The sequence below is a fragment of the Clostridium sediminicola genome, from assembly GCF_050402865.1.
GTDB lineage: Bacteria > Bacillota > Clostridia > Clostridiales > Clostridiaceae > Clostridium_AF > Clostridium_AF sediminicola.
This window is the reverse complement of the sequence record NZ_BAABMF010000024.1, coordinates 1-54,844: the sequence shown is the minus strand read 5'-3', so window position 1 is coordinate 54,844 and position 54,844 is coordinate 1. Positions and strand designations below refer to the sequence as shown.

51 protein-coding genes, 2 pseudogenes and 1 riboswitch are annotated in these 54,844 nt (G+C 29.9%); of the genes and pseudogenes, 52 read left to right on the top strand and 1 reads right to left on the bottom strand.

Annotation, left to right across the window (positions count from 1 at the left end; all coding sequences use genetic code 11):
- Positions 1 to 139 precede the first annotated feature (139 nt).
- The 18 genes and pseudogenes from ACQ3F0_RS23740 to ACQ3F0_RS23655 all read left to right on the top strand — a co-directional run.
- A pseudogene (locus ACQ3F0_RS23740) lies at positions 140 to 913 on the top strand (radical SAM protein); the annotation flags it as partial.
- Positions 914 to 1,134: 221 nt separating this feature from the next.
- Entirely contained in the window at positions 1,135 to 2,169 is a 1,035-nt protein-coding gene (locus ACQ3F0_RS23735; RefSeq protein WP_428868279.1) for a LacI family DNA-binding transcriptional regulator, read from the top strand.
- Between the two features lie 205 nt (positions 2,170 to 2,374).
- On the top strand, positions 2,375 to 3,361 hold the full coding sequence (locus ACQ3F0_RS23730; RefSeq protein WP_428868278.1) for an aldo/keto reductase: 987 nt from the start codon (positions 2,375 to 2,377) through the stop codon (positions 3,359 to 3,361).
- A 477-nt stretch (positions 3,362 to 3,838) separates the two neighbouring features.
- Positions 3,839 to 4,633 carry a hypothetical protein gene (locus tag ACQ3F0_RS23725; RefSeq protein ID WP_428868277.1) on the top strand — a complete coding sequence of 265 codons (795 nt, stop codon included), beginning with the start codon at positions 3,839 to 3,841 and terminating at the stop codon, positions 4,631 to 4,633.
- Between the two features lie 86 nt (positions 4,634 to 4,719).
- Entirely contained in the window at positions 4,720 to 4,938 is a 219-nt protein-coding gene (locus ACQ3F0_RS23720; RefSeq protein ID WP_428868276.1) for a DUF6485 family protein, read from the top strand.
- A gap of 63 nt (positions 4,939 to 5,001) precedes the next feature.
- Positions 5,002 to 5,225, top strand: a riboswitch (cobalamin riboswitch).
- Positions 5,226 to 5,435: 210 nt separating this feature from the next.
- A complete protein-coding gene (locus ACQ3F0_RS23715; RefSeq protein WP_428868275.1) occupies positions 5,436 to 6,473 on the top strand; it encodes an ABC transporter substrate-binding protein in 1,038 nt (345 codons plus the stop codon).
- Between the two features lie 48 nt (positions 6,474 to 6,521).
- Positions 6,522 to 7,562, top strand: coding sequence for a FecCD family ABC transporter permease (locus ACQ3F0_RS23710; protein WP_428868274.1), 1,041 nt, complete (start codon positions 6,522 to 6,524; stop codon positions 7,560 to 7,562).
- On the top strand, positions 7,556 to 8,338 hold the full coding sequence (locus tag ACQ3F0_RS23705; RefSeq protein WP_428868273.1) for an ABC transporter ATP-binding protein: 783 nt from the start codon (positions 7,556 to 7,558) through the stop codon (positions 8,336 to 8,338). The genes ACQ3F0_RS23710 and ACQ3F0_RS23705 overlap by 7 nt, the downstream gene beginning before the upstream one ends.
- Before the next feature lie 20 nt (positions 8,339 to 8,358).
- The gene (locus ACQ3F0_RS23700; protein ID WP_428868272.1) at positions 8,359 to 9,186 is read left to right on the top strand and encodes a nitrilase-related carbon-nitrogen hydrolase; all 828 of its coding nucleotides are present in this window, start codon (positions 8,359 to 8,361) and stop codon (positions 9,184 to 9,186) included.
- Between the two features lie 125 nt (positions 9,187 to 9,311).
- Entirely contained in the window at positions 9,312 to 9,719 is a 408-nt protein-coding gene (locus ACQ3F0_RS23695) for a DUF3785 family protein (protein WP_428868271.1), read from the top strand.
- A 565-nt stretch (positions 9,720 to 10,284) separates the two neighbouring features.
- Complete coding sequence (locus tag ACQ3F0_RS23690; RefSeq protein ID WP_428868270.1) at positions 10,285 to 12,075, top strand: sugar phosphate nucleotidyltransferase; 1,791 nt, start codon at positions 10,285 to 10,287, stop codon at positions 12,073 to 12,075.
- 13 nt (positions 12,076 to 12,088) lie between these two features.
- Positions 12,089 to 12,958, top strand: a complete 870-nt coding sequence (locus tag ACQ3F0_RS23685) for a carbohydrate ABC transporter permease (RefSeq protein WP_428868269.1) — start codon at positions 12,089 to 12,091, stop codon at positions 12,956 to 12,958.
- A 12-nt stretch (positions 12,959 to 12,970) separates the two neighbouring features.
- The gene (locus ACQ3F0_RS23680; RefSeq protein WP_428868268.1) at positions 12,971 to 13,810 is read left to right on the top strand and encodes a carbohydrate ABC transporter permease; all 840 of its coding nucleotides are present in this window, start codon (positions 12,971 to 12,973) and stop codon (positions 13,808 to 13,810) included.
- 21 nt (positions 13,811 to 13,831) lie between these two features.
- Complete coding sequence (locus ACQ3F0_RS23675) at positions 13,832 to 15,160, top strand: ABC transporter substrate-binding protein (RefSeq protein ID WP_428868267.1); 1,329 nt, start codon at positions 13,832 to 13,834, stop codon at positions 15,158 to 15,160.
- A 52-nt stretch (positions 15,161 to 15,212) separates the two neighbouring features.
- The gene (locus tag ACQ3F0_RS23670; RefSeq protein ID WP_428868266.1) at positions 15,213 to 16,694 is read left to right on the top strand and encodes a CehA/McbA family metallohydrolase; all 1,482 of its coding nucleotides are present in this window, start codon (positions 15,213 to 15,215) and stop codon (positions 16,692 to 16,694) included.
- Positions 16,695 to 16,756: 62 nt separating this feature from the next.
- Positions 16,757 to 17,620, top strand: a complete 864-nt coding sequence (locus tag ACQ3F0_RS23665; RefSeq protein ID WP_428868265.1) for an AraC family transcriptional regulator — start codon at positions 16,757 to 16,759, stop codon at positions 17,618 to 17,620.
- Between the two features lie 122 nt (positions 17,621 to 17,742).
- A complete protein-coding gene (locus ACQ3F0_RS23660; protein WP_428868264.1) occupies positions 17,743 to 18,240 on the top strand; it encodes an RNA polymerase sigma factor in 498 nt (165 codons plus the stop codon).
- Entirely contained in the window at positions 18,224 to 19,207 is a 984-nt protein-coding gene (locus tag ACQ3F0_RS23655; RefSeq protein ID WP_428868263.1) for a DUF4179 domain-containing protein, read from the top strand. The genes ACQ3F0_RS23660 and ACQ3F0_RS23655 overlap by 17 nt, the downstream gene beginning before the upstream one ends.
- 46 nt (positions 19,208 to 19,253) lie before the next feature.
- Here the strand turns inward: ACQ3F0_RS23655 and ACQ3F0_RS23650 are convergent, their stop codons facing one another.
- The gene (locus tag ACQ3F0_RS23650) at positions 19,254 to 19,427 is read right to left on the bottom strand and encodes a hypothetical protein (RefSeq protein WP_428868262.1); all 174 of its coding nucleotides are present in this window, start codon (positions 19,425 to 19,427) and stop codon (positions 19,254 to 19,256) included.
- Between the two features lie 296 nt (positions 19,428 to 19,723).
- Here ACQ3F0_RS23650 and ACQ3F0_RS23645 point away from each other — a divergent pair, with 296 nt between their 5' ends.
- The 34 genes and pseudogenes from ACQ3F0_RS23645 to ACQ3F0_RS23480 all read left to right on the top strand — a co-directional run.
- Positions 19,724 to 20,428, top strand: a complete 705-nt coding sequence (locus ACQ3F0_RS23645; RefSeq protein WP_428868261.1) for a DUF6199 family natural product biosynthesis protein — start codon at positions 19,724 to 19,726, stop codon at positions 20,426 to 20,428.
- A gap of 58 nt (positions 20,429 to 20,486) precedes the next feature.
- Positions 20,487 to 20,612 (top strand): hypothetical protein, encoded by a 126-nt coding sequence (locus ACQ3F0_RS23640; protein ID WP_428868260.1) that lies wholly within the window; start codon positions 20,487 to 20,489, stop codon positions 20,610 to 20,612.
- Between the two features lie 271 nt (positions 20,613 to 20,883).
- Positions 20,884 to 22,785: a ribosomal protection-like ABC-F family protein gene (gene abc-f / locus ACQ3F0_RS23635; protein WP_428868259.1), complete on the top strand. Its 1,902-nt coding sequence runs from the start codon at positions 20,884 to 20,886 to the stop codon at positions 22,783 to 22,785.
- Positions 22,786 to 22,852: 67 nt separating this feature from the next.
- Entirely contained in the window at positions 22,853 to 23,260 is a 408-nt protein-coding gene (locus ACQ3F0_RS23630) for a hypothetical protein (protein ID WP_428868258.1), read from the top strand.
- 149 nt (positions 23,261 to 23,409) lie between these two features.
- The gene (gene yhfZ, locus ACQ3F0_RS23625) at positions 23,410 to 24,348 is read left to right on the top strand and encodes a GntR family transcriptional regulator YhfZ (protein ID WP_428868257.1); all 939 of its coding nucleotides are present in this window, start codon (positions 23,410 to 23,412) and stop codon (positions 24,346 to 24,348) included.
- A gap of 64 nt (positions 24,349 to 24,412) precedes the next feature.
- Positions 24,413 to 24,775 (top strand): PRD domain-containing protein, encoded by a 363-nt coding sequence (locus ACQ3F0_RS23620; RefSeq protein ID WP_428868256.1) that lies wholly within the window; start codon positions 24,413 to 24,415, stop codon positions 24,773 to 24,775.
- Positions 24,776 to 24,796: 21 nt separating this feature from the next.
- The gene (locus tag ACQ3F0_RS23615) at positions 24,797 to 25,162 is read left to right on the top strand and encodes a DUF2620 domain-containing protein (protein WP_428868255.1); all 366 of its coding nucleotides are present in this window, start codon (positions 24,797 to 24,799) and stop codon (positions 25,160 to 25,162) included.
- A 134-nt stretch (positions 25,163 to 25,296) separates the two neighbouring features.
- A complete protein-coding gene (locus ACQ3F0_RS23610; protein ID WP_428868254.1) occupies positions 25,297 to 26,577 on the top strand; it encodes a YhfT family protein in 1,281 nt (426 codons plus the stop codon).
- A 176-nt stretch (positions 26,578 to 26,753) separates the two neighbouring features.
- Complete coding sequence (locus ACQ3F0_RS23605; protein ID WP_428868253.1) at positions 26,754 to 27,881, top strand: amidase family protein; 1,128 nt, start codon at positions 26,754 to 26,756, stop codon at positions 27,879 to 27,881.
- Positions 27,882 to 27,900: 19 nt separating this feature from the next.
- Positions 27,901 to 28,809, top strand: a complete 909-nt coding sequence (locus tag ACQ3F0_RS23600) for a phosphotriesterase family protein (RefSeq protein ID WP_428868252.1) — start codon at positions 27,901 to 27,903, stop codon at positions 28,807 to 28,809.
- Positions 28,810 to 28,820: 11 nt separating this feature from the next.
- Entirely contained in the window at positions 28,821 to 29,927 is a 1,107-nt protein-coding gene (locus ACQ3F0_RS23595) for an aminotransferase class V-fold PLP-dependent enzyme (RefSeq protein ID WP_428868251.1), read from the top strand.
- Positions 29,928 to 31,106: a YhfX family PLP-dependent enzyme gene (locus ACQ3F0_RS23590; RefSeq protein WP_428868250.1), complete on the top strand. Its 1,179-nt coding sequence runs from the start codon at positions 29,928 to 29,930 to the stop codon at positions 31,104 to 31,106.
- Between the two features lie 4 nt (positions 31,107 to 31,110).
- Positions 31,111 to 32,319 (top strand): phosphopentomutase, encoded by a 1,209-nt coding sequence (locus ACQ3F0_RS23585; RefSeq protein WP_428868249.1) that lies wholly within the window; start codon positions 31,111 to 31,113, stop codon positions 32,317 to 32,319.
- Positions 32,320 to 32,520: 201 nt separating this feature from the next.
- Entirely contained in the window at positions 32,521 to 32,871 is a 351-nt protein-coding gene (locus tag ACQ3F0_RS23580; protein ID WP_428868248.1) for a CidA/LrgA family protein, read from the top strand.
- On the top strand, positions 32,871 to 33,557 hold the full coding sequence (locus ACQ3F0_RS23575) for an LrgB family protein (RefSeq protein ID WP_428868247.1): 687 nt from the start codon (positions 32,871 to 32,873) through the stop codon (positions 33,555 to 33,557). The genes ACQ3F0_RS23580 and ACQ3F0_RS23575 overlap by 1 nt, the downstream gene beginning before the upstream one ends.
- A 76-nt stretch (positions 33,558 to 33,633) precedes the next feature.
- Complete coding sequence (locus ACQ3F0_RS23570; RefSeq protein WP_428868246.1) at positions 33,634 to 34,494, top strand: aldose 1-epimerase family protein; 861 nt, start codon at positions 33,634 to 33,636, stop codon at positions 34,492 to 34,494.
- Between the two features lie 552 nt (positions 34,495 to 35,046).
- Complete coding sequence (locus ACQ3F0_RS23565) at positions 35,047 to 35,652, top strand: PAS domain S-box protein (protein WP_428868245.1); 606 nt, start codon at positions 35,047 to 35,049, stop codon at positions 35,650 to 35,652.
- A 277-nt stretch (positions 35,653 to 35,929) separates the two neighbouring features.
- A complete protein-coding gene (locus ACQ3F0_RS23560) occupies positions 35,930 to 36,643 on the top strand; it encodes an AzlC family ABC transporter permease (RefSeq protein WP_428868244.1) in 714 nt (237 codons plus the stop codon).
- Positions 36,636 to 36,938 carry an AzlD domain-containing protein gene (locus tag ACQ3F0_RS23555; RefSeq protein WP_428868243.1) on the top strand — a complete coding sequence of 101 codons (303 nt, stop codon included), beginning with the start codon at positions 36,636 to 36,638 and terminating at the stop codon, positions 36,936 to 36,938. The genes ACQ3F0_RS23560 and ACQ3F0_RS23555 overlap by 8 nt, the downstream gene beginning before the upstream one ends.
- Positions 36,939 to 36,997: 59 nt before the next feature.
- Entirely contained in the window at positions 36,998 to 37,807 is an 810-nt protein-coding gene (locus tag ACQ3F0_RS23550) for a TrmB family transcriptional regulator (protein ID WP_428868242.1), read from the top strand.
- A gap of 54 nt (positions 37,808 to 37,861) precedes the next feature.
- A complete protein-coding gene (locus tag ACQ3F0_RS23545; protein WP_428868241.1) occupies positions 37,862 to 38,773 on the top strand; it encodes a DMT family transporter in 912 nt (303 codons plus the stop codon).
- A 161-nt stretch (positions 38,774 to 38,934) separates the two neighbouring features.
- Positions 38,935 to 39,588, top strand: a complete 654-nt coding sequence (locus ACQ3F0_RS23540) for an MtnX-like HAD-IB family phosphatase (RefSeq protein ID WP_428868240.1) — start codon at positions 38,935 to 38,937, stop codon at positions 39,586 to 39,588.
- A 2-nt stretch (positions 39,589 to 39,590) separates the two neighbouring features.
- A complete protein-coding gene (locus ACQ3F0_RS23535; protein WP_428868239.1) occupies positions 39,591 to 40,637 on the top strand; it encodes an iron-containing alcohol dehydrogenase family protein in 1,047 nt (348 codons plus the stop codon).
- 311 nt (positions 40,638 to 40,948) lie between these two features.
- Positions 40,949 to 41,515 (top strand): TetR/AcrR family transcriptional regulator, encoded by a 567-nt coding sequence (locus ACQ3F0_RS23530; RefSeq protein WP_428868238.1) that lies wholly within the window; start codon positions 40,949 to 40,951, stop codon positions 41,513 to 41,515.
- Positions 41,516 to 41,613: 98 nt separating this feature from the next.
- Complete coding sequence (locus tag ACQ3F0_RS23525; RefSeq protein WP_428868237.1) at positions 41,614 to 43,020, top strand: MATE family efflux transporter; 1,407 nt, start codon at positions 41,614 to 41,616, stop codon at positions 43,018 to 43,020.
- A 198-nt stretch (positions 43,021 to 43,218) separates the two neighbouring features.
- Complete coding sequence (locus ACQ3F0_RS23520) at positions 43,219 to 44,565, top strand: MFS transporter (RefSeq protein WP_428868236.1); 1,347 nt, start codon at positions 43,219 to 43,221, stop codon at positions 44,563 to 44,565.
- A gap of 158 nt (positions 44,566 to 44,723) precedes the next feature.
- Positions 44,724 to 45,278: a sigma-70 family RNA polymerase sigma factor gene (locus tag ACQ3F0_RS23515; RefSeq protein ID WP_428868235.1), complete on the top strand. Its 555-nt coding sequence runs from the start codon at positions 44,724 to 44,726 to the stop codon at positions 45,276 to 45,278.
- Positions 45,279 to 46,802, top strand: a complete 1,524-nt coding sequence (locus tag ACQ3F0_RS23510) for a hypothetical protein (protein WP_428868234.1) — start codon at positions 45,279 to 45,281, stop codon at positions 46,800 to 46,802. It begins immediately after the preceding gene.
- A 178-nt stretch (positions 46,803 to 46,980) separates the two neighbouring features.
- Positions 46,981 to 48,579 carry a BCCT family transporter gene (locus tag ACQ3F0_RS23505; RefSeq protein ID WP_428868233.1) on the top strand — a complete coding sequence of 533 codons (1,599 nt, stop codon included), beginning with the start codon at positions 46,981 to 46,983 and terminating at the stop codon, positions 48,577 to 48,579.
- A 252-nt stretch (positions 48,580 to 48,831) separates the two neighbouring features.
- Positions 48,832 to 50,019 (top strand): CaiB/BaiF CoA transferase family protein, encoded by a 1,188-nt coding sequence (locus ACQ3F0_RS23500; RefSeq protein ID WP_428868232.1) that lies wholly within the window; start codon positions 48,832 to 48,834, stop codon positions 50,017 to 50,019.
- 63 nt (positions 50,020 to 50,082) lie between these two features.
- Complete coding sequence (locus ACQ3F0_RS23495; protein WP_428868231.1) at positions 50,083 to 51,291, top strand: CaiB/BaiF CoA transferase family protein; 1,209 nt, start codon at positions 50,083 to 50,085, stop codon at positions 51,289 to 51,291.
- Between the two features lie 258 nt (positions 51,292 to 51,549).
- Complete coding sequence (locus ACQ3F0_RS23490; RefSeq protein ID WP_428868230.1) at positions 51,550 to 53,133, top strand: BCCT family transporter; 1,584 nt, start codon at positions 51,550 to 51,552, stop codon at positions 53,131 to 53,133.
- A gap of 426 nt (positions 53,134 to 53,559) precedes the next feature.
- Positions 53,560 to 54,699 carry an acyl-CoA dehydrogenase gene (locus ACQ3F0_RS23485; protein ID WP_428868229.1) on the top strand — a complete coding sequence of 380 codons (1,140 nt, stop codon included), beginning with the start codon at positions 53,560 to 53,562 and terminating at the stop codon, positions 54,697 to 54,699.
- A 54-nt stretch (positions 54,700 to 54,753) separates the two neighbouring features.
- A pseudogene (locus tag ACQ3F0_RS23480) lies at positions 54,754 to 54,844 on the top strand (electron transfer flavoprotein subunit beta); the annotation flags it as partial.

Genomic DNA, 54,844 nt, shown 5'->3' with positions numbered 1-54,844 from the left:
TCTTCTTCAGTGAAAGTGATTTTACTCATTTAAATTCAACCTCTCTTTCTTCTAAATAAAGTATACAAAAAAATACCTATAGAATAAACACCTTTTCTTAGTGTCCATTCTATAGGTACCATTTTATAATAAGTGTACCTTTTGTAGTATGTTCAAAGACAAACAATTTAAAATCAGAAAAGTAAATCAAATAATAGAAGATTTAGAAATGGCTCGTCATCATTATAGAACTATAAAAAGAGTGTTTTTAGCGGATGGAGATGCTTTGATTTTAAAGATGCAAGATTTAGAAAAGATTCTATTTAAAATAAGAGAGTTGTTTCCGGAATGTGAGAGAGTTGCGGCTTATGCCACCGCGCAGGACATTTTGAGAAAAAGCGAAAATGAGTTAAGAAGACTTAAAGATTTGGGATTAAAGATCTTATATCTTGGAGTTGAATCTGGAAGTGATGAAATATTAAAAGATTCAAAAAAAGGATCTACAGTTAGTGATATGGTTGAAGCTGGTAAAAGGGCTAGAAAAGCAGGAATTAAAATATCTGCAACACTCATTATAGGCTTAGGCGGAAAAGAAAAATGGGAAATGAATGCTATAGAGTCTGCAAAGGTAATAAGTGAAATTGATCCTGAGTATTTAGGTTTGCTAACACTTACTGTTGACCAGGGTACTGAAATGTATGATAAGGTGCATAGAGGAGAAATTACTCCATTATCACCGAAAGAAGTTATGATAGAAATAAGAAAATTTATTGAGAACCTACATGTAACTAATTGTGTTTTAAGAAGTAACCATGTGTGCAATTATGTTCCGCTAGCAGCAACCTTAAATAGAGATAAGGAACAGTTATTAAAACAGCTAGATGATATTGTAGAAGGTGATTATAAACTTCATAGAAATACTTATGGGATATAATAAACTCTGGTGTCGTGAAACACGACACCAGAGTTTATACTTTTATAAGAAATGAGAAAACCAAAAGAATAGATATTGACATATGGAATACTACAGAATATACTTAAATTATACTAGGGTACCGGTACCATGTTTAATAGTTAAGAGTTAAGAGTGATTAGTTAAAAGTTAAGGAACTTTTTCTAATTTATCTGTGTATATTCAAAAAGGAGAGACTCATTATGCCATCATTAACTATAAGAGATATTGCAAAATTAGCAGGTGTGTCAAAATCAACAGTATCCAGGGTTTTAAATAACACTGGATATGTAAATGTAGATACACGTAGAAAAATTGAAAAAGTTATTGAGGAAAATGACTATACTCCATCTGCTACGGCAAGAAGTCTATCTAAACAAGAAACTAATGTAATTGGTGTTATTATTCCAGAAGCAGATAATCCTTTCTTTGGGGAAATTCTTAAAGGAATTAGTGACGTTGCTGATAAAAATAGTCTTAGTATAATCTTTTGTAACACTAACAATGATGAAGAAAAAGAGAAAAATGCCCTTAGAATGTTAAAAGAGCAAAGAATAAAAGGGGTTATTCTTACACCTGCTACTGACGAGAAATTAATCCAATTTGATAGTCATAATAAAGAGTTTATTGGATTAGTTAATGCACTAGAAGTTCCTGTTGTCCTTTTAGATAGGGATATTGATTATAATGATTGGGACGGTATTTTTATTGATAATAAAAAAGGAGCTTTTGATGCTGTAAATGTTTTGATAAAAGCAGGACATAAAAAAATAGCTACTATTACAGGAGATTTAAAACTAAAAATTGGTAGAGAAAGATTAGAAGGTTATAAAGAAGCTTTTAAACATCACTGTATGGAAATAGATGAAAGATATATCTTTGAAGGAGATTTCACTACAGATACAGCTTATAAATTAGCTAAAAGAATTATTAATATGGAAGAACCGCCTACAGCAGTTTTTACAAGTAACAATTTAAGTAATTTAGGATTCTTGAAAGCTATCTTTGAAACAGGGCTAAGGATTCCAGAAGATATAGCTTTTGTAGGTTTTGATAATGTGCCATTAGTAGATATCTTTAATATAAATTTAAGTGTAGTAGACCGTGATACTGAAAAAATGGGTAGAATGGCTATGGAGTTATTGATGAAAAGATTAAATGATTCAAATGATGAGGCAAATAGTGTTATAATTTCTCCAAAATTGATTTTAAAAGGTTCTGAAAAAAAGTGTGAATAAAATTTTTGTGTTTTAGGGGACCGGTACCGTAAAGCTGAAATAATTATTTAGAAGAAATTATTCTTCAACGACCCCAAATACGTATTAATGGGAAACGTTAATAGAATTTGTAAAGGCTTAATTTAAGATTTTCTGCAAGAAAATCATCATTAGCTTGTCACTTGCAACTTGTCACTTATCACTTATTATAGAGGGAGGATAAAAAATGAAATTCAAAAAAGTAAAACAAATTAAAGAAGAGTTATCAGTTTTAGGTTTAGGATGTTGGGGGTTTTCTGGAGGAGATGTTTGGGATGGCACTAATGATGAGAATTCAATAAAAGCCATACATGCTGCTGTGGATGCAGGTATAAACTTTTATGATGTTGCACCTATTTATGGTTTCGGACATGCGGAAGAAGTCTTAGGAAAGGCATTATCTAATGGTAAAAGAGAGAAAGTTATTGTTGCGTCTAAATGTGGATTGATTTGGGATAAAAATAGAAATGTAAAGAATAACCTAACAAAAAATAGTATATTAAAAGAAATAGATGATAGTTTGAAACGTCTAAATACAGATTATTTGGATTTATATCAATTACATTGGCCAGATCCAAACACCTCAATTGAAGAAACAATTGAAGCTATAGAATTTCTAAAGAAATCTGGAAAGATAAGATATTTTGGAGTTACTAATTTTTCTCTAAAATCAGTTTCTAAAATTATGGAGATGACTTCTGTTGACTCTCAACAAGGGCTATATAATATGATGGAACGTAATCCTAGTTCATATCATACAATTCCTTTGGATTACAGAACTGAAGATGAGGTACTACCATTCTGTGAAAAAAATGGGCAGGCTTATTTGCCATATAGTCCACTATTCCAAGGATTATTAACTGGAACTTTTAAATTAGAGAATAACTTTTCACAAAGTGATGTAAGATCTTCAAATCCAAAATTAAATGGAGAAGATTATATTATTTATTATAAAGGTGTTGAAAAATTAAAAGAAATAGCAAAAGAAATTGGAAAACCATTAAATGAAATAGCTATAAATTGGTTGGAAAAAAATCCAGCAGTTACTTCAATTATTGCTGGAGCTCAAAAAGCTGAACATATAATAAAGAATCTAAAAGCACTTCAATGGGAATTGACAGATGAAAACCTAAAAGCTATTAATGAAGTAATTGAACCCTATAAAAACTTATAAATATAAGCATTGATTTAAGTGAGATAATCCTGAATCAATGCTTTTTTATAGTATAGGAATTCATAAATTTTTTTAGGAATTCCCTACTTGTCAAATGCAGTTATATCAATACATTGTAGCATTGTGTAAAATATTTACACTGATTTATAAATTCCATCCTTCAGTGGTGAGAAGAAGCATATATAGCGTAAAAGTCATCGTAACAAACTTTAGAAATTCTTATTTATTTTTGTAATATATGCGTTAAGAAAAATTATTGTTTGAGCATGCGAGTTATAATTTTTTAGCAGATATTTAAGAAAATAAATTAGAATTTCTTAGTGAAGTGGAGTTACTTTTTAGCTATATATGCATTTGTTTTGCAAATAAAATAAATTATTAATAAATGTGATAAAATGAATAGGATGATTTAAGATTAAAATTATTCTTAGGTTTAGTAAAAACTATATTTAGGACTTTAGAAAGGAAAATCAAATCATGAAAAAATGGCTAAAAGTTATATCTATTACACTTGCAATTATTATCATTACTATAGTATTAACAATGATTTTATTTCCTGATTTTCTAGCAAAATTATCTATTGTACTATCAGTAAAACATCAATATTCGGAAAAGGATAATCCTAGAGCTTATGCTAAATTAAAGTGGCGTGATATTTCTAATTCAATGGACACTAGTAATATGTATGTTATCTCATATGATGGATTAAGTTTGCGAAGTCCATGGGGGAAAGAAATTGAAAGAATAGGGTCCTCTGAAAGTAAACATAATGAATCAGATAATCCAGGTATAGCAGGATTTAAGTATGAAAATGATAAAGCAATAGCTATTAGAGGGGGATTTGAATCAAAACCTTTATTTAAGGAAATGTTAGAAGAATTATATACTGAATTAGAACCTAAGGAGATAGAGAAATTTAAGAAATCTCCTTATTACAATATTATGAATGACGTAACTGAGTTTGAAGAAGTTAAGTTAATTTACGGCACTTCTCCAGAAGATATCTCTATAAATAAATCTCTAGAAAAATTAGTATATATGAATATGTTTTTAGTATTAAAAGAGATATCAATGTACTCTGGTGCTGAAAATGGACTTTACCAATTTAAGACTGATAAAATTAAAGGATTTCAATTTGGGGACTTTAATAAAGTTGCATTTCAGATTTATGATATGGATGAAAAAATAGAATATTTTGTTTTAGTAAACGGTGCTACGAAAGAAGAATTAGATGCAATTATTAGTTCAATATCGATAGAAAATCAACATTAACTTATCACTTGTTACTTGTAACTTGTCACTAATAGAGATAAATTAACGAAGTGAGTTATCTCTATAAATTAAGGAGATGATATAAATTGAATAATAAACACTTTTGTACATGTACAGACACTAATTGTAAATTTAATCCACATAATCACTCATATGGATGTGATCTATGTATTAAGAAATGCCTTAAGGCAGGAGAAATTCCTTCTTGTTTTTTCAAAGCAATACATGAGGATATAAGTAATACTGATGATTTTACATATGAAGGTTTTGCTGACTTTGTTACTAAGTATAGTAAAGCAGAATAGCAATAGTATTTTTAAGGTAAATTACATTGACAAAAATACACTTTAAATGTATCATTTAGAATAGAAATTAAGTAATATACAGGTGTTGATAGAATTTATTGGTTCTATAAACGAAAAGGGAATCAGGTTAAAATCCTGAACGGTCACGCCGCTGTGAAGTGGAGTTACTCAAATATACCACTACCTTGTTCAATACACATTTATGCATTGTGAATTATACTTGGTGGGAAGGATTGAGATTAACGGTAAAACTAAGTCAGAAGACCTACCTGTCTATTTGTTTCAGGAACGATAGCAATTCAAAATTTTATTGTTATCGTTTAACGCTACGAGCGATGGCGAGAAACATTGAAGAATAAAATCTTATTATAAATTTAAGATTTTATTTTAGGCTAATATAAGTATTCAACTTTAATTTATACGATTATTTATATTCAGTTTGATAAAATGCCTCTCTCTTCGCTCCGAAAATATTTTATTTATAGGAGTTGGAAGAAATGAAAAAGACAATGGAAAAAATCAATTCAAACTTATTGCTAATAGTATTATTAGTAACAATCACATTATTAGCAAGTGTAGGTTGTAACAAGTCGGATGCCTCAAACAAAACAAACAATTCAAAAGAAACTATAGCAGAAACTGTTGATAATGAAAAACCTTCCTTTATTAAATCAGAAAATGAAACTCAATTAGTATACTTAGATCCATTTGGAAATGAAGTAACAATCAAAAAGAATCCAGAAAGAGTTGTATCTTTATATGCATCTTTTCTTGACTTATGGTACTATGCAGGAGGAGAAGCAGTTGCAAGTGTAACATCAAAATCAGTTGCATTCCCAGAAGGTGCTGAGAATGTAGAAAAACTTGGAAGCATGAGTAAAGTTAGTCCTGAAAAGGTTTTAGAACTTCAATCTGATTTAGTTATATTATCAAGTACAATGAAGAGTCATTTAGAACTTAAAGATTTATTAGAAGAAAACAATATTCCATATTTATATCTTGAATATAATAATTATGAAGATTATATAGAAATATTAGATTTAATGTCTAGAATTGCAGGTACAGAAGACGAACTTCAAGCAAAAGTTGATTCAGCAGATAAAGATGTACAAGCTATAATTAAAAAGTCAGAAGGCAAAGATGCTCCAAAAGTTTTAATCATGTTTGCAACTAGTAAATCAGTATCATGTGAATTGGAAAATGGAACAACTGGTGATATGGTTAAAAAATTAGGTGGGGAAAACATTGTTAGTGATGTAGCTATAAAAGATGCTACAAGAGTTGATTTTAGTATGGAAAGAATTCTTGAGCAGAACCCAGACATTATACTCGTAAAGACAATGGGAGATATAGAAGCATGTAAAACAAAAATGAGTGAAGATATTCAATCAAATGAAGCATGGGCAGGATTAAATGCTATAAAAGATGGTAAGTATTATTATCTTCCAAAAGACTTATTTATGAATAAACCAAATGAAAGATTCCCTGAAGCATTTGAAATGCTTTATGATTATATGTATGGAGAAATAAAATAATATATAGATGAATGTTAAGTTTTATAAGTTTCTAGGAGGAATAATATAGTGATAAATCAAGTACAATCCAATGAGAATAAGTCTATAAATGTTATACATGAGAGAATGATTTATAGAATAACTGTAATTAGTGTTCTTTGTGTAATATGTGTGACTTCTATTATAGTTAGTACATCATTTGGCGCATGTAAAATATCTTTTGTTGACGTATTCAAAGCGTTGTTTAAGTATGAAGAAGGTTTAAATAGACAAATTATATGGACAATAAGATTTCCAAGAACTTTAGTAGCAGGATTAGTTGGAATGTGCCTCGCTTTATCGGGAGCTATATTACAGGGGATTATGAAAAATCCCCTTGCTTCCCCAAACATTATTGGGGTATCTTCAGGAGCTGGTATAGCAGGGATTATTATATTGATATTATTTCCTTCACATATAAATTTAGTAACACCATTTTCTTTTATTGGTGCATTTGTAACAACTATGTTGATATACATTCTTGCATGGCAAAATGGTGTTAAACCTATGCGTATGATTTTAGCTGGAGTTGCAGTTTCGGCGTTTTTAGGCGCTATGATTAATGGACTTATGATTTTTTTCCCCGATAGAGTGCAGGGGGTAGTTGATTTCATGGTAGGAGGATTAGCTGCTAAAACATGGAAGCACTTTAGAATTATTTGGCCATATGCAGTAACTGGTTTTATATTATCAATGTTTTTTTCAAAAAAACTTAATATACTAATGTTGGGTGATGAAATGGCAACAAGCTTAGGAATCAATGTCGAAAGAATACGGTTTATACTAATAGCAGTATCATCGTTGTTAGCTGGAGCAGCTGTTAGTATTGTAGGGTTATTAGGGTTCGTTGGATTAATTGTTCCACATATAACTAGGATGATTATTGGATCAGATTATAGATATTTGCTTCCTGCAAGTGCACTTACTGGTGCATCATTATTGATGTTATGTGATACATTTGCAAGAACTATTATAGAACCTGTTGAGCTTCCTGTGGGTATTATTATGGCTATGTTAGGAGCTCCATTCTTTTTATATCTTTTAAGAGGAGGTTTAAGAAAAAAATGTTAAAAACAAAAAATCTTACTCTTGGATATGGAGATTTTAATATTGTAAAAGATATCAACCTCCAAATAAAAGAAGGCGATTTTCTAACAATAATAGGGGTTAATGGAAGTGGAAAATCTACTATTCTAAAAGCTATTTCTAGAAATTTAAAACCAAAGGAAGGTTTTATATACCTTGATGGAAAGCTGATACATAAAGCAGATACAAAAGAAGTTGCATCTAAACTAGCAATTCTTCCACAAAATCCAAAGGTTCCAGATGATTTTACAGTAAGAGATTTAGTGGGATATGGAAGATATCCCTATCTAGGTATTACAGGCAGATTAACAAATAAGGATATTGAAATAATTGACTGGGCAATTGATTCTACAGGTATAGAAAATTTACAGCATCGTTTGGTTTCTACTTTATCAGGAGGGGAAAGACAACGTGCTTGGATAGCATTGGCACTTGCACAGAGAACTAAAATTTTACTTTTAGATGAACCTACTACATTCCTAGATATTTCACATCAGTTTGAAATATTAGAACTTGTTAAATCATTAAATGAAGATTTTGGCATAACAATTATTATGATTTTACATGATATTAATCAAGCTTCTAGATACTCAAAGGAAATTGCTGTTTTAAAGGATGGCAATGTTTACAAAAAAGGAAAACCTGTGGATGTTATTTCAAAACAAACTTTAGAGGATGTTTTTAATATTGATGTAAAAATATTTAACGATGAACAAAATGATTGTCCTTATTTTATAACAATGGGAAAAAAAGGATTGTAAATAAAGGGGAATGATATTTTGTGATAAAAGTTGGATTAGTTACAATGGATTCAGAGTGTTTTGAGTTAGAGAAGAATGTAAAAAAAATAATTGACTTTATAAAGGAATCAAAAGAATTAGGTATACAAATAGTATGTTTTCCTGAGTTATCTTTAACTGGATATGTTATAAACATAAGACAAAGGCTAAAGAGGCTTGAAGACTTTAAGAAAGATTTATTAAAGTACGAAAAGAAAATCGAAGAAGCTTCTTTATTATATGAAATAACTGTACTTGTAGGAACTGTAGAAATTGAGGGGAATAAAATTTTTATAAGTCAAAAAGTTTACTCAAAAAAAGGTTATCAGGGAAGTTATAGAAAGATGTATTTAGGAGAAAAAGAAAAGAATAACTTTACAGAAGGAAAAGAAGTAAAAGTATTTGAAGTAAATGCAGATGGTTATGAAATTAAATTTGGAATTGGAATATGTTATGATATGCATTTTCCGGAAATTGCTATGGAATGCTCATTGCAGGGATCGCAAATGTTTTTTGCACCCCATGCTCTTAGTGCAATGTCAACATCTAGACGTTTAGATGTTTGGAATAAATATATGTGTGCAAGGGCCTATGATAATAGAATGTATGTTATGGCTCTAAATTCAGTCTACTTAGAACAGAGGTCTGGTGGAGGAGTAGCTTGCTGGGATTGTAATGGAACATTAGTTAGTAAATATTTGGAGAGCAAAGAGAAATTATATAAAATCAATATTGATATTAATGAAATTGAGAAGTATAGAAATGTGAATAACAAGACTATGAAAAATAGATTTTTTTTAAAGGATAGAATAAAATTACCCAATGTTTAAATTCATTGGGTAATTTTATTGAAAAATGTTTTTATTAATGGTTATAATATAAAGTATAATATATAATGCACAATTATGAATTCACAATGCATAATTGTGCATTGATATTTGGAGGTGAATAACAAATGTATAAATTTGTTTTTAATGATAAAGAGTATGAATTAAAAGAAGAGAACTGTGAGTGTTTTATCAATGATGAAGAGAATCCGGTTAATGGATTTGAATTGTCAGATGCTATGGAGCTATTGAATGGGGCAAAGAATATTAATTTTGATTTAGAATACTTTGGAGAGCCGTGTGAAAATTGCTATGAGGGTAAAAAAGAAAAGACTTATAAGTATTTAGAGTATCATTTCTACATTTTTTCTAAGGAAGGTACTTATGTAACCAGCAGTATATCAAGTGAATACGAAAATACTTCTTTCAATAAATTATTAAAGGCGGAAAAAGTTGATAATAGTTATATTGTAAGTATTATAGTTTGTGAGAATTGCGGAGAATTTTCTATAGAAATAGAAGAATGTGGTGTTTAAAATAAATAATAAAAACAATTAAAGGGAGTTCACAATGTGAGCTCCCTTTAAATATATATTTATTATTTTAATTTTTAACTAAGTAAAGCATAGTATACATATAAACCAAAGTGTTTAACCTTTGTCTTAATAATAGAGATAAATATTACTTTAATTCATACATGTCGAAAGTTATTTATCAATATTTCTAAAAGACCTATTATTTATAAAATGTTACTATCCTCTAAAAATTTAATCTGGTACATTGGTCTATCCCCTTTCTATTAGCTAGTCCTATAGTTTATCTAACGAAAGTTAATATTTTGGTGGAATCACTTCCTTTTCTTGTACTGATTTAATTTTTGTTAATCTGTTTATGTCTTTATAATAACATAATATTTTATGTTTGTAAATATAATCTTTTTATTAACAATCAATATTATTATTTGAAAATTTAAATAATAATAAAGAAGTTTGGTTAAAATCCAATAAAATGGGTTGCTATTGTTCAAAATACACTAAAAATGTTTTACTTTGAACAAAACGTATGATATAATATCAATAATCAAGGAATGGAAGTGAATAAATGAACAATATAGAATCTTTTAAAATCTTTAGAGAGTTAAAATGCAACTCAAAACTATCACAAAGAGAAATATCAAAGAAATGTTCGATATCTTTAGGAAAAACTAATATGCTAATTAAAGAATTAATAAACAAGGAATTTTTGATAAAAAATGAGACTAATTATCTTTTAACACAAACAGCAATTGATTTACTTGATAATTATAGAGTGGATAATGCTATCATATTAGCAGCTGGTTTTGGTTCAAGATTTGTTCCGCTAACTTATGAAATGCCAAAAGGACTATTAGAAGTTTATGGCGAGAGAATGATAGAAAGACAAATAAAACAATTAATAGAAGCTGATATTACTGATATAACTATTGTAGTAGGCTATTTAAAAGAAAAGTTTGAATATCTTATAGATAAATATGGTGTGAAGCTTGTTTATAGTCCTGATTTTATGACGAAAAATAACCTTTCGTCTCTTTATCATGTAAGGGATTTACTTAAAAATACATATATTTTGTGCAGTGATAATTATTTAATCGAAAACATCTTTAATTCTTATGAATATAGAAGTTGGTATTGTTCTACAAAAGTTGATGGAGATACTGCTGAATGGTGTTTTGAGACTGATAAAAAGAATATGATTAAGAAGGTAGAAATAGGAGGGTATAATGCATGGCAAATGTATGGGCCTGCATATTTTACAGAAAGCTTTTCTAATACTATAGTTCCTTTAATTGAAAAAACATATAATCAAAAAGGTTCAAATAATTACTATTGGGAACATGTACTTATGAGGAATTTAAGTAAATTAGAAATGTATGCAAACAAGCAACCTTCAGATACTATTTATGAGTTTGAGAACTTAGAAGAACTTAGAGAATTTGACGAAACTTATAAAGAAAAATCAAATAATATTATTCTAAACAAAATAACTAATATTTTTAATATAAATGAAGATGAAATACATAGTATTAAACCTCTAAAATTAGGTATGACAAATAAATCATTTCTTTTTGAAGTTAAGAATAAAAAATATATATGCCGCATACCTGGAGAAGGGTCAGAACAATTGGTTGATAGAGTTGCTGAATATAACAGTTTCCAAGCAATTATTCCCTTAAATATAACTGAAGATATAGTTTACATTAATCCAGAAGATGGTATTAAAATTTCAATCTATGAAGAAAATATAAGAAGTGTAGATACAGATAATTCAGATGAACTAAAAAAATGTATGAGCATATTAAAATATGTTCACAATAGTGAATTAAACGTTGAACACACATTTAGTTTTAAAAAAAATATAGACTTTTATGAGAATTTATGTAAGCCATTAAATGCTATTTTATATGAAAATTATTCTCAAGTTAGAATAAATATGAATGAACTTATGTCTATTCTAAATAAAATTCATGTGCCAACAACACTTTGCCATATTGATGCAAACAGTGATAACTTTTTAGTATTAACAGACGGCAATATGAAATTAATTGATTGGGAATATGCAGCAATGCATGATCCTCTAGTCGATGTGTCTATGTTTGCTATATACAGCTACTTTGATGAAAATCAAATTGAGAAGTTAATGAATTATTATTTAGAAAGAAATCCAACTTATGAAGAGCGGTTAAGGGTATACATATATATTGCTTTAGGAGGTTTTTTATGGGCTCTTTGGGCTGAATACAAGCAAGCGCTTGGTGTAGCTTTTGGAGAATATACACTAAAAATGTACAGATATGCTATTGCTTATTATAAAAAAGTTACTGATTTAATAGATGAATCTAAAATAAATTATTAAAGGAGAACCAGTAATGCATCGGCAAAGACTTATTAAAGTACTTTTTTTATTACCATTTATGATCCCACTGCTGTTATTTTGGATTTTACCTTTAATAACAGGCTTTGGAATAAGTTTAACAGATTGGGATTATATTTCACCACAAATAAATATTGTTGGTTTTGAAAATTACATGGATATTTTTACAGATCCAGATTTTATTCGTGCTCTTGTTAATACATTTATCTTTGGCATTGGAACAATAGTAGCAACTATTGTATTAGGATTATTGTTTGCCTTAATGCTTCAAAAAGAGTTTACGGGGTCAAAAATTTATCAGATGATTATTTTTAGTCCTTGGATTACGCCAACAGTAGCAGTTGCCTTAGTATGGTCGTGGATCTACGAACCAGATCGTGGATTTGCTAATTTTATACTTGGATTCTTTGGAGTTCAACCATTAGAATGGCTTCATAGTTCAGAAACGGCCATGTTGGGAGTTATCATTTTTACAATATGGAAATCAATTGGATGGACCATGCTTTTTTATTTAGGAGCATTAGAACGTGTACCACAAAGTATCTATGAATCAGCAACACTGGATGGGTGCAATTATTTAAGGAAATTCTACCATATAACACTTCCATTGATTTCGCCTACCACGTATTTCCTCATAATCGTTAACTTGATATCATCCATACAAGTATATGATCAAATTCAAATTATGACACAAGGGGGACCAGGTGGAAGCACCACAACATTGCTATACCTTTATTATGAAAAAGCTTTTCAAAATTTTCAAATGGGGCCAGCTAATGCGGTTGCAATGGTGATTCTGGTTATAATCGTGATGCTATCAATACTTAGCTCATATATAAGTCGAAAATTTGTACACTACGAGTAGAGGAGAAACATAATGAATAAATGGAAGAATGGTATTTGCATTACATTTAAGCATTTTTTCCTAATCATTACATCGGTGATATTTGCTTTTCCCTTTGTTTGGATGTTGTTAGGAATATTTAAAACCAATAATGAAATATGGCAACAACCCTATAAATTACTGCCTGCTCAATGGAATTTATCAGGAGTCTTAGAAAGTTTAGGTAATATTCATTTTAGTAAATACATTTTCAATAGTTTCTATGTAGGGATCTTTGGAACCTTATTTATGATACTGGCTGCAACATTATTTACTTATGTAATAGTGTTTATGAAAGACAAGAATACAGATTTATTGTTTGTTTTAGTGTTAGGGACATATATGCTTCCAAGCGCTGTAACCTATGTTCCTTCATATGTGATATTAGCTAGGATAGGAATGTTAGACAAACTAAATGGATTAATATTTTCTAATTTGGCTAGTGTCTTTGCGGTGTTTTACTTAAGACAATCTTTTAAGAAAATGAGCAGTGATTATGTGGAGGCTGCAAGAATTGATGGTGCGGGACATTTGAAAATACTACGACATGTAGTGTTTCCTTTAAATAAATCAGCGTTTTATACTGTGTTTGTTTTAACTTTTGTACAGCAATACAATAACTACATGTGGCCAAGTATTATGCTTAAAAGTGAAGAAAAATATTTGGTATCACAAGGATTAAGGCAGTTCTTTATTCAAGATGGTGCCTATGGTATGAATTGGTCAGAAGTTATGTTAGCTAGTGCTGTCACCATTCTACCAGTTATTATTGTATTTCTAATTTGTCAGAAGTGGTTTATGACGGGAATAATGCAGGATAGTGGTCTAAAATAATAATTATTGGGGGTTTTCATGATGAAACGGTTAGTAGGAATTTTTTTAGTAATGGCAATGGTATTAACAGGTTGTTCAAAAACAGCTAAAAATGTAGATAATGCAGAAGATGGTGTTGTTGAAATTGAGTTTTGGCATGCATTAGGTGGATCTTTAGGGGACGGGTTAAATGAAATTATTGAAGAGTTTAACGCATCTCAAGAAAAATATAAAGTTAAGCCTGTAGTAGTAGGAAGTTACACAGAAATTGATGAGAAACTACAAGCAGCATACGCGGCAAAAAATACTCCAGCTTTAGTTGCAGGTGGATCATATGATGTGTTCTATAATAAAGGTTTAGTAGAAGCTTTTGAAGATTATATGCCTGAGAATTATGATAAAAAGGATGTTGTTGGTGGTTTTATGAAAGCAGCAGTTATGGATGGAAAAATGTATTTTGCACCAGCATATGGAACATCTCAAGTACTTTATTATAACAAGGCAGTACTAGAAGAAGCAGGAAAAAGTGTTGAAGATTTATCTTCATGGCAGTCCATTGCTGAGCTCAATAAAGATATCATTGGTATGGATACTAATATTAATAAGATTGAGTATGTATGGGAACCGATGTGGGGTGAAGGTAATATAGCTGACATAGCATATAGTAATGGTGGAAGGTATATTTCAGAAGATGGAAAAACAGTAACAATTAATTCAGATGCTTGGGTAGAAGTTTTGGAACAAATTCGTGAGTGGATTCACGATGATAAAATTATGAGAATTCATTCAGGTGGTCAAGGTTGGGAATACTGGTATAAAACAATGGATGATTGGGTGTATGGTAAATCATTAGGTTACACTGGTTCTCCAGGAGACTATGTAATTGCTTTAGAAGCTGTTAAAAAAGCAATTGATGAAGGTCATAAGAATGACTTTGCTGTTACACATCAGCCAGGTTGGAATGATAATGATCCAGCACCATATTTTTATAGTTTAATGTATTTTATTCCAAAGTGTAAGAATTTATCAGAGGATCAAAAGAAAGGTGCGGCTGAATTCGTGACTTTTGCTACAAATACAGATAATACTTCAAAATTCTCAATAGCTACAGGTTATGTAGCAGTAAGAAATTCTGTTTTAGATTTACCAGAATATCAAGAATACTTAACTACAAATCCTGATGCAGATGCAGCATTGAAGCAAATTGATAAATATGCAGTTCCTGAATTTATTGACCCAACAGGAGGAGCAATTATAGATGCATTAAAAGAAGCTATAGATAAAGTTGAAATTGAAAATATTTCAGCAAAAGAAGCTCTTGATAAAGCTGCTGAAAAAGCACAACGCGATTTGGATAAATTAAATAAGTAAAATTTATGGGGAGCGAAAGCTCCCTCTTTGAATATATAAGGTGGTGATTGTTATGAAGATAGAAAGAATTATTGATTCAAGAATGATGGAGATATCAGTTGAAATTCCTTATTGCCAAGATAATTTATATATTATAGCAGACTTATCAAAAGAAATTTATGCTTCTGTACGAATATATAATCCAGATAATCTTTTCATTGGCGAAATTGTTTATGGTTATAGTAATTTTAAGAATAAAATATACTATAGTAAATCAAATACCACTATGAATGGGCTGTCTCATAAATTAAAAAGTGGTATATATCGTTTTGTTATTATCATTTTAGAGCCAGAAAAAATAAATAAGGATTTACAGATTAATTTAGCTATAGAAACAGCTCTTAGTTCTTATTTAGAAGAGAAAATATTAACGGAATTAGGTCAACATGTATTTCAAGAGCAATCGTGGTTTAATTCAAAAGGTAGCTTGATGGATTTTCATAGAGTGACTAATTCTGAAAATAGATACTATAAGGGAGATTTTCACGGGCACACTGTTTATTCAGATGGACAATTAACAGTAGATGAGGCAAGGGGAGTTATAAAACAACAAGGATTGGATTTTATGGCGCTAACAGAGCATAATAGAATTCCATTTGGTTTTAAGAAAATGGACTCATTAATGATTCCATCTTTTGAACTAACATTGCCAAGTGGTCATATAAACATACATGGTATATTAGAAACAGATTTGTTTGGGGAAGAGATTGGAAAACTTACAGAAATAAATGATATAATAAATACAGTGATTGATAAATATTGTCAATACTCAAATATAAGTATTAATCATATGTTCCTTGATATTTGGAGTTTTACTGAAAAGAATATAGATTTAAGAAAAGTAAATACAATCGAAGTTATGTGCGACCCCACTTATCCAACAAGCCCGGAAGCAAATGATAAAGCAGTAGCTTTTATTGATTTTCTATGGAATAAAGGTTGGAAAATTTATGGTATAGGGGGTAGTGATAGTCACAATAAAATTGATGACTTTTACAATCGAGCGAATTTACCAAGCATTTATGGTGATCCAGCAACTTATGTGTTTTGTCAGGGATTATCAGTGGATAATATTCTTAAGGGTATAAAAAATGGTAATGCTTATGTTACTCGGTATGAAGATTTAAATATAATAATTGGTAAGGGAAAAATATTACCCGGGCAAGAAATTATAAATATAAATAATTTGGATTATGCAGTTGAAATAAAGAACTTTGGAAAGCAACATGTCCATCAGGAGTATGTAGGTGAATTTATATTGAATGGTGAAGTGATTAAAACTATAATATTGGATGAGAATAATCCTAAAGCAGAAATACATGACATATTATCTTATGTGGAAAATAGTGATTATTGGTGGTTGCGTTTTGGTCTTTATGATAAATTAGGGCATGTAGTAGCATATGTTAATCCCATATACTATGGAGAACATAGCAGTAACATATATGAATTAGACAAATTAATAAAAGAGTTTGATACAAAAACTGATAGATGATAGCATTTAAAATCAAGTAATTTAAAGGGAAAAAACTTACAATGTAATTAGGAGATGATTTTATGAACTGGATTAAAGCACTTACAGATTCTATAGAGTATATAGAAGAGAACTTGACAGAAAGATTAGCTATAAAAGATATTGCTAAAGTAGCGGCGTCTTCCCCCTACCATTATCAGCGTATGTTTAATATGTTGACAGGGATTTCTGTTCATGAGTATATAAGAAATAGAAGACTTTCTATGGCTGCTAGCGAACTTGTTACAAATAACTCTAAAGTTATTGATGTAGCAATAAAATATGGTTATGAATCTTCGGAAGCTTTTTCTAGAGCTTTTAAGAAAATGCATGGGGCTAATCCAACCGATGTTAAGAAGAGAAAAGTTAATATAAAAGCATTTCCTAAAATAGTAATCCAAATAACATTGAAAGGGGATTTACCTATGAATTATAGAATTGAGAGAAAGCCTAAATTTAGTTTTAGTGGCATTGCTAGAAAGTTTTCAACAGAAAATGGTGAAAACTTTGTGAATATTCCAAAGTTTTGGAGTGAAGTTATGCAGGATGGTAGTTTTGGAGAAATGATGGCAAAAGTTGAGGATGATAAGTGTATAGGTGCTTGTATGCCTATGAATCCTGATGTGGATAAAAACTTTGATTATGTTATTGGTGTATTTACCAAAGAAAAATTATCAAATTATAATTATTATGAGGTACCAAGTACTGATTGGGCTATTTTTGAAGTTAGAGGGCCAATTGGTGAAAAACTTCAAAATACCTGGAAACGTATATTTTCAGAGTGGTTTCCATCTACAACCTTTCAACATGCTTATTTACCTGAACTAGAAGTTTATTATGGTGGGGATACTCAAAGTCCAGATTATCTTACAGAAATTTGGATTCCTATTATAAAAGAAGAGAAGTAATAAATATAAGACCTGATGTCTTGATTGACGTCAGGTCTTATATTTATATTTTTGCTAAAAAAGATGGATTAAGTGAAACATTTTGATTTACTTAGTCGTGTCATAAGTGAAAGGAGGTTATTATGGAAAAACAATCGTTACGTACGGATGATTGCATTAATGAAATTGTTAGTAAATATTCTGATATGGTATTGCGATTAGCATTTATCTATGTGAAAAATATCTCTGATGCTGAAGATATAACTCAAGATGTATTCTTAAAACTTTACAGGGGGAATAAGGTTTTTAATAATGATGAGCATTTAAAAGCTTGGCTAATAGTTGTTACAAAAAATACATCAAAGGATTATATTAAATCATTGTGGAGAAGAAAAACAGAAGAACTTAAGGATAATTTATCTGCAAATGATAATTACTTTGATAGTCAATTAATAAAAGAAGTCTTAAAACTACCCGTTAAATATAGAGATGTTTTATATTTATATTATTACGAAGGATATTCAATATCAGAAATAGCTAAAAATTTAAATATTAATGAAGCAACTATTAGAACAAGATTAAAACGAGGAAGAGAAGCTTTAAAAAGAAAAATAGGAGGGCTAGATGAATTATATGTTTAGTGATTTTGATAAGATTAAAGCTAGTAATGATTTGAAAGCTAAAATAATTAGAAATATTGCATTGGAAGAAAAAAATAATGAACATATTCAATGTAAAACTACCTTAATAGAAAGGATAAAGAATATGCTAAATAGCTTTACAGGAGTAAGAAAAGTACAAAAAAGAGTTAGTCCAATAGTATTGACTCTGGTGTTAATTTTCTTATCGAGCACAATGGCTTATGCTTTTAGTAATATTGATTATTTTAAAAATTACTTTGGCGAAAGTATTTATCTAGTAGAAGAAAACATATTTTCAGAAGTTAGTAGTGTATCAAATGAAGATTACAAACTGACAATTGAAGGTGTATTGTCAGATGAATATAAAAATGTTGCAGTTGTATCATTAGAGCCATTAAGCGAAAAAACAAAAGGGAACTTTAAAGAGTATGAGCAAAGTTTTAAAGTTGGAAAAGGTAAAAACACTACAGAAGCATTTACTTACGAAATAAATGAATTAGAGAAATTAAGTAATAAAACAAGAAAATATTACTTAATAAACTATAATAGTACAGATGAGAAAATCAAATTACCTTTGGAAGTATCTTTATCTAAAGAATTCAGTGAGGTGTCTTTGGAAATTCCTATTGCTAAAACTTTAGAAATGAAAGAAATAGCATTAAATCAGTCAAATTATAGTAATTCTGATTATATGCCTTATTTGGTAAAAATATCTCCTCTTAGTGTAGTTGTTGTAGGCTATGAGAGGGTAGTAAATTACGAAATACCAAATCCTGAATTAAAGATATTATTTAAGAATGGAAAAGAACTTTCTATTTGTGGCAATGAACTTTCTGATTTTTCATTAAAAGGATCAAGATTTGTAGAAGATAATTCTACAATTGTTTCTGTTGATTTTGAAAAAATAATTAATCTTGAAATGATAGAAAGCGTTATTGTAGATGGGGTTAAATATAGCGTTAAATAGTAACTAAAAAATCTGCCGTCGTATTTACACAACGGCAGATAAATAATTACAATATCTCAATATATTTCTCTGAATCTTTTGTTACAAAATAAAACAAACATGGGTTAGAAACACAAAACACAGCAGGTATACCATCTGTAATATGATCAATAATACCTATGCAATTATGCCAGTCTGGATTAGGGTCATATATCTTAACAACCATACCTTCTTTATACATTGAACCTCCTTGTCTATGAGTCAGCTTTCTAGCTATATAAGCCTTTGTTTTTGTGGACTATGAATTATACCTTGAATAATATAGATAAATCTATTGAAGTGATAAGTTGCAAGTGATAAGTGACAAGTTATAAATTGGGGATAATTTTCTTAGTATTATTCTATGAAGTAAAAGCTTAAATTCCACAAATATAATTCTGACCATTTGCAAAACTTTTATTCAGAAGGAAATTATTAATGTTTGTAGAATTTTATATAAGAGTGATTAATAGTCTTGAAAATAGGAGATTGGATAATATGAACAGTAAAGAAAAAAAACGATGTCCTGAATGTGGAGAACTTATAGAAATTGATTCAAGGAATTGTAAATTTTGTGGTGCTTTTATTGCTAAGACATCAGAGGAGTATCATTATGAAAGCAAAGATATAAAAAGGTCAAATAAAGAAGCGGTTGTTGAGAATATAAAGATCTGCAATAATTGTGGACAAGTAAATAGAATAAATGCAATTGTTTGTAATAATTGTAGTGAGAGTTTAATAAATGCAAAAATTGTTGATAAGAATAAAGATTATATAAGAGAGTTGAGGAAAAAAGAAAGCAAAAAAGAGCAGAGATTTATGATTATTAGGATAAGCTATTTTTCAGCTATAACATTTACAATTACAGTATTAATGATTCTAACTTTTGTTGGAATTTCGAAATTCAATAGTAATATAGAACTCAATAGAGCGGGACAAAATATATGGAGTTCAAATGCAAATTTAATTAGTTCTGGTGAATATGTTAGAAATTTTTTCTTTGCCTATATATTTTTATTTATAAGCATAATAGATAATTTTTTTCCAGATGCATTATTTTTCTTGCATTTTAGTAATTATTTTATGGTAAAAGATGCGGAGCCGTCTGATTACTATTATTTTATTACTAAGATTGGTTCGTATTTGATGAGTTTTGGGATACTAGTATTCATTAGTTTTCAGTATTATTCTTTGTGGATGTAGCAAATTTTTGGAATTTATGATATTATATTATTAACTATAAAATTTAGGAGGTGACAAGATGAGAGTTCAGCTTATGGTTAACGTAATTTTGGGAAGACTACCAATGGCATTATCTGGAATAACACATGATTCAGAAATGAATACGGGAGAGGTGCGTCCAAAATTAGATATAATGTTAACTTAGGTTAGAAACCCATCTGTCATAATAATAGTTGAATTGAAATCAATAAATTAAGAGATTTTAATCCGGATGAGATTCTGTCCGGATTTTTTGTTGTATATATTTAGATTTAATCTAAAAAAGTTCGGGCAGGGAAACTGCTCGAGCTTTTTTGTGTTTGTTATATTGAAAAGCTTCCGCGTGCGGAAGGTAACCTTAACTTGTAACTTACAATTTAAAATTTAAAACTATAATGTGGTCATCAGATCCACATTAAAAAAATGGAGGAATAGTAATGATAGAATTAGCATTAAATGAAATTGTTAAATATTATGGTGGAAATATAATTTTAAATGGTATTACTTTTGATATAAAAACTGGAGAAAGAGTTGGTATTATAGGGCAAAACGGAACTGGTAAGACAACTTTGTTTAAACTTATATCATCAATAGAAAAACAAGATGAAGGAAGTATAAATATCAGAAAAGGAGCAAAAATTGGATACTTACATCAGATACCAATATATCCTGATGATTATACTGTGATTGATGTCCTGGATACTGCTTTTGAAGTGGTATTAAAACTAAAGAGAGAGATGGAAACATTAGAGGAAAGTATGTCTTCAACAGATAGTTACAATCTTGAGAAATTAATGAAAAAATACTCTTTTCTTATGGAAAAGTTTGAATCTTTGGATGGCTATAATCTTGAAGAAAATATTAATAAAATTTGTGTGGGGTTAAAATTTAATGAAGAGTTTAAAATCAAAAAATTTAATCTATTAAGTGGTGGAGAAAAGACAACAGTATTATTAGGTAAAATTCTTTTAGAAAAAGCGGATATTCTTCTTCTAGATGAGCCTACTAATCATCTGGATATTGAAGCAGTAGAATGGCTTGAAGACTATATGAAAGAGTATAAAGGAACGGTACTTATAATATCTCATGATAGATACTTTTTAGATAGAGTAGTAAATAATGTGATTGAAATTGAAAAAGGAAGAAGCATTTCTTATCTTGGGAATTATTCGAATTATGTAAAAGAAAAAGAGGAAAATCTTATTCAGCAAAAACTACAATATGACCAACAACAAAGAAAAATAAAATCTATGGAAGAGGCAATAAAGAGATTTAGAGATTGGGGAACGAGAGGAGACGACGAAAGATTTTTTAAGAAGGCAAGAAATATGCAAAAGAGAATAGATAACCTGGATAAAGTTGATAAACCTGATCTTCAAAGAAAATCAATGGACTTATCATTTAGTGAAAGTAACAGAAGTGGAAAAGTGGTTGTGGATATTAGTGATTTAAATAAAAGTTTTGCGGATAAAATTATACTTAAAGATGCAAACTTACATTTAAGATATTTAGATAAAGTTGCTCTGTTAGGAAAGAATGGTACAGGGAAATCTACATTGATTAAAATAATAATTAACGAAGAAAATGATAATGTAAAAATTGGTTCCAATGTGAAGATAGGATATCTTCAACAAGAAGTATCATTTGATGATGAAAATCTAAGTGTTTTAGATGGTTTTAGACAAAGTGTAATAGTACCAGAAGGTAGAGCTAGGGGGATTCTAGCAAAGTTTTTATTCTTTGGAGAAGATGTATTTAAGAAAATTAAAAATCTTTCAGGTGGAGAGAGAAGTAGACTTAGATTATGTGAATTAATGCATCATGATATAAATTTTTTAATTCTTGATGAACCCACTAATCATTTAGACATTGATTCAAGAGAAATGTTAGAAGAGGCTTTAGGTGAATTTAATGGAACTATTTTATTTGTTTCTCATGATAGATATTTTATAAATAAATTAGCAAGTAGAGTAGTGGAGCTCAAAAATAGAAAACTGATGAATTATGATGGTAATTATGATTATTATAAGAATGAATTAAACAAAGAAGAGGCAATTAATGAAAGAGTGAAGGTATCAAAGAAAAAATGTAAAAATAAAAGTAGTGAAAGTAATTCTTATAAACAAAAGAAAAATAATAAGAATTATGATAAGGATAGATTAAAAAGAGAGAGTAAAATAGAAGAAGAAATTTATTTTATTGAGAATAAAATAAAAGAATTAGAAGATAAAATGTTACAATATGCTTCTGATTATAGCAAACTAAATGAATTACATCAGCAAAAGGAAGAAAGAGAAAATGAATTAGAATTATTAATGGAGAAGTGGGCTGAATTATAAAATAATGCACTTAGTATAACCCTTAAGAATAATATGATATTGGATTGAAATTTTCTAGGAGGTACTAGTGAAATATTTTAGAGAATCTAGTAACAGCAAAGTGGATGATATAAGTATTGTTTATCCAGAAGAAATTAAAAATTACATTAATGAACTAAAACAAATGAAAAATTATGAGGAAGGAGAAAACTTTAATAGGTTGCAACAAGGACCACCAAAAACACCACCACCAAACAAGACACCACAATTATCAGATTCACCAGATGCTAGTTTAAAAGCAGTTGATCCAGGAGCAATAAAGCCTTGTGTCTATAGATTTTCATATATTTGGCTTGAAAATGGAAAATCTTTTTGGGCATATCTCGTATATGTAGGAAAAAAATCAGCTTCTGGTTGGAGATGGAATCCTAGAAGAAGAAGATGGGTGTACTTTGGAGTGGATTTAAATGATATTAAAAGTTTTGTTTGTTATTAAAAAGAAAGAGAATAAAAAACCTGAAGTCGGGAATCGCGACTTCAGGTTTTTTAATAAAATAAATATTTTCCTATTGAATTTTTAAAATCATATGTTATAATAAAAACACAATATACAAAATATTGTACATTGGTTAGGGGTTAAAGAATATGAACAATTATAAAAAGAAGTTAATGTCTAAAAATGGTAGAGTAACTATGGTTCTTGCTAGAGAAATGCTTACTTACTATGAAGGTGATAGGATAAGAACAGTTGGAGAATATGCTGAAATTTTTGATACTGCTAGAGGAACTGTTCAATCAGCTTTGAAATTTCTTCAACAAATTGAAGCAATAGCACTAGAATCTAGAGGTCATTTAGGAACATATATTGTTAAGATAGATTATAGAAAATTATGGGATATTTCAGATTTAGGAGTTATTATGGGGGTAATGCCATTACCATATTCAAAGAGATATGAAGGCCTTGCTACAGGGTTTTATAAAACATTTGAAAAAGGCGATATACCTTTTAGTTTAGCATTTATGAGAGGTTCTACTAAAAGAATAGAAGCTCTAACTTTAGGAAAATATAATTTTGCAATTGTTTCAAAATTAGCTGCTACTTTAGAAATGCAAAAATCTAATAGTATTGAAATTATTCACGAATTTGCCCAAGGTAGCTATGTTGGCAATCATGTTATTATTCTTAGAGATAGTAAACAAGATAGAATAAAAGATGGAATGAAGGTAGCGTTAGATCCAATGTCCACAGATCAAATTATTTTAACAGCTCATGAATGTGAAGGAATAGATGTAGAATATATTGAAACACCATATAATCAAATTTTACAGAAAATAAAGAATAACGAAGTTGATGCAGCGGTATGGAATATTGATGAGATAAAAGAAAAACATCTTGAGTATAATATATGTCCATTAACAAATCCTAAGACAAAAGAAATTGGTAAAGAAGATACTATCGCAACTATAGTTGTAAGTAAAGAAAATGAAGGATTTAGAGATATATTTAAAAGATTTATTAATATGAAAGAAGTAGAGGAAATACAAGGAGAAGTTATTGATAACAACATGATTCCGATCTATTAAATTTAATGAAAATTTTTTTAATCTGAATATACAAAAAAGTGTATATTGATAAGGAGTGTATAAAATGGAGCAATTATTAAAGGAAAGACTTGAAATATTAAAAGGAGCTGAACAAATCGGTGAAGATATAAAGAATGCTGTAATTGATTTTGCAGAGGATTTTGAAAAAAAATATTCACTAACAATGACAGAGGAAAATGCAGCTATGCTAATAACTCATTTAGCTATGGCTTTAGCAAGAATAAAAAAAGGAGAAAAAGTTGATGAACCTAATGAATTCGTATTAAACGAAGTCAAACAAACTGAAATATATGATGAGCTTCCAGAATTTTATGAGAAGATTGAGGGAAAATTAAATCTAAGTATACCTGATTCTGAAAAGGGTTTTATTGCTATACATGTATGTACATTAATGTCAAAGTTTTAATAAATACGAGGAGGCATAAAGATGATTAGAATTGTTGTAGGTGGTCAAGTTGAAAAACAAAATATTGCAAATTTAGTAAAAGAGATAGGAGGTGAAAAAGTAGAAGTACAAGTAAAATCTGATTTACAAGCTGCTAGTGATATGAAGCTAGGTAAAGCTGATTACTATTTAGGAGCTTGCCACACTGGTGGAGGTGGAGCTTTAAGTATGGCTATTGCATTACTAACAAAAGAAAAATGCGTTACTGTTTCAATGCCAGGGAAAGCACCAAAAGAAGAAGATATTGTGAAAGCAGTATCAGAAGGTAAATTAGCTTTTGGATTCACTGGTGATCATTATGAAACTGCTGTTCCAGTAATTTTAAGAGAAATACTAAGAGTCGGCTAAAAAATTATTTCCCACTTTGTCATCAAAATATTGGTGATTCTGCAATTTTTGAGGGCAACATAGTGGAAGTTATTTTTTAACGATCTCAAAAGTAAAGAAATACTAAAAAATAGTGTTAACAGAGGGGGAGAAATATGAATATTTTAATAATTGCTTTGATTGGTGCTTTAGCTGCTATTATGGCGAATAAAGGTATTGCTGTTTTTAATGATGGATTACGTCCTATTATTCCAGAACATATTGAAGGAAGAATGTCTAGAAAAGAAATTGCAGCAACTTCTTTTGCAATGAGTTTTGGTTTGGTTATTGGATTTGGTATTCCGTTCTCATTAACAGCAAGTATTATTTTAGTTCATTGTGTTTTACTAGGTACTGATATAATTGGAGCTTCTTCACCTGATGGTAAAAAAGGTTTAGTTATATCAGGGGCAATAGGAGCACTTTATGGTGTAGGAATTTTAACAGGATTAGAAGGTATAGTAAAAGCTTTTGAGTTACTTCCAGTAAATTTCATGGGAAGTTTAGGAGCTGTTGGTGCACCAGTTGTAGTTGCTTTTGCAGCATTTCCAGCACTTGCAACAGGATATCAGTATGGTGCAAAAAAAGGTTTGGTAAATTTAGTTCTTTCAGTTTTAGCAAGACAATTAGCTATTGTAGTAAGTCCATTAGCATTAGGTTCAGTTTCAATCAATATTAACCCAGAGGGTGCAGCACTTATTGTTGGTATGACTATTTTAATAATTTATGCAATGAAAGAGAAATCAGAAGAAGAAACAGTGGACTTAGTATCTGTATTTGGCGAAAGGGTAAAGAGGATAAAAAAGAATGTTCCTTACCTTATGGTGATGGGAGCTTTAATATCTGCAGCTACAGCTCTTAACATTATGGCAGGAGATCCGATTTCACTTAATTTGATGAAAGAAGGACAAATTATAGATGCAGGTTTTGCAGCTTTAGCTAGAGGTATTGGTTTTATTCCATTAATTGCATCGACTGCTATTGCAACTGGAGTTTATGGACCAGCAGGTATGACTTTTGTATTTGTAGTAGGATTATTTATCAGAAATCCTTTGTTAGCTGCTATTGTTGGTGCATTAGTTATAGGTGCAGAGGTACTATTATTAGATCAAATTTCTAGATTCTTAGATAAATTCCCTGGCATTAGAAAATCAGGAGATAACATTAGAACAGCTATGTCAAAACTTTTAGAAGTTGCTCTATTAGTTGGAGGTATGAATGCTGCAAATGCAATAGCTCCAGGAATTGGTTTCTTTGTAGTAGTAGGACTTTATATATTAAATGAAATAGCTGGTAAGCCACTTGTACGTATGGCAGTTGGCCCTATAGCAGCAATTGCAGTAGGAATATTAGCTAACATTTTATCTCTAGTTGGAATGTTTAATCCACCAGCATAATTATACTTATATAAGTTATAAGTGATGAGTTATAAGTGACAAGTTTAGGATGATTTTCGTTCAGAAACTTGTCACTATATTTCCAAAATCGTACTTTTTATATTATCTTAAAAATTGAATTTAGAAGCTGTTTATCTTTTGAATTAAATGTTCCTATGAAATAAAGGAGAATGTCTATGAGTACAATACATGAGAATTTGCTATTGGAAATGAAAAAGCTAAATAAAGCAATGTTAAAAGCAAAGGATATGGATAAAAAAAGTGTAGTATATTCAAGAAAAGAAATTTTGGAAGAAGCTGTTATTACTTTAACTGAAAATCCCTCTACTTATCTAACTTTGTTTGGAGTTAAGAACACAGAACAAATAAGTATGGATATGGTGAAAAAACTAAAAGAAGAAAAGGGATTTTTATTTCATACTGTAGACAAAATGTCTGAAAGAGGAAGGGCAATAGATGTAGATTTAATAAATCCTTTAACAGGTAGAGTAATGACAGGTTCTTCTAGTGGAGCTTGTGTAAATATATTAAGAGGAATAAATGATTTTGCAATAGGTACTGATGGAGGGGGTTCTGTTCTTGCACCTGCAATGAGTACAGGTTTATTTTCTATTATGGGAAAAGGTTTAGGATTAAGAGGAAATATTCCTAGAATTTCAACTGATAATATAAATTTTACCCCTGGTATTGGAGTTATTTCTCATGATTATGATTTGTGTAAAAAAGCAATAAGAACTCTTAGTGGCATAAAGAACATTAACCCTAACTTAAATGATTCAAAAAATAGAAAAATAAGAGTTGCAATACCAAAGGAAGATTCAGTTTTATTACCGAATGGAAAAGATATGAGAAAGCTACTTCAGAAGGTTGTTTGTGAAATTAATGATTTAGTAGAATTTGTAGAGAAAGATTTTAGTTCTATAGGAAACAGGCATAGTGCGATTTCATTTTGTGAAAAAACATTTAATGAAGATATAGACATTATTATTACAGTTGAAGGTCCTATAGATTTGTATGGTGTAGGAGATTCTGTATTAGGTACATGGGGAAGTACAGGTTCTGATTTACAAAATAATTCTGGAAAGTATCTTCTAAAGGTTGCTAACATGATAGATTCTACAGCAATTACTATACCTACAGGTGAGTTAGGAATGGGTATTTTGATTATTGGTAAGAAAGGAATTGAAAATGGTAAATTAGCTATTTCTCTTGGTGATCATATAAAGAAATTATATTCATCGCCTGACTTGTTTAACAGATATTTTATAGAAAGCTATGAGCAAAAGGATACTGGATTCTTTTAGTTTTATAAGGGGAGATAATATGAGCATAACAACAATCAATGGAATAATTAATGAAGATAAGCTTGGAAAAACATATATTCATGAACATCTCAAAATTGACTTATCATCTCAAAAGAAAGATTTAGATACAAAATTTGATGATGTAGATGCAGTTATTGAAGAAATGAAAATTTTAAAGTCGAAAGGCGTAGATACAATAGTTGAAGTTACTAATAGAGGAATGGGTAGAGACATACAGGTTATGAAAAGGGTAGCTGAGGAAACAGGTATAAATGTAATAGCAAGTACAGGATTTTATAAAGAACCATTTTTACCCCAATATGTTTATGAGATGGAAGAGAAAGAACTAAGTAAACTTTTAATAAAAGATATTGTTGAGGGTATTGATGATACAAATATAAAAGCTCACTTAATTGGAGAGATAGGTACAAGTAAAAATATAATGACACCTATGGAACAAAAAGTGTTTAAGATATCGGCAATAGCACATTTGGAGACAGACAGACCTGTTTATACTCATACTACTCTTGGAACTTATGGATTAGAGCAATTAAAATATTTAAAGGGATATGGAGTAGATTTAGAAAAAGTGGCTATTGGACATTTAGACCTCAATTGCGATTTAGACTATCATTTGAGGGTTGCTGATACAGGTTGCTTTTTAGCTTTTGATACCATTGGTAAGATAAAATATCAAGCTGATGAAAAACGGACAGAACATATCAAAAAGCTAATAAATAGAGGGCACTTAGATCAAATAGTGTTATCAGAAGATATAACAAGGAAATCACATTTAGAGATTAATGGAGGAATTGGATATGGTTATTTAGTAGATAACTTTGTACCAATGCTTCTTAAAGTAGGAATTACTAAAGAACAGATAGACAGAATGATGATTTATAATCCAATAAAATTATTAGATGCTTAGGAGGGGAATCAATGAAATCATATCCAATTAAAACAATATCATTAGAAAAAGCAAAAGAGCTACAATTTAAATTAGTTGATACTATACATAAAAACTTTGACGGTTACGAGTTTTTTCAAAGTGGAGATTACGGAGTTGTTCCAGGTATTGGTCAACCCCAATACACTAAAAAAGTTGAAAAGGTTCTGGCGGAATTTTTCGATACTGAAGACGCAGTTCTAGTTCGTGGCTCAGGAACAGGAGCTATTAGAAATGTTATGAATTCAATGCTGAATCCTAATCAAAAAATATTACTACATGATGCCCCAATATATCCAACAACAAAAGTTATCGTAGATTCAATGGGATTAGAGCCTGTATTTGTAGACTTTAATAACATTGCTGAAAAAGATACAAGTACAATTGAATCAGTATCATTTGCCCTTATTCAGCATTCTAGACAGAAGTTAGATGATAGTTACGATTTAGGCGAGGTAATAAAGAAGATTAAAGAAACAAAAGAAGATATAGATATATTAATTGATGACAACTATGTTGTTATGAAGGCTGAAAAAGCTGGAGTACAACTAGGTGCAGATGCTAGTGCGTTTTCTTTATTTAAACTATTGGGTCCAGAAGGAATTGGATGCGTTGTGGGAAAGAAAAGTATAATTGAAAAAATTAGAAACATTAATTATTCCGGTGGAAGCCAAGTTCAAGGATATGAGGCCATGGATGCTTTAAGATCACTGGTTTATGCACCGGTATCATTAGCAATTCAGGCAGAGGAAGGAAATAAAATTATTGATAGATTGAACTCAGGTGAAATTAAAGGAATAAAAAATTCTTTTATAGCAAATGCGCAATCTAGAGTTATTTTAGTTGAGTTTGAAGAACCTATAGCAAAAAAGGTGTTAGAACACAGTTCTAAACTAGGGGCTGCTCCTTATCCAATAGGTGCTGAATCAAGATATGAAATTGCTGCAATGTTCTATAGAGTATCTGGAACATTCTTAAAATCAGATCCTAGATTGGCAGATTATATGATACGTATTAATCCAATGAGAGCAGGAGCAGATACTGTTTTACGTGTATTAAAAGAGGCAATTAATAGTGCTTTAAAGGAGGAGGGGAATTAAGTGTTTTTAGACATGACATTGAAGAGAAATCCTGAATTAATTAAAAGCTCAGTTCGATTTCATAGAGAGGGAAAAATTACTCCTAATTCCTATATTTTAGATGTAGATGCAATTGAAATGAATGCTTCAAAATTAGCGGATAAAGCAAAAGAACATAATATTGAGCTATATATGATGACAAAGCAGATGGGAAGAAATCCAGAACTTGCAAAAATTATTGCTAATAGTGGTATTAAAAAGGCTGTTGCAGTGGATCCATGGGAAGCATTAACTCTAGCAGAAGCTGGAATTAACTTAGGAAATGTAGGACATTTGGTGCAGATACCCTCAAATATGATAAAAAAGATTTTATCTTATAACCCTGAAGTTATTACAGTTTTTACTGTAGAAAAAGCAAAAGAAATTTCAAAAGCTGCTTTAGAGTTAGGAATGAAACAAGATATAATCTTAAGAGTTGTGGGACCAGACGATATGATATATGATGGTCAAATTGGAGGATTTAAGGAAAGTGAACTTATTGAAAAAGCCAGAGAAATAAACCTATTTGATGGTGTAAATATTGTAGGAGTTACTGCTTTTCCATGTTTCTTATATGATTCAGAAGTAGGAAAAGTTAAAAAAACTAATAATGTTTATACAGCTATGAGGTGTATAGAAAAGTTAAAGGAAGAATTAAATATTGAAGTTAAACAGATTAATACACCTAGTACAAATATGATATCATCAATACCTATTTTAGAGGAATTAGGTTCTACCCATGGAGAGCCAGGCCATGCTTTAACTGGAACAACTCCATTACATGGTCATGAAATACTAGAAGAAATTCCTGCAATGGTTTATGTAAGTGAGATATCTCATATTTTTGATGATAAAGCTTACGTATATGGCGGGGGATATTATCGAAGATCACATGTAAAGAAAGCTATGGTAGGTAGAGATTTTGAAAGTATGAAGACCAATATGATGCAAGCTGAAGAAATTTCACCAGAGTCAATCGATTATTATGGAACTCTAATAATGGGTGATAAAAAAGCTGAGGTAGGAGATACAGTTATCTATTCTTTCCGTACACAGATTTTTGTTACAAGAAGTGAAGTAGTATTGGTAAGAGGAATACAAACGGGTAATCCTAAGATTATTGGAATTTATGATAGTTTAGGGAGACTTTTAAGGAGATGAGAAAATGGGAAGATTTATGGTTCTCGTTTTAGATAGTTTTGGCATAGGTTATATGGATGATGTAAAAGAAGTTAGACCTCAAGATATTGGAGCAAATACATGTAAGCATATACTGGAAAAACATCCAGAGGTAAAGTTGAGGAACCTAGAAAAATTAGGACTTATGAATGCATTAGGAGATAATCTAGGAGTAATGAAAAAGAATGAAATGGCGGTATTCGGAATTTCAAAACTTCAACATTTTGGATGTGATACTTTCTATGGTCATCAAGAAATCATGGGTACGCTGCCACAAAAACCATTAACAGAGGCATTTTCTAAATCTATTGATAGAGTAGCAGATACTTTAAAAGAATCCGGCTATGAAGTTGAATATAAGGGAAATGGGCCATATTATTTATTAGTAAATAACTCTGTTGCTATAGGAGATAATATTGAAGCGGATTTAGGACAGGCTTATAATATAACGGCATCTCTTGATATAGTTGATTTTGATGAAGTAACAGAGATAGGTAAAATAGTTAGAAAAGAAGTTAAGGTACCTAGAGTTATTGCATTTGGAGGTAAGAATGTGAACATTGAAGACATACTTAATGCTGAAGAAGTAAAAGGAGACTATATAGGTATAAATGCTCCAAAATCAGGAGTGTATAATGAAGGATATAAGGTTATTCATCTTGGTTACGGCGTGAATCCAGATGTTCAAATACCTACTATACTTGGAAAGAATGATATAGCTGTTACTTTGATTGGTAAAGTAGCGGATATAGTACATAACCAATATGGTAAAAGTATTTTTTCTGTAGACACAAGGGAAGTTATGGAAAACATGATAAAAGAGATGGACAATCTACACCGTGGTTTTATGTGTGTTAATGTTCAGGAAACTGATTTAGCAGGACATAGGCAGAATGTTGAAAAATATTTAGAAAAATTGATAATTACAGACGTATATATGGGTAGAGTTATTGAAAAGATGAATAAAGAAGATATTTTAGTTGTTATGGCTGATCACGGCAATGATCCAACGATAGGGCATAGTCGTCATACTAGAGAAAATGTTCCCTTACTAATATACAAAAAAGATATTGAAAATAAATTTATAGGACATAGAAAAACACTAGCTGATGTAGGAGCTACTGTTGCAGAATACTTTAATGTTGAATATCCTGAAAATGGACAGTCCTTTTTACATCTTATTAATGATAAATAAAAAAACCCTATGATAACCCTCTTGAAATAAATAAAGCTGTATAGTACTATACAGTAGAGAATCTTTGGAAAAGAGAGAAAATCATAGGGGTTTTTACGTTTTAAAATAATGCTGAGAGTTCACAATTGAAATAAATTACGAACTAAATTATTTCGTACAAGCATTATCTTAAAGCGTATAAAAATTAACAGGGGGACAAACATGAAACTACTTAGACAATTAGGGATTGTATTAAGCATTGCATTTTTAGGGGAAATTGTAAGTAAAACTTTTAATCTTCCTATACCGGGTAATGTTCTTGGGATGATTATTTTATTATGTCTTCTTTCATTTAAAATTGTTAAAGTTGAAATGATAGATGATATAAGTGATTTTTTATTAGGATATCTTCCTTTTTTCTTTATACCTGCTGGAGTAGGGTTGATTTCAAATTTAGATTTACTTAAAGAAAAATGGTTGGAGATTTTATTGGTATGTACACTGTCAACTATTATCGCTATTATTGTAACGGGATTGACTATTCAATTTGTAAAAAGGAGGATAAAAATATAATGGATATATTAAATACACCTTTATTTGGAGTTATTATTTCAATAATAACCTTCGAAATAGGTCTTTTAATTTCAAAAAAGACAAAAAGTGCTATATTCAATCCTCTCCTCATAAGTATAATTTTAGTTATATTAATTTTATTAAAATTTGATATTTCACTAAAAGTTTATAATAAGGGTGGAAGTTTAATAGCTTTTTTCTTAACTCCTGCAACAGTAATATTGGCAGTTCCATTATATAAGAAATTTGCAATTTTTAAGGCAAATGCATTACCGATAATTATTGGAATAACAATTGGCTCTATATCAGGAATTTTAACTGTGACAATTTTATCTAAATTATTAGGACTATCAGATAATATATTAATGTCATTGATGCCAAAATCAATAACTACACCTATTGGAATAGAGATTTCTAAACAAATAGGTGGGGTACCATCTCTAACAGCAACAGCTATTATTATAACAGGAATATTTGGAGCTATTATTGGGCCAAATATATGTAAAATATTTAAAATAAAAGATAAAGTAGCTACGGGTATAGCAATGGGTACGGCAGCACATGCTATTGGAACATCAAAAGCCATTGAAATGGGTGAAACTGAAGGTGCTATGAGTGGTGTGGCAATAGGCATAGCTGGATTAGTTACTGTAGTATTAGTACCAATAATAGTTAGTTTTTTATAGAGAAAACTTTTTAAATGAAGAACATAGGAATATTTCAATACACAATTTATAGATAATACGAAAGGAGTAAATTATCATGCAAACAATAAAAAATGAGTACCTAAGTGTATCTGTAAAAGATCATGGTGCTGAACTTTGCAGCTTGAAATCATTAAAAAATGATAAAGAATATTTATGGCAAGCAAATACAGAGTATTGGGGCAAGCATTCACCAATTTTATTTCCTATAGTAGGATGCTTGAAAAATAATCAATATATTTTTAAAGAGAAAAACTATGAACTCACAAGACATGGATTTGCTAGAGATAATGAATTTCAGCTTTTAGAGAAAGATGAAAATACTCTTAAATATATATTTTCCAGCAATGAAGAAACATTACAAAAATATCCTTTCAAGTTTGAACTATACATAATTTATAAATTAAATGGTGAAGAATTGGAAATTACATATGAAGTGAAAAACATAGATGATAAAAAGATGTACTTTTCAATAGGAGCTCATCCTGCTTTTAACTGTAATATTAGTGAAGGAGATAAATATCTGGAATTTGAAAGAGAAGAGACTTTAGATAGCTATATTATTAATTCACAAAATGGACTTATAGAAAAAGAAAAAAAGTCAATTCTAAAAGATGAAAAAGATATCTTATTGACATATGATTTGTTTAAACAAGATGCGCTTGTATTTGATAATATAAAGTCAAATTCACTTTCTATTAGAGACAATAAAACTGGTGAGAAAGTAAAAGTAACAATTGAAGGTTTCCCTTTTTTAGGAATTTGGACACCGGAAGCGCCATTTCTTTGTATTGAGCCTTGGTATGGTGTATCTGATTCTGTAGACTCAGATAATAAATTACAAAATAAAAGTGGAATACAAAAATTAGATGTTGATAAAATATTTAGATGCTGCTATAGTGTAGAAATTATTCTTTAAATGCGCTTTAAATGTGTTTTAATGCAGTTTTGCAATAAAAAAATCAAAATAGCATCACTTTTAGAATGAATTTTTGGATTTTTTTAATAAAATGCGGTATTTACAAGGAATTTTAGGTTGGCACGATAGTTGCTTATTAAATAGCGTATACCTTTTCTAACTCAAGAATGATATAGAGGGCAGTGCATATGAATATGGGCTGCCCTCTATATTATTTATTATAAACAAAAAACTTATAATGTAGAAAGTAATTTATATAAAACTGATAAAGAAAACATTGCATTAGTTAAGAAATATGAAAATTAATAAATGTAAGGTTAATAGATACAATGAGTTTATATTGAATAGAACTCATTGTATTTTTTTGCATATAACTTCTTAATGAAGTTGAGTAACTTTTAGTTATATATATGAATTATTTGAATTTTAAAATTAATTAAATTAAACAAAATATTAAATTGTTTTTAATGGATGTATTGACTGAAAAGTTAATTAATATTATAATATAATTAAATAATATATTAAATATTAGCCAAACAAAAGGAGGTACATATGGAGTACAATAATTATTCTAAATTGAATGTTTTCAAAAAAACATATATATTCTACGGTTCTTTATTAGTATTACTTATGGTAACCGGTATAATGGTATTCTTAAATAATACTATAAATGCTAAGATAGTGTTTGGTACATTAATTATATTTACAATATATTTGCTACTTATAAATGTTGGAACTGGTTTATCAATGGAGAGTTATTTCAATATGAATATTGACGATAATTTGGAATTAAATCATATACTTGACTTATATGATAATATAAATGATAATGAAGATATTTCATTTTTAGTAATTGATCCAGATGATGGGGAAATAATTAATGCAAATAAAGGTGCTGAAATATTTTATGGATGTTCAAGAAGTGAGATGTTATCATTAAATGTAAAAGATATAAGTTCTATATCAAAGGAACTATTACAAAAAAAGCTTGGCATTGCAAGAAAACAAAAATTGCCTATTTCACATACTAATCATAGATTACCAACTGGTGAAATAAAAGAAGTTGAAGTATATTGTGGTCCAGTATCTATTGGAAGTAAAGAATTAGTATATGCATTTGTACTAGAACCTTCAATGAAAAGGAATTTCAAAAATTAGCCTATGTAGCTTAGCTTTTAAATACTCACACAAACCCAGAAGATTTTTAGTCTTCTGGGTTTGTATTTTTTTATGTATTGACTTTAAGTTAATAATAAATTATAGTAGTTATTATAGTAGTCACTATGATAAATTAAGAAGATTAAAATTCGGAATTTATAGTTTATAGTTGACGATGTACAGTTGACAGTATAGGATGATTTGCTTTCAGAAAATCTTTAATACAATGCACTGAGAACTATGCATTGTGAGTTGAATTACAAGGGGGGGGCTTAAAATGGAAAATGCATATGTAAGTAATAATGGTTATAAAGAAGGAATAAAAAGAGGCATACCAATAGTTATGGGGTATTTACCTGTTGCGCTTGCTTTTGGAATATTATCTAAAACAGTAGGGATTAGTATGTTTCAAAGTTTTTTATTTTCTTTATTTGTATTTGCTGGGGCTAGTCAATTTATGGCATTGAATTTAATAGCTATTGGTGCTGGGATTGGGGAAATTGTTTTAGCAACTTTACTAGTTAATTTTAGGCATTTTATTATGAGTGCTTCATTAGTAACGAAGATTTCAAAGGATTTAAAAAAATACTTTCCTATCATAGCATTTTGTAATACAGACGAAGTATTCTCTGTGCTTTCATTTGAAAAAAATGAATTAACGAAAGGATTTATATTAGGAATTCAGTTTAGTGCTTATTCTTCCTGGGTTTTAGGAACATTAGCAGGGTATATTTTAGGGGGAATTATGCCTGAAATATTAAGTATGAGTATGGGAATTTCTCTTTATGCATTGTTTATTGCTATATTGGTACCTGAAGTAAGGAAATCTTATAAGGTTGGGATATTAGCATTATTATCAGGAGGGATAAATTCTCTTCTTAATTTTATTAATATTTTACCTGGAGGGTGGAATATTATAATAGCGATTTTAGTATCATCTACTATTGGTATGATTATTTTTGATAAAGAAGGGGGTAGTGGGAATGAATAATATTATTTGGATTATTTTAGGAATGATGTTGGTAACTTATATTCCAAGGTTGCTTCCTTTCATTATTATTTCTGAGGATAATATACCACCTAAATTGCGTAAGTTTTTAAATTATGTGCCTTATACGGCTTTAGGAGCATTGATAATTCCGGGGGCTTTTTCAGCTACACCAGGAGTGCCTTTAGCAAGTTTAGCGGGTTTAGCATTTGCAATTATTTATTCATGGTTTAAAGGTGGAATATTTGTTCCTGTAATTGGATCAGTGCTAATAACTTTTTTTGCATTATCAATATAAAGATGTTATTTTAATTATGGTAGTATACTTATATTTTGATGTTATAAGGAGATTATTAAATGAGTTTTGACAATAAAATTATTGAAGATATGAAAAAGTTGGGTTTAAATGAATATGAATCAAAAGCTTATTTGAAACTATTAGAAAACTATCCTGTAAACGGGTATACATTGAGTAAAAACTCTGGTATTCCAAGGTCTAGAATTTATGAAGTTTTGAAAAATTTAAAAGATAAGCAAGTAGTTTTTGAGCAAAAAGAAGAAAAAAGTAGTGTTTATTATCCTTTGGAGCCTAAATTATTAGTGAATAAATTAAAATCTGACTTTACGAAAGCATTAGATAATATTAATGATTTTGCCACTAAAATGTACTCAGAGAAAGATGAAGAGAATAAGTTAATTGTTATAAAGGGAAGAAAAAAAATTATTGAGTTCATAAGTACATTGATAAATAATGCTGAAAAAAGTGTTTGTTTGTCCATATGGGAAGACGAATTAAAAGAAATATCAAAATCCATAGATAATGCTTTAGCAAAGGGTAAAGTTTTGAATGGTATTTATTTTGGAAAAAAAAATAGCTATAAAGAATTAATTCCTCATAGGAGAATTGAAACATATTTAGAAGAGAAGAATGATAGATATATAACAGTAATAATTGATAATATTCATGTGGTATCTGGAATGGTTTCTCGAGGTGAAGGAAGTACAGTAACATGGACAAAAGATAAAGGATTTGTAGATATAAGTGAAGATTACATAATTCATGATTTGATGATAAATATGTACTCTGCTAAGCTAGAAGGAAAAGAAAAAAAAGAATTTGAAGATTTTCTTGATAATATAAGAAAAGAATATTTTCAATTTAGCTGATAGTAATATTATTATTAAAAATAAATAGATTAATGAAAAGTAGGGGGCAAATTAATGAAAAAAAAGGAATCAATTGGACATATTATGGCATTAATCACAGTATTTATTTGGGGGACTACATTTATATCAACTAAAATTATTTTAAAAGAATTAACACCTGTAGAGATTCTATTTTATAGATTTCTAATAGCTTATATTGCATTGATTATTATATATCCAAAGTTTCACAAAATAAAAAGTTTGAAAGAGGAATTGCTATTTTTAAGTATGGGTCTTAGCGGAGTCACACTGTATTTTTTTGTTGAAAATACAGCACTTAAGTATACACTAGCGTCTAATGTAGGTTTATTATTATCTACGGCACCAATATTTACTGCATTGCTAGCTCATTTTTTTACTGAAGATGAGAAGTTTGAAAAGAAATTTTTAATAGGATTCACTGTAGCCATGTTAGGAATATTCCTTGTAATTTTTAATGGAAAATTTGTGTTAAAGTTAAATCCTATTGGAGATGTTTTTGCTTTGATGGCTGCAGTATTCTGGGCAATATATTCTGTTTTACTTAAAAAAGTAAATAAAGAATATAATCAAATATATGTAGTAAGAAAAACATTTTTTTATGGATTGTTAGCAAATATTCCAATGTCATTAATACTAGGTTCTGATTTAAAAGTAGTTAATAGCATTAGTCTAAATTTAGTTCTAAATATTATTTTTTTGGGATTAGGAGCTTCAGCTATGTGTTTTGTGTTTTGGAATAAAGCGGTTAGTATACTTGGGGTTGTAAAGGCAAATAACTATATATACCTTATTCCATTAATAACCATGATAGCTTCAGTTGTACTACTTCATGAAAAAGTTAATGTAATTATGATTGGTGGTTGTCTGCTTATACTCCTTGGAGTTTATATTTCCGATAAAGGATTTAAAGTTGTTAAAGTAGAAAAGGAAAACGTGAAAATATAGAATGAGTAAGGCCTTCTAAAAATAGGTATATCTTATATAAAGTATATATAAGCAACTATTATAGGGGCTTTTTTTTTATTTAGAATAATGATTAGGATTTTGGCAAAGTATATAGTGTGAAGAAGATAATATAAAGAATTTATGGCAGAGGATGGGAAGGTATGAAAAAAGATTTTGTATTTATATCGGATTTTGATGGAACAATAACTCATAAAGATTTTTACTGGTATATAATAGAAAATTATCTTAAAGAAAAAGGAAATGAACAGTATCAAAGGTGGAGAAATCAAAAAATTAAAGACATAGAGTTTTTAGGGTATGTGTTTGAAAATATTGGTAGGACAGAAGAAGAAATTAATGAAGATATAAAAAGTATGGAAATAGATCCGTTTCTAAAGGAGTTTGTTCAATTTATTAATAAGAGGAATGGAGATTTTGTAATATTGAGCGCAGGAAGTTCCTACTACATCAATATAATTTTAGAACATATAGGGATCAATGATATAACAGTATATTCAAACAAGGCAATTTTTAAAGAGAAAGGATTACACTTTGATTTAGATCCAACGAATCAGTTTTATTCAGAAAGATATGGTCTTGATAAGAAGAAAGTTGTGAAACACCTAAAAACAAAATATGACTTCCTTTATTATGCAGGAGATAGTGAGCCTGATTTTGAACCTAGTTTGGTGTGCGATGCTCGTTTTGCAAGGGGAAGACTTGTACCTCTATTTGAACAAAATGGTATAGAATTTTATCCATTTGAAAATTTTGAAAGAATAAAGAATATTATTGAGTGGAGAGAAAGGAGTTAGTGATGAAGTCTAAATCACATAAAATATCAATTCCGTCAATTCTTGAATCTGGGCCTAATAGTATTGGAAAGTTGGGATATTTACTTAAAAGGGAAGGCTTTAGAAATATAGGACTTTTTTATGATGAAATAATTTTCAATTTATTTGGAGAAAAAGTAGATAAGGTATTAATAGGGGAAAATATTCATTATATTAGATATGTTTTGAGTGAAATGGATCAATGTAGTATTTCAGAAAAAGCATTTTCAATATCAAAGGATGTAGATGCTTTTCTTGCTGTTGGTGGAGGGAAGGTTATAGATTCAGTAAAATATATGGCTTTTTTAAGAAAACTACCTTTTATTTGTGTTCCTACTTCTACATCAAATGATGGGTTTAGTAGCCCTGTGGCATCTTTGTATGTGAATGGTAGAAGAACTACTGTGCCTGCAAAGATTCCTTATGGAATAATTGTAGATACTAATGTTATAAAAACTGCACCTGATAAATTCATTTATTCAGGAATTGGTGATTTAATATCTAATCTGACAGCTTTATGGGATTGGAAATTTGAAGAAAGAAATGGTAGAGATAGAGTAGATGATTTTGCTGTTATGATTTCAAGAAAGGCTGTAAATTCATTCTTGGATTTACCTTACAAAACAATAAAAGAGGTTTTTTTCATTCAAAATTTAGTAGATTGCCTTATAATGAATGGGATAGCTATGGAAATTAGCGGTAGTTCGGCACCTTCTAGTGGAAGTGAACATTTGATTTCACATGCTTTGGATAAAGTGTTAAAAGAACCATATCTTCATGGTGTTCAGGTAGGAATTGCAACTTATATAATAAGCAAAATACAAGATAATAATGTAGAGCTAATAGATAATCTTTTAACTAATACCGGCTTTTGGCAATACACAAAATCTCTAAAGATACGAAAGGAAGATTTTTTAGAGGCAGTAGATATAGCGCCATCAATAAAGCCACAAAGACTTACAACTATTCATTTAGAAGAGAATAGAGAAAAGATAAAAGAAATTATAATGGGGATGGATGTTTTGAATTAGGGGATAACTTATTTCAGTGCACAATGCTCTTTAAAGGATACCCTTTTTCAGTTGACAGTTGACAGTGCTCAATGGACAGTAGAGTATACCGTCAATTGTCTTCAATTGTGGATAACTTCAAAATAGTCTGAATAATTCACACTATTCTGTGAATAAACCTGTGATTTATGTGCATAACTTTTAAAAATGTGTGGACAAGTAAACTTTTTCCACAACTTAAAAGATATGTATTTTTGACTTTTAGGGTATATTCTGATAAAATGAATTCAAATTCATTTAAAATGAATGACAATTCATAAAAGGAGATAGTAATGCCAAAGTTAATAAAAGATATTGAAAAAAACATTTTAACTTCAGCTATAGAATTATTTGGGGAGTATGGATTTGCTAAGGTAGATATGAAAATGATATCAAGTAAAGTTGGAATAGCTGTAGGGACGCTTTATAATTATTATCCAAATAAAAAGGATTTATTTATAAAATCATTTCAAAAAAGTTGGTCAGGCACCTTTTATAAATTAAATAATATTATGAGAGAAGAGGTAGAGACTGAAAAAAAAATTAGAAATTTTCTACGAGAAGTTGGTGTAGACAGTAGTATTAGAAAAGGTGTAGGTAGAGAATTTTTTAATAAAGGTAATTTTGATGAGAAGGACAGAATTATTATAGAAGATATTAAAGATAGAACAATGAATATGTTGTTCCAACTAATAAATGATTTAAGAGAGAAAAGAAGCTTTTCACAGTTTAGAGAAATGGATGATAAAATGGCTTATTCATTATTTAATTTATTAATTCATTTATCAAAAAATAACTCTTACTTAAAAGAGGATAATGTTGAATTTTTGTTTAGGCTAATAGATACTTTTTATAGATAAGGATATGGTTTGAAATAATATCTAAAATAAAAGTATAAGTCAGAATGAAATAAAATACAACTTTAAACCTTACAACTATAATAATCGGGGGAGAAAGTATGGAAAAGAATAGTAGAGCTAAATTGTTAGGGGAAGAGAAGGTTTCGAAGGCTTTGTTTAAATTAGCAGTACCCGCAATTATTGGAATGATGATAAATGCGATATATAATGTTGTCGATACAGCTTTTGTTGGGATGTTAGATAATACTAGTGCAATTGGAGCGGTATCAGTTGCTTTTCCAATATTTATGTTAATTGGTGGAGTAGGACTTACCTTTGGAATGGGGGGCGGTTCATATATTTCAAGACTATTGGGTGAAAAAAATAAGAAAACAGCAGATAGAGTTGCATCTACAACTTTTTTTACTAGTTTAGCTGTGGGAATTTTGTTTACTATTTTAGGCTTGACATTTTTAGAGCCATTATTAAAAGCTTTTGGTTCTACAGATACTATATTAGTGTATGCTAAAAATTACACAAGTATATTGATTTTTGGTTCAACATTTACTGTAATGAATATGACTCAAAACAATATAATTAGAGCAGAAGGAAATCCTATGTATAGTATGATTGGAATGAGTTTAGGTGCAATCTTGAATATTGTACTAGATCCTTTATTCATGTTTGTGTTTGATATGGGAATAAGTGGAGCAGCGGTAGCTACTGTATTGGCTCAAGGCATATCATTTTTATTTTTAGTTTCTTATTTTTTAAGAGGAAAGAGTTATGTAAAAGTATCTATTAAATATATTACTATTACAAAAAATCTTTATGGTCAGATAATGAAAATAGGTATTCCGACATTTGCAAGACAGGCATTGTCAAGCTTATCTATAGGGCTTATAAATAGAGCGGCAGCACCATATGGAGATTCTGCAGTAGCTTCTATGGGAATAGTGCTTAGAATAGTTTCGTTAGGTATGTTTGTGATATTTGGTTATTCTCAAGGATTTCAGCCTTTAGCTGGATTCAACTATGGTGCTAAAAAATTCAAGAGATTACATGAAGCAGTAAGTATATCATTAAAGTTTACTACTATATTTTCAACTAGTATAGCAATAATATTTATAATTTTTGCAAAACCAATAATGACTATTTTTAGTAATGATCAAGAAGTTATTACAATAGGTGCTAGTGCATTAAGAGCTATTTGTATTCTATTTCCAAGCTTTGGATTTCAAAATGTTTATGGGATTCTACATGTAGCATTAGGAAAAGGAATAGGATCATTGATTCTATCAATGTCTAGGCAAGGAATATTTCTTATACCAGCTATTTTAATAATGCCTAAGATATTTAATTTGAATGGAGTAATTTATGCACAAACAGTTGCAGACTTCTTTACTATTATTGTCACTGCAATATTTGCAGTATCAATAAAAAAAGAACTAAATAAAGAAGAAGAATTTGTTTGTTCACAAAGCATAGTTGACGACTCACAATGCAAAGATATTTTGTCTTCATAAAATGGAATATCTTGATGTAATATTATAAAGAATATTGTATAATATAAAGTGTGCTTTTAATAGCACACTATTTTTTTAGGTGTAGTTGTAAAAAAATACTAATAATTATAAAAAATAGTGAATATATATTCAAAATGGGGTAAAATTTATATAGTTATAAGTTACACAGGGGAAGTTGTATTTTTAGGGGGGACCATTATGTCAGAAAGAAATAATGAATGTAAAAAAGATACTATTTTTACTGGTATGGGAAGTTTTCCGATACTATGGATAGGTCAATTAATCTCTAGATTTGGGAGCAGGATGACCTTATTCTCAGTTATGGTATGGTTAGTAAAAAAAGAGGGAATAGCATCACCTGTGGCTATATATACACTTTTTGCAACATTACCAGTAATTTTGTTAAGTCCTATAGCAGGAGCAATTACAGATAGGTATAATAAAAAGTATATTATGATAATCAGTGATATTATTGCAGTTTTGCCTACTATTATACTGTTATTTTTATTTGCTTCAAACAAAGTTGAATTAATACATATTTACATCATGGCAATAATAAATGGAACATGCTCTACATTTCAAGAACCTGCTTTTACTACTTCTATACCTACTTTGGTTTCTAAAGATAAATATCTTAAGGCCAACTCTATGCAATCAATTGCAAATAGCTTTGCTAATATTTTCGCACCTCTACTAGCGCCATTTCTTTTAATATTAATAGGAAAAACAGGAATATTTATTATAGATATTTTAACATTTCTAATTGCAGTATCTTTATTATTATTTATACATATGCCAGCAATAATATCCAATAAATCAAGAGAATCAAAAAGGAAAAAATCTAGTATTTTAAGTGAATCAGTAGACGGATTTAGATACATATATAAAAATAAAGTTCTTTTAATATTAATAAGCTCAATTCTTATAATAAACTTTTTTATGACTCTAGGAGGAATATTACTGATACCTATGATTATGGCAAAAACGTCAAACAATGAAATGATATTAGGGATTGTGGAAGGATTAGGTTCTGTAGGTGCGTTATTCAGTGGCTTTTTATTAATGGGATGGAAAGGTCCTAAAAATCCATGGTTTTCAATATTTTTTCCTGTTACATTACTTGGGTTTAGCTTTATATTGATGGCTGTTACAAAAGTTTCAGCAACATGGGCAATAGCTAACTTTGGAATATATTTTTGCGCAATTACTGCTAGTTCATTTAATAGAAAATTTTTACACACCAATGTACCTATGAATATGCAAGGAAGAGTTTTTGCAATAGGAGGCATGTTAAGTCGTGGAATTACTCCAGTTGCTATGTTGTTATCAGGTATTTTAGCAGATAAAGTTTTTGAACCTTTGATGGCTGAAAATTCTTCATTTTCAAATATTTTTGGAGGTTTAGTTGGAACTGAGTATGGATCAGGTATGGGATTATTATTTCTTATTAGTGGGATATTCTTGTCCTTAGTAGCTGTAAGCGCATACTATTATGGAATGGCTAATAATGTTGTTAAAAATGAAGATGTTGTGGCGGAAAATTAAATTATTTTAGTTCCATAGGAGATAGATTTCCTTTGGAATTTTTTTGTTATAAAATATTTTTTGTTTGAAAGAAAATAATAATTCATGACGTAGTAATTAATGTAGGGTCAGTGAACTTTTATAAAGTGAAATATTTTTAACTGAAAGAGGTGGAAATAATGGATATAGATATGTGTATTGAAGCTATAAGAAACAAAGATGCTTCAGCACTTGAACAGATAATGAATGAATATGGAAAGTTTGTATACGCTCTTGCATATAGGATTTTAAATGGATTAGCAAGCAAGGAGGATATTGAAGAATGTGTTAGTGATGTGTTTGTATCGGTATGGAATGATATAGATGATTTTAGTAAATCACGTGGTAGTTTTAAAACATGGATACTTATAAAAACCAAATACAAAGCTTTAGATTACAGAAGGAAGCTTTCAAAGGCTGAAAATAAGATTAGTATAGAAGAAAATCTTGTTTATTTAAATAAAAATATAGGAGAAAATTCAGTTGAGAAAAAGATTTTATTAAAAGAAGAAATGAATACTATTTTAACTAACTTAAATAAATTCAATAAATTAGATAGAGAAATATTCATTAGAAGATATTTTTATTATGAGGACATCAAAGATATTGCTAAGAAAAAAGGATTGACCAGGCAAGCGGTTGATAACAGATTATTTAGAATGCGAACTAAACTCAAAGGATTGGAGGTAGTTTAAATGAATAATAAAAAACTTCATGAGAAAGAGATGTTCAATATGATGGATGAATTAACAGATTATATTGATGAAAAATATTTAGATGTTTTTGATAAAGAAGATATTAATGAAGAAGAGATGTTAGATGATATACAACTAGAAAATATAAAGAAAAATGTTATTGAGAAACTTAATGTAAAGGAAGATAAAAAAGAAGAGACTAAATATATAAATAAAAGAAAGAAATCTAGGAGAAGAATGAAATTTTCAAAAATTGCAGCGGCTATATTGATAATTTTTGGGTTACTCTTTGTAGCTTATCCAAATGAAGTAATAGCAGTGCTTAAAAAGCCATTAAATTATATTCCAGGAATAAATACTGTGATGGACTCAGAGGAATCCTCTGAAAGGTATGTGTTGGAAAAACCTATATCGATAAACCAAGATGGAATGAAGATTGAGTTAATGTCTGTTATTGTACAAAATGACGATAATTATATATTTGTAAATGCTAGAGGGAATGATGAGAAAATTTTTAGTGAAGAGAATGGATATAAATCAATTAACATGTTAGTTAAGTTTAGAAATGGGCAAGTTTATAATTTAAAAAGCGGCTCTATGTTTTCAGGTGGCAATGATTGGAATGCTAGTTATAACAATTGGTCTGATGTTAATGAGAAAAATATTAAAAGTAGGTTCCTTTACAAAGAAGGAGATACTATTGAAGTAATTATAGGAACTGAAGATAAAGTAAATATACCAGTTACTTTAATTAAAGCTCCAAGTTTTGAAGATTATTCTGAGATTGGGCCTACAACTGAGGTAAATGATATTTCTGTAACAGCTATACCATCCTTTGATGATAATGACTTGACAATAAATTTAGCTTCACCAAAGATTCAGGGACAAATGATTGATCAGTATGCATTATCACCAGATTTCAGTTTTAATCAGGATAGATTTAAATATAAAGGAATATTAAATGAAAGAATTGCACTTTACGATGACTATGGAAATCTAGTAAAAGGAAAAGGAGTAGGCTCCTATACACCTCCATTATCAGAATTTCACTTTGATATAACAGAATCTGTTAGTAATAAATTCAAGTTAGTTATTCCTTATATAAAGATGAAATACAATATTGATAAAAAATTTAGAATTAAGCTACCAGAGGTAGGAGAATCATTGGAATATGAAGATTATATCTTAGACTTTAATGATTATAAACTAAAAATAAATAAAATAGAAAGAATAAATACTATACCAGGAGAAAGTGTGAAAATATATTTTGATACTGGGTATGATGAATATTTAGATGAGAGTATGTACTCAATAATGCTTGCACCAGGTATTAAAGCATTTGATGAACCAATCTATCAAAGTTGGAGTGGTAATTTTGGGGAAGATGATGATGAAAATATGGTAGGAGCATTAAAAGTTGTTGACATAAGTTTAAATAAAGAAGGTTTAAAAAAGTTTGATTTGTATATAGATTCAATAATTACTATCAAGAGAGGACCATGGAAGTTTGAGATAGAAAGATAGATGAGTTAAGTGATAAAAAATAAAACCGAAGAATTTTGAAAAGACATAGTACGGGCTATGTCTTTTATTTTTGTATCCAAATATCGTTAAGATATAGTGGCATGAATTTTGCTTTTATATTTGCTAAAGGGCATTGAGTCATTACTGACTATTTAATATTATTGAAAGGAGTTTTAAAATGAACAAAAGTAAAAATTCTAGTCCTATTGATCCAAAAATTTTCTTTCCGGCACTTATACTAATATTAGCAGTGGCAGTACCTACAATATTCTTTCCTCAGATTGGGGAGATGATAATTCATGATGCGTATGTTTTTGTTACTTCAAAATTTAGTTGGCTATACCTAGTGATTATACTAGTGTGTTTTCTAATTGTTATATGGCTTGCCTTTGGAAGATTTGGCAATGTGAAACTTGGGAACTCAGAAGATGAACCTGAATTTTCGTGGTTTAGTTATATTTCTATGATATTCTGTGGGGGAATTGGAATTAGTATTATGGCTTTATCTATTAAGGAACCGATTATTTTTCTAAAAGATCCTCCATTAGGAGTAGAACCTAATTCAGTAATGGCGGTAGAATGGGCACACGCTTACGGACCATTTCATTTTGGGCCTAGTGCATGGGCAATATTTGCTATTGCAACGATACCAATAGCTTATTCAGTTTATGTAAGAAAACATCCATTTTTACGTGTTAGCGTTGCATGTAAGGGAGTTTTAGGGGAAAGAATGGATGGATGGATAGGAAAAATTGTAGACATATTTGTTGTCATTGGAATTGTAGGGGGAGTTGGTACATCGTTGGGTTTAGGGGTACCACTTATTTCAGCACTCTTCAATAACTTATTTGGCTTTGAAGATACATTTTTGTTGAAAATAATGGTGCTCATTATTTGGACATTGTTATTTGGTGTTAGCGTATATAAAGGATTAACAAAAGGAATAAGGGTACTTAGTGATATAAATATTTTTTTAGGATTAGGTTTATTAATATTTATTCTTATTGTAGGTCCAACATTATTTATCATTTCATCAACAGTAAATAGTGCTGGATTACTATTTAGCAATTTTTTTAGAATGAGTTTATGGACTGATCCCGTAGCAAAAGGAGGTTTTACCGAATCGTGGACAGCTTTTTACTGGGCATGGTGGATTGCTTTTGCGCCTACAATGGGACTTTTTGTAGCACGGATTTCTAAAGGAAGAACTATTAAAGAAGTTATAATTGCGGAATGTGTTTATGGACCTTTAGGCTGTGTTGCATTTTATGCAATTATGGGTGGATATTCATTATATTTGGAAATAAATAATGTAATCCCCGTTTCCACAATATTAAATGAACAGGGCGGTCCAGCAGCAAATATCGCAGTTATGAGCAGTTTGCCATTACCTAAGTTGGTATTAATTCTATATACAATACTCTGTTTTATTTTTTTAGCAACGACTCTTGACTCATCTGCGTATACTATTGCATCTGTGTGTTCTTATAATATTAGTGGAAATGAACAACCCGCACGATGGCATAGAGTATTTTGGGCAATTGTTATTGCAATTTTTGCAGTGGCATTAATTGTGATTGGAGGATTAGAAGTTGTTATATCTTCAACGATATTAGCATCTGTTCCATTAATTCCTGTAATGATTATTTTAACAATATCTATAAAACAATGGCTCAATGAAGATTTTGGTAAGGAGCTAAATGGCGAAAAATTAGTGACTAATAATTATCCGAAGATAATAAAGGAAGATAAATTAATTAGAATAATCAGAAAATGAGTCCAAAAAGACTCGGATAAGTTAAATTCGAGTCTTTTTGGACTCATTAAATATAAATTAGTAATAAAAAAACTGTGTAACATGTGTTTTTACATAGTTGGCAGAATAAGTTATTGATTGGCATACTAATTGCTTTATAGAAAAGTGTACTAATTCAAGGAAAGAAGTTATAGTTAAAATTTTGACATAAGATTAAGGGATTTGAAATCGTTTAGTGTTATGAGAATTAAATTATTGAAAGGAGTATCTTTAATGAAACCATTAAAAGGATTAAAAGTATTAGACCTTACTACACTTAATGGCTATTCAACAATGACTTTAGCTGACTATGGTGCTGAGGTTATAAAAGTTGAAAGACCTAAGACAGGAGATCCTATTCGTTTTTGGGAACCATATAAGGAAGGAGTAAGTGTTTATCACACATTTTTAGACAGAGGTAAAAAGAGTATTACTTTAAACTTATTAAGTGATGAAGGTAAAGAAATTTTTAAGGACCTTATCAAGCATGTTGATGTTGTTGTAGAAAACTTTAGAGTCGGAAAGATGGACGAGCTAGGTTTAGGATATGAAGTTTTAGAAAAAATCAATCCTAAATTAATATATGCTGCATTAACTGGTTTTGGATCTAAAGGACCTCTTAAAAAATATCCTGCATTTGATATTATCGTGCAAGCTAAAACAGGGTTTATGGACTTTACAGGTTTTGCAGATGAAGCACCTACAGTTATTGGATTTCCAATTTCAGATCAATACTCATGTTTATATTTAGCAGCAGCTATTTCAACTGCTTACTTCCATGTATTAAGAACAGGCGAAGGACAAAAGGTTGAAACATCAATGTGGGAAGCATTATTCTCAGCGCAAGAAGATAAAATGTATTATCATGAAATTGCAGGAAAAACTCCAAAACGTACTGGTAATGCGCATCCAGAAATAAATCCATACGACATAATAGAATGTAAAGATGGATATGTTACTTTAGGCGTTTCTACAGATCCACAATGGGCTAATTTCGCTTTGGGATTTGGAAAACCTGAATGGGCTGAAGATCCAAAATATAAGGATATGGAACCACGAGGCTTGAATTATTTTGATGACTTAAGACCAAAAATAGTAGAGTTGTTCAAAGATTTGACAAAACAACAAATTGCTGATGTTTGTTCGGAGTATAAAGTACCAGCAGCAGCATGCAACACTGTTGTAGATGCAATGGAAGATGTACAAATCAAATCTAGAAATATGGTTGTTGAAGTTAATGACCAAAGGATAGGACCTATTAAGATGGTAGGTAAAACAGCTAAATTCCATCAAGATAATGAATTTGATGATGTTATAGAAAGTGCACCATTATTAGGTCAAAACAACGATGAAATGTTCAAAGATATTCTTGGATATACAGATGAAAAGATTAATGGATTAAGTGAGAATGGAGTAATTTAACCAATATATAAAGATTGATTTTGGGGGTAATTACAATTCATGAAATGAAGAAAGGAGAAAGAAATGAAAACTTTTAAGAAACCTTTTGAAGGAATAAAAGTATTAGATTTTACTCAAGCTTTAGCTGGTGTTTTCTGTGCTTATCAAATGAGTGATTTAGGCGCAACAGTATGGAAAGTTGAAAGATATAAATACGGGGATCAGTCAAGAGTATGGCCACCATTTGTAAATGATATAGCTCTTGGATATGCTTCTTTTAACAAAAACAAAAAAAGCATAAGTATAGATATGAGAAAAGAAGAAGGAAAGCAAATCATTCTTGATATGGTTAAAGAATGTGATGTTGTATTAGAAAACTTCAAAGTAGGTACATTAGAAAAATTAGGACTTGGCTATGAAGAGTTAATAAAAGTTAATCCTAATATTATTTATGGATCAGTATCAGGCTTCGGTATAGAAGGACCTCATGCTAAGTTACCGTGTTATGACAATATAGCAGCTGCCCGTGGTGGAATTTCCACTCGTAGTGGTAGGCCGGATGGCCCTCCAGTAAAACCAGGTTACTCAATTTGTGATAACTGGTCTGGATTGAATCTCTTCAATGCTGTTGCAATGGCGATGGTTGAAAAAGAAAGAACAGGAAAAGGATTACGTGTGGACGTAGCAATGTCTGATTGTGCATTCTATCTTAATGATTGGCCAATGCTAGAGTACTCAGTATTTGGAACAATTCCAATGCGTAATGGTAACCATGACGCAACTGTTGCACCATATGGTGAATTTGAGGCTGCTGATGGATATGTTGTTTTGGCAATAACTAACGATAAACATTGGGGTAAGTTCTGCGATATAATGGACTTAGAAAACATAAAAGATGATTCTAGATTTGCAGATAATGCTAGTAGATTAGAAAATCTTAAAGACTTAGTAGTTGAGATTGAAAAAGTTACAAGGACTATACCAAAGTTCGAAATAGAAAAAATGCTAGGTGAGAATGGAGTTCCTGCTGGAGCGGTAATGAATATTCCAGAAGTTATGGAAAGTGAGCAAGCTAAAGCAAGTGAAATGATTGTTTATGTAGATCAAGAAAAGGTTGGACGTATGCCAACAGTTGGTATCCCAATGAAATTTAGTAAAACTCCAGGAGATGTAAATGGTTCGGCTCCAATGTTAGGTGCTAACACAGCTGAAATATTAAAACAAGTAGGATATTCTGAAGATAATATCAATGAATTGGTAGAAAAGAATGTTGTTGAAGTTTATTCTGAATAATTCTTTTAAAGATAAACAGGATTGCTTTAGTATAGTAATTGAATTTAAATAAAAAAAAGTATAACCTCTAGCCAACTAAATTTTAAGATTAATCAAATCTTAAAGCTTAAATGGCAAAGAGGCTATACTTCATAAAGTATACTTATGTTAAAACAACCAAATAAATTATAGCATAGGGATACTTGAAAATCAAAGGAGTGTTTATAAAACATAAAGAATTTGGTATTGTAAATTTCACTAACAAAGGAGAGGTATTATATGTTTAAAAAAGTTAGAAAAATCGCTTTTATTCCTGCATTTTCTTTAATGGTATTAGCTCTAATTTATAACCTTATTGACCAAGATGGATTCTTAGCTATGGCAACTGCCGCTAATGATTGGCTTATGAAATATTTTGGATGGGGTTACGCACTTACAGCATTCCTTTCAGTTGTAACTGTAGTAGCTATATATTTTTCACCTTTAGGTAACGTAAGATTAGGTGGACCAAATGCAAAACCAATGATTAATAAAAGAAACTGGTTTGCTATTACATTATGTACAACTCTAGCAGCTGGATTATTATTCTGGGGTACTGCAGAACCAATGTATCACTTATCTGCACCTCCTGAATCTTTAGGAATTGCACCATTTTCAGCTGAAGCAGCTAAATTTGCTATGGAAACTATGTTCTTACACTGGACTTTTGTTCCATACGCACTTTATGCTATCCCTACTATTATGTTTGGTTTTGCATTTTATAATATGAAAAAACCATTTAGTGTTAGTTCTCAACTAGCTCCTATTACAGGAAAAATTGAAGGAGAAACATTTAGCCAAATAATTGATGCTATATGTCTGTTCTGTCTTGCTTTAGGATTTGCATCATCAATGGCAACAAGTATTATTAATATGGGTGGTGCGGTAAATTCAATCTTTGGACTTCCAAGTGGTCCATTAGTTTGGGGTGTTATTGCAGTTATTGGTATAACAGCATTTATAATATCATCTTCAACAGGATTAGACAAAGGTATCAGAATTCTATCAGATTTAAATATGAAAGTTTATTTCGTTATAATGTTGTTCTTATTTATTGTAGGACCTACAATTTACAATTTAAATATTGGTGTTGAAGGTTTTGGCGGATTTTTAAATGGACTATTTGATAAAATTTTATTTACAGGAGCAGCTGCAGGAGATCCATGGCCAACATGGTGGACAACATTCTATTGGGCTAACTGGATGAGTTGGGCACCAGTTTCTGCATTGTTCTTAGCTAGGATTGCTAGAGGATATACAATAAAAGATGTTATAAAAATGAACTTTTTCTACCCAGGAATATTTGGAGCAATTTGGATGACTATATTCTCTGGAACAGCTATAAACTTCCAAATGACTGGAAGAATTGATCTTGTAAGTATTTTGAATAATCAAGGACCAGAAGCTGTTGGGTATGCAATATTAAGAGAATTCCCTCTTGCTTCAATAATAATACCTTTCTTCTTATTTATAACAATGATTACATTTATAACTGCTGCTGACTCAACAACTAATGCTATAGCAGGTTGTTGTACAAAAGGTATAGATGAAAATAACCAAGAGGCTCCAATTTTTATGAAAGTTATATGGGGAGCTGGATTAGGTGCAATTGCTTATATCATGTTAAGTTTAGCAGGTATTACAGGAATAAAAACATTATCAAATGTAGGTGGATTTACGGCTACGATACTTACTTTAGCAGTAATAGCTTGCTTGTTTATAGTAATGGGTAATCTTAAGAAATATAATCAGTATGATCCAGATTATACACCAGACTCTTCTAAAGAGATAAAAAAGTCTGAAAAAGAGACTATTAAAGCATAATCTTATAAAAACAAGCTCAACAAAATTTTGTTGGGCTTATTTTTATAGAAAGAATCGAATTATTATAATTCAAATCAGATTGTAATTCATTTTATATGTTTAATGAGTAAATTAGTCTAAATTGAGTTAATTATGAAAACGAGTTAAATCAGACTCGGATTATTCATAGTATGAGTCTTTATTGACTCGAATTGCGAACAAAATAACGTTAGATAGGGCTATTACAATGGTTTAGACAAATTAAAAAAAGTGGCACGTAAATTGCTTTTATAGTCATGTGACAAGATATTTAAATCTATCAAAGTTTGTTTAAAGTCTGTTAAAACGAAACTATATGATTAAATCCACAGAGTTAGTAAAGAGAAACTTTTATGGATTAGTCATTATAAAAACATCTAAATATTTATTAAAAATGGAGGTAATATAATGAATTTTCAATTAACACCTGAACAGGAAATGATCAGAAAAGTTGCAAGACAATTTGCAGAAGAAGTTTGTGAGCCAATAGCAGAAGAAATTGATAGAACACATAAATTTCCAAGAGAAACTTTTGACAAATTAACAAAATGTGGTCTGACGGGAGTAGGGTTCCCTAAAGAATTTGGTGGTGCTGGTTTAGACAAACTTGCACAAACAATCGTAACAGAAGAACTTGCTAAGAAATGTGCTACTACTGCAGCAATGTATTCAATACATCAAGGTGCAGCATGGATAATACATTTGTATGGTACAAAGGAGCAAAAGGAAAAATACTTAAGACCTATGTTAGAAGAGGGAGTTGTAGGTGCTTTTGCTCTTACAGAACCTAATGCTGGATCTGATGCTTCTAACGTACAAACTGTAGCTGTAGAAGATGGAGACTCATATATCATAAATGGTACAAAATGCTTTATAACTGGTGGAAGTCAAGCTGGTATTTATACTGTAATGGCAATGACAGCGCCTGAAAAGAAGACAAAAGGAATGACTACATTTATTGTAGAGAGAGATACTCCAGGATTTAAGATTGGTAAAATCGAAGATAAGATGGGTATTTGTGGGTCAGATACTGCAGAGTTAATTTTCGAAAATGTTAGAGTACCAAAGGAAAATATGCTAGGTAAAATCAATCAAGGGTTTAAATATGCATTATCATCTATTGATGCTGCACGTATAACAGTAGCAGCAGCTCAAGCGTTAGGTATTGCGGAAGGCGCTTTTGAGCATGCAGTTCAGTACGCAAAAGAAAGAGTTCAATTTGGAAGACCAATAGCAAAACAACAAGGAATTCAATGGTATCTAGCGGATATGAAAACAAGAATTGAAGCGTCAAGAGTTTTAACATATCAAGCTGCTTGGCTATTTGATCAAGGAAAGAATGTTTCAACTGAAGGAGCTATGGCGAAATTATTTGCTTCAGAAAATGCAAGATACGTTACAAACTTAGCATTACAAATACATGGTGGCTATGGATTTATGAAAGATTATCCTTTAGAAAGAATGTATAGAGATGCTAAAATAACTGAAATTTACGAAGGTACAAATGAAGTGCAAAAACTTGTTATTGCAAGAAGTGTACTCTCATAATCAAAGCTATATAAGTCTGAATATGTAATTTCTTAAAAAATGGAGGTAAAAATAATGAAAATAGTGGTTTGCGTTAAGCAAGTACCTGATACTAACGAAGTAAGAATAAATAAAGAAACTGGAACACTTATTAGAGCAGGTGTAC

What these genes read in the sequence shown, in the direction of transcription:
- ACQ3F0_RS23735 (WP_428868279.1), top strand. Translation starts at nt 1,135, where the DNA reads ATGCCATCATTAACTATAAGAGATATTGCAAAATTAGCAGGTGTGTCA.
- ACQ3F0_RS23730 (WP_428868278.1), top strand. Translation starts at nt 2,375, where the DNA reads ATGAAATTCAAAAAAGTAAAACAAATTAAAGAAGAGTTATCAGTTTTA.
- ACQ3F0_RS23725 (WP_428868277.1), top strand. Translation starts at nt 3,839, where the DNA reads ATGAAAAAATGGCTAAAAGTTATATCTATTACACTTGCAATTATTATC.
- ACQ3F0_RS23715 (WP_428868275.1), top strand. Translation starts at nt 5,436, where the DNA reads ATGAAAAAGACAATGGAAAAAATCAATTCAAACTTATTGCTAATAGTA.
- ACQ3F0_RS23705 (WP_428868273.1), top strand. Translation starts at nt 7,556, where the DNA reads ATGTTAAAAACAAAAAATCTTACTCTTGGATATGGAGATTTTAATATT.
- ACQ3F0_RS23695 (WP_428868271.1), top strand. Translation starts at nt 9,312, where the DNA reads ATGTATAAATTTGTTTTTAATGATAAAGAGTATGAATTAAAAGAAGAG.
- ACQ3F0_RS23690 (WP_428868270.1), top strand. Translation starts at nt 10,285, where the DNA reads ATGAACAATATAGAATCTTTTAAAATCTTTAGAGAGTTAAAATGCAAC.
- ACQ3F0_RS23685 (WP_428868269.1), top strand. Translation starts at nt 12,089, where the DNA reads ATGCATCGGCAAAGACTTATTAAAGTACTTTTTTTATTACCATTTATG.
- ACQ3F0_RS23680 (WP_428868268.1), top strand. Translation starts at nt 12,971, where the DNA reads ATGAATAAATGGAAGAATGGTATTTGCATTACATTTAAGCATTTTTTC.
- ACQ3F0_RS23675 (WP_428868267.1), top strand. Translation starts at nt 13,832, where the DNA reads ATGAAACGGTTAGTAGGAATTTTTTTAGTAATGGCAATGGTATTAACA.
- ACQ3F0_RS23670 (WP_428868266.1), top strand. Translation starts at nt 15,213, where the DNA reads ATGAAGATAGAAAGAATTATTGATTCAAGAATGATGGAGATATCAGTT.
- ACQ3F0_RS23665 (WP_428868265.1), top strand. Translation starts at nt 16,757, where the DNA reads ATGAACTGGATTAAAGCACTTACAGATTCTATAGAGTATATAGAAGAG.
- ACQ3F0_RS23660 (WP_428868264.1), top strand. Translation starts at nt 17,743, where the DNA reads ATGGAAAAACAATCGTTACGTACGGATGATTGCATTAATGAAATTGTT.
- ACQ3F0_RS23655 (WP_428868263.1), top strand. Translation starts at nt 18,224, where the DNA reads ATGAATTATATGTTTAGTGATTTTGATAAGATTAAAGCTAGTAATGAT.
- ACQ3F0_RS23650 (WP_428868262.1), bottom strand. Translation starts at nt 19,427, where the DNA reads ATGTATAAAGAAGGTATGGTTGTTAAGATATATGACCCTAATCCAGAC.
- ACQ3F0_RS23645 (WP_428868261.1), top strand. Translation starts at nt 19,724, where the DNA reads ATGAACAGTAAAGAAAAAAAACGATGTCCTGAATGTGGAGAACTTATA.
- ACQ3F0_RS23640 (WP_428868260.1), top strand. Translation starts at nt 20,487, where the DNA reads ATGAGAGTTCAGCTTATGGTTAACGTAATTTTGGGAAGACTACCAATG.
- abc-f (WP_428868259.1), top strand. Translation starts at nt 20,884, where the DNA reads ATGATAGAATTAGCATTAAATGAAATTGTTAAATATTATGGTGGAAAT.
- yhfZ (WP_428868257.1), top strand. Translation starts at nt 23,410, where the DNA reads ATGAACAATTATAAAAAGAAGTTAATGTCTAAAAATGGTAGAGTAACT.
- ACQ3F0_RS23620 (WP_428868256.1), top strand. Translation starts at nt 24,413, where the DNA reads ATGGAGCAATTATTAAAGGAAAGACTTGAAATATTAAAAGGAGCTGAA.
- ACQ3F0_RS23615 (WP_428868255.1), top strand. Translation starts at nt 24,797, where the DNA reads ATGATTAGAATTGTTGTAGGTGGTCAAGTTGAAAAACAAAATATTGCA.
- ACQ3F0_RS23610 (WP_428868254.1), top strand. Translation starts at nt 25,297, where the DNA reads ATGAATATTTTAATAATTGCTTTGATTGGTGCTTTAGCTGCTATTATG.
- ACQ3F0_RS23605 (WP_428868253.1), top strand. Translation starts at nt 26,754, where the DNA reads ATGAGTACAATACATGAGAATTTGCTATTGGAAATGAAAAAGCTAAAT.
- ACQ3F0_RS23600 (WP_428868252.1), top strand. Translation starts at nt 27,901, where the DNA reads ATGAGCATAACAACAATCAATGGAATAATTAATGAAGATAAGCTTGGA.
- ACQ3F0_RS23595 (WP_428868251.1), top strand. Translation starts at nt 28,821, where the DNA reads ATGAAATCATATCCAATTAAAACAATATCATTAGAAAAAGCAAAAGAG.
- ACQ3F0_RS23585 (WP_428868249.1), top strand. Translation starts at nt 31,111, where the DNA reads ATGGGAAGATTTATGGTTCTCGTTTTAGATAGTTTTGGCATAGGTTAT.
- ACQ3F0_RS23580 (WP_428868248.1), top strand. Translation starts at nt 32,521, where the DNA reads ATGAAACTACTTAGACAATTAGGGATTGTATTAAGCATTGCATTTTTA.
- ACQ3F0_RS23575 (WP_428868247.1), top strand. Translation starts at nt 32,871, where the DNA reads ATGGATATATTAAATACACCTTTATTTGGAGTTATTATTTCAATAATA.
- ACQ3F0_RS23570 (WP_428868246.1), top strand. Translation starts at nt 33,634, where the DNA reads ATGCAAACAATAAAAAATGAGTACCTAAGTGTATCTGTAAAAGATCAT.
- ACQ3F0_RS23565 (WP_428868245.1), top strand. Translation starts at nt 35,047, where the DNA reads ATGGAGTACAATAATTATTCTAAATTGAATGTTTTCAAAAAAACATAT.
- ACQ3F0_RS23560 (WP_428868244.1), top strand. Translation starts at nt 35,930, where the DNA reads ATGGAAAATGCATATGTAAGTAATAATGGTTATAAAGAAGGAATAAAA.
- ACQ3F0_RS23555 (WP_428868243.1), top strand. Translation starts at nt 36,636, where the DNA reads ATGAATAATATTATTTGGATTATTTTAGGAATGATGTTGGTAACTTAT.
- ACQ3F0_RS23550 (WP_428868242.1), top strand. Translation starts at nt 36,998, where the DNA reads ATGAGTTTTGACAATAAAATTATTGAAGATATGAAAAAGTTGGGTTTA.
- ACQ3F0_RS23545 (WP_428868241.1), top strand. Translation starts at nt 37,862, where the DNA reads ATGAAAAAAAAGGAATCAATTGGACATATTATGGCATTAATCACAGTA.
- ACQ3F0_RS23540 (WP_428868240.1), top strand. Translation starts at nt 38,935, where the DNA reads ATGAAAAAAGATTTTGTATTTATATCGGATTTTGATGGAACAATAACT.
- ACQ3F0_RS23535 (WP_428868239.1), top strand. Translation starts at nt 39,591, where the DNA reads ATGAAGTCTAAATCACATAAAATATCAATTCCGTCAATTCTTGAATCT.
- ACQ3F0_RS23530 (WP_428868238.1), top strand. Translation starts at nt 40,949, where the DNA reads ATGCCAAAGTTAATAAAAGATATTGAAAAAAACATTTTAACTTCAGCT.
- ACQ3F0_RS23525 (WP_428868237.1), top strand. Translation starts at nt 41,614, where the DNA reads ATGGAAAAGAATAGTAGAGCTAAATTGTTAGGGGAAGAGAAGGTTTCG.
- ACQ3F0_RS23520 (WP_428868236.1), top strand. Translation starts at nt 43,219, where the DNA reads ATGTCAGAAAGAAATAATGAATGTAAAAAAGATACTATTTTTACTGGT.
- ACQ3F0_RS23515 (WP_428868235.1), top strand. Translation starts at nt 44,724, where the DNA reads ATGGATATAGATATGTGTATTGAAGCTATAAGAAACAAAGATGCTTCA.
- ACQ3F0_RS23510 (WP_428868234.1), top strand. Translation starts at nt 45,279, where the DNA reads ATGAATAATAAAAAACTTCATGAGAAAGAGATGTTCAATATGATGGAT.
- ACQ3F0_RS23505 (WP_428868233.1), top strand. Translation starts at nt 46,981, where the DNA reads ATGAACAAAAGTAAAAATTCTAGTCCTATTGATCCAAAAATTTTCTTT.
- ACQ3F0_RS23500 (WP_428868232.1), top strand. Translation starts at nt 48,832, where the DNA reads ATGAAACCATTAAAAGGATTAAAAGTATTAGACCTTACTACACTTAAT.
- ACQ3F0_RS23495 (WP_428868231.1), top strand. Translation starts at nt 50,083, where the DNA reads ATGAAAACTTTTAAGAAACCTTTTGAAGGAATAAAAGTATTAGATTTT.
- ACQ3F0_RS23490 (WP_428868230.1), top strand. Translation starts at nt 51,550, where the DNA reads ATGTTTAAAAAAGTTAGAAAAATCGCTTTTATTCCTGCATTTTCTTTA.
- ACQ3F0_RS23485 (WP_428868229.1), top strand. Translation starts at nt 53,560, where the DNA reads ATGAATTTTCAATTAACACCTGAACAGGAAATGATCAGAAAAGTTGCA.